This is a genomic window from Phytohabitans sp. LJ34 (genome assembly GCF_052068095.1).
Lineage (GTDB): Bacteria > Actinomycetota > Actinomycetes > Mycobacteriales > Micromonosporaceae > Phytohabitans.
Window position 1 is genome coordinate 396870 of record NZ_JBQHDG010000002.1, and the last position, 55694, is coordinate 452563.

Below are 55694 nucleotides of genomic sequence, written 5' to 3' on the forward strand. Positions count from 1 at the left end.
CACAAGCAGGCCGGCGCCGGCGACGGCGCCCGCGATGGCCGCGGTACGGCGCCGTCCGCCACCGCCGCCCGCGCCGGCCGGGACCGTGGCGGCGTCGTCCGGGCGGGCACCGTTTACCGGGCGGACCACGCGCGTCGCCTCGGCGGCGGCCAGCGGCGCGGTCGCGTCCGGGTCGTCCACCGCCGCCATCTCGGCCGTGGACGCCAGGGGGCCGGCGCCGACCGCGGACAGCGCCGCCGACGCCAGGGCGGCGCCGCTCTGGTACCGGTCGGCCGGGTCCTTCTCCAGCGTCCGTATCACGACCGCGCGCACCGCCGGGGGTACGTCCGCGGGCAGCTCCGGCGGCGCCGTGTCCAGGTGCATCATCGCGACCGCGACCGGGTTGTCCCCCATGAACGGCGGGTGCCCGGCCAGCGCGTGGTACGCGACCGCGCCGAGCGCGTACATGTCGGTGGCGGGCGAGACGGCCTGGCGCCGCGCCTGCTCGGGCGCCATGTAGAGCGCGGTGCCGAGCACGGCCGCGTTGGTGCCGGTGACGCTGGTGACGGCCGTCGACCGGGCCACGCCGAAGTCGAGCAGCACCACGCTCCCGTCCGGGCGCAGCAGCAGGTTGCTCGGCTTCACGTCGCGGTGGATGATGCCGCCCGCGTGTACCGCGTCGAGGGCGCGCGCCGCCTCGGCCACGATCCGCATCGTCTCGGCGGCGGGCAGCCGCTCCTCGCGGGCCAGGCGCTCGGAGAGCGGCTCGCCGTCGACGAACTCCATCACCAGGTACGTGGCCCGGCCGCCCTCGGGCAGCGCGCAGTCGCCGCGGTCGTACACCTGGACGACGCCGGGGTGGCGGACGGCGGCGAGCATCCGCGACTCGGCGAGGAAGCGCGCCCCGAAGCCGGCGTCGGCGGAGAGGCTCGGCAGCAGCACCTTGACCGCGACGGTGCGGCCGAGGGTGAGGTCGGTGGCCCGCCACACGTCGCCCATCCCGCCGGTGGCGACGCGCTCCTCGAGGCGGTATCGGTCGTCGAGCGACACTCCGGAACGCAGCACGGAACATCCCTACCCCAAACCGGCCGCGTCCATCCATGAAGAGTGACCATCGACTCCGCCTTGACAGGATCTTTACGCCCGGGGGTCAGGTTTGTCGATGGAGGCACATACCCCCCGAGGAGGACGGATGAGGATGACAACCTTGGCGCGGGCCGCGGTGAGCGTGGCGGCGGCCGCGCTGCTCGTGGCCGCGACCGGGGCGCCGGCCGGTGCCGCCGGCCGCGACCGCACCCCGCCGACCGCGCCGGCGAACCTGCGCGTCACCGGCGTCACGGCCACCACCATCTCGCTGGCGTGGGACGCGTCGCGCGACGCCGGCGGGCTCAACGCGTACATCGTGTTCCAGTCGTCGAGCGCCGGCGAGTGGGGCTTGTACCACTCCCCCACGTCCACGACCGAGACCGACACCATCGGGGTACGGGGGTTCACCCGCACCTACTGGATCGTCGCCGAGGACCGGGCGGGCAACCGCTCCGCGCCGAGCAACCGGGTGACCGCGACGACCACGCCGGACACGTCGCCGCCCACCGCGCCCACGCTGACCGTCGGCGACGTCACCCAGTCGACCGCGTCGCTGTCGTGGACCGCGTCCACGGACGACGCGGGCGCGCCCGGCTACCGGATCTTCGTGAACGGCGCGCCCTGGGAGTTTCTCGCGCCCACCGGGGCGGCCGGCCTCTCCCGGAGCGTGCGCCACCTGACGCCGGGCACCACGTACTCGTTCACCGTGCGGGCGGCCGACGCGGCGGGCAACCTCTCCCCGCCGAGGAACGCGGTCACCGCGACCACCCGGCCCAGCACCGACACGTCACCGCCGACCGCGCCGGCCGGGCTGCGGATCACGCGGGACAGCGGCTGCGACGTCGGGCTGGCCTGGACGCCGTCGACCGACGACGTGGAAGCGGCCGCGGCGATCGAGTACGAGATCGTCGTCAACGGCGGGGTCCAGCAGATCTTCGTCGGCGTGAGCACCGCGTTCGCCTACCACTCCGACGTGACCGGGCTGAACACGTTCGCCGTGCGGGCCGTCGACCGGTCCGGCAACAGCTCGCCGCTCAGCAACGCCGTGAGCAGTCCGTTCCAGGACTGCTGAGTCGATTGCGTCGCGGCGCGTTGTGGGGGCGCCGCGGCTCACGGGACTCAGGCGCGGCGCCTCGCGTCCTGGGCCGCCTCGGTCAGGCGCGGCGCCACCGCTCCGGGTCGGTGAGCATCTCGTTCATCGACCCGGAGCGGAACGGCTCGACCGCCACATCCGCACCCTCGAAGCCCGCCGCCCGGATCGCCGCGTGCAGGGCGGCGTCGTCACGCGCCGTGTCCACCAGGTGGGCGTCCACTTCGAGGCGGGCGCTGGCGCCCAGGTCCCGTACCCGGACATTATGGACATGATGGGCGGCGAGGAAGCGGCGGGCGGCGGCCTCCGCGCGCTCCACCCGGGCCAACCGGGCGGGCGTGATGGAGACGCCGTACGCGATGCGGCTGGACAGGCACGCGGCCGCGGGCTTGTCCGCGGTCCGCAGGTCCCAGGTCCGCGCGATCGCGCGCACCGCCGCCTTGTCCAAACCAAGATCAGCCAATGGGGTACGCGCGCCGCGCTCGGCCGCCGCGCGGATGCCCGGCCGGAAGCCGGCGGCCACGTCGGAGGCGTTGGTGCCGGTGGCGACCGCGTCGAACCCGTGCTCGGCGGCCACCCGCCGCGCCGTGTCGAGCAGCGTGCTCTTGCAGAAGTAGCAGCGGCGGGGACCGTTTTCCCGGTAGCCGTCCACGTCCATCTCGCGGGTCTCCACCGCGTGGTGGGTGACGCCCAGCCGCGCGCAGAACTCCGCCGCCTCGGCCACCTCCGCCGCCGGCACCGCGGCCGACACCGCCGTGACGGCCGCCACCCCGCCGGGACCCAGCGCCCGCGCCGCCGCGGCGAGGACCACGCTGGAGTCGACGCCGCCGGAGAACGCCACCAGCGTCCGGCCGTATCCTGCGATTTCGGTGACCAGGCGGTCGGAGGGCAGCATGTCTGAACGGTACCCAACGGGGAGCGGGGCGGAGATCGCGGATCTCGGGTTCGCCCGCCTCGACCTGGAGCGTGCCGCCCGCACCGGCGACCCGGAGGTGGTCTTCGGCCGGGGCAAGACACCGGCACAGATCGTGGCGGCGCTGCGGGCGCTGCACGAGGCGCACCCCGAGGGCGCCGTGCTCGCCACCCGCCTCGACGACGAGGCCATCGCCCGCTGCCACGCCGAGCTGCCCGACGCGGACGTCGACGAGGTGGGCCGCACGGCGGTCCTCGGCAAGCCGCTGCCGCCGCAAGGCCGGGTCGCCGTGGTCGGCGCCGGCACGGCCGACCTGCCGGTGGTCCGCGAGTGCGTCACGACGGTGGGCGTCTTCGGCGCCGAGGCCGACATGATCCTCGACGTGGGCGTGGCCGGCCTCCACCGCCTGCTCGCCCAGCGCGAGCGCATCGACACGGCCGACGCGATCGTCGCGGTCGCCGGCATGGAGGCGGCGCTCCCGTCGGTCATCGGCGGCCTGACCGGCGCCCCGCTGATCGCGGTGCCGACCAGCGTCGGGTACGGCTGGCACCTGGACGGCCTCACCGCCTGGCTCGCCACGCTCAACAGCTGCGCGCCCGGCGTGCTCACGGTCAACGTCGACAACGGCTTCGGCGCCGGCGTGGCCGCCGCCCGGATCGCGCGGCGGGCCCGTTGACCCGCAAGCTCTGGGTCGACGCGTCGAACGGCGCGGCCGGTGACATGCTCCTCGCCGCGCTGCTGGACGCCGGCGCCTCGCTGGACGCCGTCTCGTCGGGCCTGGCCCGGCTCGGCGTGCCGGTCTCCGTCGAGGTCTCCCCGGTCCGCCGCCACGGCTTCCGGGCCGCTCACCTCCGCGTGGTCGCGCCGTCCTCTGACGTCCACCGTGGACTGTCCGATGTGCTCGGTGTGCTCTCGTCGCTGTCCGGCCCCGCTCATGACTTCGCGGTGGCGGTCTTCACCCGGCTCGCCGAGGCGGAGGCGCGGGTGCACGGGTCGACGGTGGACGAGGTGCACTTCCACGAGGTCGGCGCGCTGGACGCGATCGCCGACGTGGCCGGCTGCGCGCTGGCCCTGCACGACCTGGCGCTGCTGGAGGACACGATTCGCGTGGTCTCGCCCGTCGCCGTGGGTTCGGGCACGGTCCGCACCGCACACGGCCCGCTGCCGGTGCCGGCCCCCGCGGTGGCCGAGCTGCTCACCGCGGCCGGCGCCCCGATCGCCGCACACCCGGCGACGATGGAGCTGTGCACCCCCACGGGCGCCGCGCTGCTGGCCACGCTCGCCACCGCCTGGGGCCCACCACCGGCGATGACCCCGTCAGCGGTAGGCGTAGGCGCCGGCACCGCCGACCCACCCACCCACGCGAACGTGCTCCGCGTGCTCGTCGGCGCGGGAGATCCTTCCGCTTCCGCGGCCTGGCAGGAGGGCGAGCTCTTCCAGGTCGAGGCCACAGTGGACGACCTCGACCCACGCGTCTGGCCCGACCTCCTCGAAGAGCTGCGCTCGGTCGGCGCCGCCGACGCCTGGTGCGTGCCCACCCTGATGCGCAAGGGCCGCCCCGGCCAGGTGCTGACCGTGCTCGTCGACGCGGCACGCCTCGACCTGGCCTGCCGCGTCGTCTTCAGGTGGACCACGACACTCGGCCTCCGCGTACAGCCGGTGCGTCGCCGCACTCTCCGCCGCGACACGCTGACGGTGACGGTGGCCGGCTCGGAGGTCCGCGTAAAGCGCGCGTTCATGGGCGACGAGGTGGTGACCGCCCAGCCGGAGTACGACGACGCGCTCGCCGCCGCCCGCACGCTGGGCCTCCCGGTCACCGAGGTGCTGGACGCCGCCCGCGCCGCCGCGACTGCTCCTCCGCCGCCTCGCTAGGGGCTCCGCAGCGCCGCTTCGCTAGGGGCTCCGCAACGCCGTCTCCACCCGGGTGAGAGCGTCCTGGAACGGCCACGCCTCGACGACGGGCACACCGGCACGGCCGGCGTCGGCGACCAGGGAAGCGTTGTAGCCCACGCTCACCCGGGCCCGGAACCGCTGCTCACCGGCGTGCGGTTCGCGAGCCAGCAGGTTGGCGACAAGCCGGTCCTCGTCCGGCTCGCTGAGCACGACGGCGCGGACTCCGCACAGGCCGACCACGAGGTCTGGCAGGAGATAGTCACCTTCGAGGACGACCGGCGCCGCACTGTCGACGTGGTCGGCGATGACCGCGCGAAACCCGACCGCCAGCTCCGCCGCGACCGCCCGCGTGTGCTCGACGATCTGCTCCACCGACCACGACCGCGCCGCGGGATCGCTCTCCCACCTGTGCAGCGCCGGATGGGTGGCCGGTGTGGTGAGCGCCATCAGCGCGGTCACCACATCGTCCGCCTCGGCCAGCGGCACGCCGAGCCGCACGGCCAACGGACGTGCGACGGTGGACTTGCCGACGCCGGCGGCGCCACAGATCACGGTGACAATCCAATCCACCGTCGAATCCTCGCAGACGCCAGACACCGAGCCCACACGTCCATCCGCGAGGGCGCGCAATAGTACAGTGCCATCTGACTGAAGCGCGCCCCAATCACGTTCGACGATCCAAATTATCTGGAACGTGTCCCTGATGCGCGATTCTTCTCGACTCATTACACCGATAACGTGGTTTCATTGCCCTTGATCGACGAAAAGGACCTGGTGGTCTTGGCGGCGACGCGTGACTATTAGTGGGTGTTGTCGGATGAGTTGGCCCAGCTCAAGGTCCTCGCGACCGAGTGCGCTGACGCATCGACATGGACGCTCTCCGATGCCACGCTTGTCGATTGTTTGGACACCATTCACCAGGTCGTGGCGGCTATTACCGCGGCCCAGTCGCACATTGTTCGGGAAATCGACGGTCGCGGTCTGGCCGTCGCTCAGCACGCTTCCAGCACCGCAGTGTGGTTGCGCGAGCATTTGCGGATCAGCATCCACGCGGCGAAGCGGATGCTCGCTCTGGCGGCGGCGCTCGACCAGCGGCCCGCCCTGGATACGGCCCTGACCACCGGCGCTGTCAACGCCGAGCAGGCCGCCGTCATCGCGGCCGCGATCGCCGAGTTGCCCGCCGACCTCGGCCCCGATCTGGTAGACGAGGCCGAGACGGTGTTGATCGGCCAGGCCGGGCAGTTCGAGCCGACTATCCTGCGCAAGGCTGGCGAGCGGATCCTCGTCCACGTGGCACCCGAGATAGCCGACGCCGCGGATGCTGCCGCTTTGCGGCGGATGGAAGAGCAGGCGTTTGAAAAGCGGGTGTTTCACCTGACCCGGCGCGGTGATGGTCGGGTGCGTTTGACCGGCTGGCTGGACGAGGCCGGCGCGGCCGCGGTCAACGCGGCGTTGGATCCGTTGTGCGCGCCGCGCCATGACCTCTATGAGCCGCGCACTCCCGGCCAGCGGCGCGCCGACGCCTTGGTCGAGGTCTGCGGGCTGGCCACCCGCACCGAGCAGCTGCCGGACAGTGGTGGACAGCGGCCGCATGTGGTGGTGACCGTGCCATTCGACGTGCTGCATCAGAAGCTCGGCATCGGCATGCTCGACACCGGCGGCCGGCTCAGCGCCACCCAGATCCGCCAGCTGGCCTGTGACGCGCGGCTGATCCCCGCGGTGCTGGGCAGCAACGGACAGGTGCTGGATGTGGGGCGCGGGCGGCGGCTATTCACCGGGGCGGTGCGCAGCGCGTTGGAGCTACGCGATCGCGGGTGCGCGTTCCCGGGTTGTGATCGGCCGCCACGCTGGTGCGACGGGCACCACATCCGCTCCTGGGTGGACGGCTGGCCGACCAGCCTGGACAACGGCGTGCTGTTGTGCGGCTACCACCACCGGATCATCCACCGTGGACACTGGATCGTCCGGCTCGGCGAGGATGGGTTGCCGGAGTTCGTCCCACCCGCCTATGTGGACCCGCGGCGGCGACCCCGGCGCAACCTTTACCACCTCAGGACGTGAGAGACGGACGCCGCGCCAACCGCACCCGAAGCGTGCCGGGCTTGGCCCGCGGACGTGGCAGTGGAGGCCGGGGGTTTCGGCGAGCCCTGGCGAGCCGCCGGCCGGAGCGATGCCCGCGGGAGCATGCGGCGGGCGACTGGCACGAACCGGGGCAAAAGAAAAACCCACCCCTAGACAGGGAGTTAGCTAATTGCCATAATCCCTTCGTGCTTGAGGTGTTGAAGGCGCTCGCCAACGACAAGCGTCTCCTCATCCTGGAGTGGCTCAAGGAGCCGACCGCCCACTTCCCGCCGCAGCGCGACGGCGACCTCGTCGACGACGGCGTGTGCGCGCTCTTCATCACCGAAAAGCTCGGGGTGAGCGCGCCGACGGCGGGCGAGCACCTCAAGGTGCTCAGCGGCGCCGGCCTCATCCGCGGCAAGAAGATCAAGCAGTGGGTCTTCTACAAGCGCGACGAGGAGCGGATCGCCCAGGTCAAGCGGATGCTGCACGACGACTGGTGAAAGGCGACGCGGAGATGACGGACACCTACGAACGCTTCATCGGCTTCCTCGACGAGGGCGGCGCGCGCTACCGCTTCGTCGACCACGCCCCCGAAGGGCGTACGGAGCTGGTGAGCGAGCTGCGCGGCAACGCCCTCGCCGCCGCCGCGAAGTGCCTCGTCATCATGGTGAAGCTGGGCAAGAAGACCACGCGCTACGTGCTGGCCGTCGTCCCCGGTGACGCCAAAGTGGACATCGCGGCGGTGCGCGACATGCTCGGCGGCACATACGCGTCGTTCGCGTCGGCGGACCGGGCCGAGGCGCTCGCCGGCAGCGCGAGCGGCACGATCCTGCCGGTCAGCTTCCACCCCGACCTGGAGCTGGTGGTCGATCCGGCGCTGGTCGCGCACCCGGAGATCTTCTTCAACGCGGCCCGGCTGGACCGGTCGGTCGCCCTCGACACCGACGACTACCTCCGCCTGGCGAGCCCACGCCTCGCACAGATCGCTGCCTGAGGCCGCTGGCAGCGGCCGATGACGCACGGTGGACCTTGCAACGCCGCCATTACCGAGCGTAGCGTCGGAGACGCACCGCCTGCCGCTGACCGGACAAGCTCCTGGGAGGCAGCAGTGACCCGGAAGTCCAGCGCCGTCGCCGCCGTCGCCGTCCTGATCGCCGCCGGATGCGGTCAGTCACCGGACGAGCCGGCGGGCCAGGCCGCGCCCACCCAGACAAGCGCGCCACCACCCGCGCCACAGACCCAGGCGACACCGCCACCCACGCCCGCCCAGCCCGCACCGGCACCGCCCGCCGCGCCGCAGGTGCTGCCGGTGCCCGTTCCTGTGCCGGTGCCGTACGCCGTGCCCGAGGGCTATGCGCCGCTCGGTCAGATCGCCATCCTGGAGCAGGAGGCGAACCTGCGGGCCCACCCCAACACGACGTCGACCGTGCTCGCCGAGCTGCCCGCCGGCACGCCGGTCGACGTGGTGTGCTGGGTTTCCGGCGAGCCCACGTACGGCAGCGACAAGTACGGCTCGATGTGGCTCAGCCTTGCCAGCGGCGGCTACGTCCACTCGTATCTCGCGACATCCGTGGACGTAGCCCCCTGCTGAACGTCAGTAGCCGTACCGCGACTTGAGGTGGCGCCACCAGTCGCGGAACATCCACATGTCGAACGTCGTGATCTGGCTCGCGCTGCCCGCCTTCATGATGAAACCCTGGCCAGGCGTGGGGTCCCAGTCGTAGAAGTCGTCCAGCCCGTACGTGTGCCCGAGCTCGTGCAGGAAGATGGTGATGTTTTCGGAGTTGCGGGCGTTGACGAAGTACTCGCGGCCCATCCGCTGGCCCCAGTCACCGCCGGCGCCGCCGCCGAAGCCGTCGGTCAGCCACAGCGAGTGGTCGTAGTGGCGCGACGCGCCGCCGGGGCAGTTGGGGTAGTTGCCGCTCTGGTTGAAGAAGCGTCCACATGGCTCGGAGCACTGTGGAGCGTTTTCGCGGATGTTGTTGACGTAGATGTCGACCGAGTTGTCCGTCCACTGTAGCTGGTTGCGGTCGCGCACAGCCCAGCCGACGATGTTCACCGGCACGTTCGTGTACGGGAAGGCGTTGTGCCCCACCATCACGTCCATCCACTTCTTGTACTGCCGCCTCAGCGCCGCGTGGATCTCGTCGCGCAGCTGGGCCGTCACCGTCGCCGAGGAGTCCCACCGCACGCAGTAGTTGATGTACCCGCGGTTGGCGAAGAGCTGGTCCCAGCCGTAGTTGCGGAACCCGTACAGGTTGCCGTTGTTGTACGTCTGCTCCTGGTGCTGCCACACGGCGTTCAGCGGCGACACGAGGTTGGCCGGCGGGTTCCACCCGCTGGTGGGCGGCGGCGGACTCGTGGTGGGCGGGGGTGCCGTCGTGGGCGGCGGCGCGGTCGTCACGGGCGGCGTCGTCGGGGTGCCCGGCGAGCCCGTGCAGGCCACGCCGTTCACCGCGAACGACGTCGGGTTCGTGTTGGTGGTGCTGAACTGGCCGTTGAAGCCGAACGACACGGTGCCGTTCGTGGCCACCGATCCGTTGTAGCTCGCGTTGGTGGCCGTGACCGCGGCACCGCTCTGGGTGACCGTCGCGTTCCACGCCTGCGCCACCGACTGCCCGGAGGGGAACGACCAGGTGAGCCGCCATCCGTTGAGCGGGTCACCCACGTTGGTGATGCCGACGTTCGCGGTGAAGCCGCCGCTCCACTGGGAGGTGACGGAGTAGTTCACCCGGCAGGCCACGGCCGCCTCGGCGGACGTCGCCACCAGGAGGCCCCCGGCTAAGAACGCCACGACGGCACCGGACGTCAGGACTGCACGTTTCATCATGCTCCTTCGCATGCTCGTGCGACCTCGCCCGGCGACCGCTACATAGTTTGGTCTCCATACATTACCGGGTGATATCGTGCCGTCAACGATCGGAGTGAATATGTTTAGATCTCGATGGCTGGCGGGCCTAACGGTCCTGGCGGCCACCGTGCCACTGGCCGCGGCGGCCCCTGCTCAGGCCGCCATTCCCCTCGACCAGATAACTGTCAACACCACCCAGGTCGCGTTCGGACTCCAGCGTCCCACCGCGATCGCCGGCATCGACAACGGGCGCCTGCTCATCACCGAGAAGCTCGGCATCGTCCGGCTCTACGACCCCACCACCGGCCTTGCCGCCGCACCCGTCCTCGACATCCGCTCGAAGATCGACACATCCGGCAACGAGCGCGGCCTCCTCGGCATCGCGACGGCTCCCGACTTCGCCACCAGCCAGAACCTGTACGTGGCGTACACCGCGCTCCCCGACGGCACGCTCACCCTCTCCCGGGTCCGCCTCGGCGACCCCGCCAGCGAGCAGGTGATCCTGACCCAGGCGCACTCCGAGTTCTCCAACCACAACGGTGGCGAGGTGAAGTTCGGCGGCGACGGCTACCTGTACTGGAGCCTCGGCGACGGCGGCGCGGCCGACGACCCGCTCGCCAGTGGCCAGAACCTCGGCACGCTGCTCGGCAAGATCGTGCGCCTCGACGTGAGCCGCACCTGCGGCACCCAGGCGTACTGCGTGCCGGCGGACAACCCGTTCGTCGGCCGGGCCGGCGCCCGCCCCGAGATCTGGACGTGGGGGCTGCGCAACCCGTGGCGCTTCTCGTTCGACACCCGTGCCGGCGGCGACAACTCACTGTGGATCGCCGACGTCGGCCAGGGCACGTGGGAAGAGGTCAACCACCTCGACGCCGCACAGGGCGGCGCCAACCTGGGCTGGTCGTGCCGTGAGGGCCGGGTGGTCTTCAACGCCGAGCGGTGCGTCGGCGGCGAGACGTACGTCGACCCCACGCTCGTCTACCAGACCAGTGCCGAGGGCTGCGCGGTGATCGGCGGTTTCGTCTACCGCGGCGCCCAGTTCGCCGACATCGCCGGCGGCACGTACTTCGCCACCGACTACTGCTCGGCCACGTTCTGGGGCATCCGCAAGCTCGCCGACGGCAGCCACCAGACCCAGAAGCTGAACACGCCCGACATCGTGCAGCCGACGAGCCTCGGCGTCGACTCCAACGGAGAGCTGTACCTCGTCAACGACCTGCCCGGCCAGCTGCACAAGATCTCGTTCGGCCAGGTCACGCCGCCGGCGCCCTGCCGCGTCACCTACGAGACGCAGGTCTGGGGCACCGGCTTCCGCGCCACTGTCAAGGTAACCAACACCGGTCCCCTGCCGATCAACGGCTGGACGGTCGGCTGGACGTTCTCCGGACCGCAGCGGGTCGGCAGCTCCTGGAACGCCACCATCACCCAGAGCGGCGCGGCCGTCTCCGCGAAGAACCCCGGCTGGAACGGCACCATCGCACCCGGCGCCACGGCCGAGTTCGGCTTCCTGGGCACACCCGGCGGCGCGCAGCCCGCGCCGGCCGCCTTCACGCTCAACGGCAACACCTGCGGGTAGGGAATCCGGCGGCCGGGCTCAGGTCCCGGGTCCGGCCGCCGGACCCACCCCCGTTACCCCGCTACGCGCCCGCCGAATCCAGGCGCGCAAGCTGCTCGGCCTCCAGCTTGACGTCCAGGGCGGGCAAGGCCGCCGCGAACTGTTCGACCGTGCGCGGCCCGAGCAGCGTCACCATCGCCGGATCGGTCTGGTGCAGCAGCCAGGCGATGACGAGCTGGTTAGGCGTGACGCCCAATTCCCCCGCCAGGTCGGTGAGGACGGCCAGCCGCGCCTCGGCGTCCGGCCCCTCGTACGCGGACATCATGTCGTGCCCGCGCCGCTTTTCCGGGTCGTCGTAGATTCCCTTGAGGATCGGCGAGTACGCGACGAGCGTGACCTCCGGGTTGGCCCGCAGGAAGTCCATCTGCTCGTCGTCCACGATGGACGCGTGCGAAAGCCCGGCCCGCCGCCGCAGGTAGCTGTGCTGCTGCTGCAACGCGACCGGCGCCACCCACCCGTTGCGTGAGGCCACCTGCCGCACCCGCTCCAGCCGCCAAGTGCGCACATTGGACCATCCGATGTAGCGCACCTTGCCGGCCTTGACCACCTCGTCCAGCGCCCGCAACGTCTCTTCGATCGGCGTGTTCCGGTCGTCGACGTGCACGTAGTACAGGTCGATGTGGTCGGTACCGAGCCGCCGCAGGCTGTCGTCGACCGCACGCCGCAGCGTGTCACCGCCCGCGCCCTCGTACTCATTGCGCACGACCTCCCACGGCGCGCCCCGCACCTCGTCGGCGCGCTCGACCCACGCACTCCCCTTGGTGGCGAGGAAGACGTCGTCCCGCCGCCCCCGCTTGGCAAACCACCGGCCGAGCAACGCCTCGCTCTCCCCACCGCGGGCTCCGGGCGCGGTCCACCAGGCGTAGCAGTTGGCGGTGTCGACAAAGCTCCCGCCCGCCGCGAGATAGCGGTCGAGGATCTCGAACGAATCGGCCTCGCTGGTGCGGGTCCCCATGAGCATCGCGCCGAGAGCGAGCCGGCTGACCCGCTCCCCCGTGTCTCCGAGTGCAACGGTATCCATGACGCCGACGCTAGGACTTCGAGCGCACGCGAAGTCAAAGCCCATTTTCAAAAAGCACATTTGCCCACGTCCGCGTCACCTGCGGACCGCATGCTCCCGCGGGCACCGCTCCGGCCGGCGGCTCGCAGCGCTCGCCGAGACCCCCGGCCTCCACTGCCAGCTCCGCGCGACAAGCCCACCAGCGCGCGCTTCCACGACCGCGGTTCTCCGCTCCTTCAGGTTTGTCTGGTTGCGGCTAGCGCGCCTCCGGCGGAGCATGGGGCTTCGCACGCCGGCTGCGGCTTGGCGGGTTGGGCCAACGACCATCGCTACCCACGCGCGCCGATCAAGGGACCAGACGACCCTCCCGCCGGCTAGTCAGGGGATATTTCCGGACCACCATGGGTTCGCCGCGCGAGCTTCGCAAGCCCGGTGCCCACCACGCTTCGGTGATCGTTAGCCCAAAACCCGCGTCCGTGCCGGCGTGTCACACGGGTTCCGGGCTAACGATCACGACGCCTCCCAAATCCCGAGCCGATCGTCCCGTCACCTGGGAGATGCAGGTCTGCGGCGGCCGCATCGCATGATCGTTAGCCCGTTATGGGCGTGGTCTTCGGCGTGTCACAGCCATTTCGGGCGAACGATCATGACGCCCCCACACGCCGAGCCACATCCCCAAACAGTGGGAAAGGTAGGCCGGCGATCATCGTGTTTCGCGGCCCGGCCACCTCTAAGCCGCAGCCAGCGGGCGAAGCCCGAGCCGTGCCGTATGCCGTCGTCCACCCGCACGGGGAGCAGACCAGCGCCGGGGCCGCCACGACCCGCGCACCGTGACGATCAGACGGCGGCTGGCGGCCCCGGCGCTGGCCTGCTCGGCTCAGCCTGGACGACGGCATACGACACGGCTCCCCACCGCAACCACCCACCAAGAACGGTGAACAAGCCGGGAACGGCCCGGCCGGAGCCCGAGGCCCCGCCGGAGGCGCAGCAGTAACCGCAACCACAAACCGCTGAGCAAGGGACAAGCGGCTCCTAGATTTCGAAGTTCCCCGGGCTGGTGACGCTGCGTCAGGATTTCGCAGGTAGGGGCTTGTCCCGCGGAGCCGGCAGTGGACGGCCGGGGGTTTCGGCGAGCGCTGCGAGCCGCCGGCCGGGAGCGGTGCCCGCGGGAGCATACGGTCTACAGCTGACGCGGACGTGGGCAAATATGTCCGCCCGAAGGGCGAGAAGCCCGACGCCGAAAGTCTCTACAGCGCCCTGCGGAGCCAGTCCTCGACGCCGGCGACGTGGACCGTCGCCCAGGAGCGGGCCAGCTCGGGCTGGCGCGAGGCGATGGCCTCCAGGATCGCGGCGTGCTGTTCGCGGGTCTTGGCGACCGCGCCCTCCTGGGTGAGGCCGCGCCAGATGCGGGCGCGGGTGGTGGGGCCGGAGAGGCTGTCGATGAGTGAGCAGAGCACGTTGTTGCCGGAGCCGGCCGCGATCCGCCGGTGAAACTCGAGGTCGTTGGCGACCAGCGCGTCGATGGTGGGTTCTTCGCCGAGCTCGGCGAGCACCTCGCGCAGGCCGTCGATGTCGTCGTCGGTCATCCGTTGGGCGGCCAGGGCGGTGGCGGAGGGTTCGAGGATGCGCCGCACCTCGAGGAACTCCAGCACCGTGTCGTCGCGGTGGAAGTCGACGACGAAGCTCAGCGCGTCGAGCAGGAGGCCGGGCGCGAGGCTTGTCACGTAGGTGCCGTCGCCCTGGCGTACGTCGAGCACGCGGATGAGCGAGAGGGCCTTGACGGCTTCGCGCAGGGAGTTGCGGGAGAGGCCGAGGCGTTCGGCGAGGTCGGCCTCGCGCGGGAGCCGGTCGCCGGGGCGCATCTCCCCGGACACGATCATGCCTTTGATCTTGTCGATCGCCTCGTCGGTGACCGCCATATGTCGCCCTCCCACCCAGATCGCCGGTGCCTCCGGGCTACGGTCGTAGATCGTACGTCCGTAGCGCCGTGCCGCCGAACACATCGGCCCGCTCGGTCGCGGACAGCGGCGGTAGCGCGTCGGCGAGCGCCTGCTTCACGCGGCCGTAGGGGGCGGCCAGCAGGCAGACCGGCCAGTCCGAGCCGAACATCAGGCGCTCGGGGCCGAACGCGTCCACCGCCACCGCCACGAACGGGGCCAGGTCGCCCACCGTCCACGTGCTCCAGTCGGCCTCGGTGACGAGGCCGGAGAGCTTGGCGGTGACGTTGCGGAGGGCGGCGAGCGCGTGCAGGGCACCGCGCCAGGTTTCCGAGGCGCCGGCGGCGATCGGCGGCTTGCCGAGGTGGTCCAGCACGAAGCGGACCTCCGGCAGCTCGCCGGCGAGGCGGGCCGCCGCGGCCAGCTGGTCGGCGCGCACCACGAGGTCGAACGGGAGCCCGGCGGCCGCGACGGTACGCAGGCCGCGGCGCACGTCCGCGCGGTCGAGGTAGCCGGGGTCCTTCTCCCCCTGCACCTGGGAGCGGATACCCACCAGGCGCTCGCCGCCGGGCAGGGCGCGGTAACCGGCGAGGGTGTCGGCTAGCGCCGGGTCGGCCGGGTCGGCCCACGCCACCACGCCGGCGATCAGCGGGGAGTCCTTGGCGTGCCCGAGCAGCAGGGCCGCCTCGGCGGTGTCGCACCGCCCGCCCTCGACCAGGACGGTCCGCGCCACGCCGGTGCCCTCGACCGCGGCGGCCAGGTCGTCGGGGCCGAAGGTGCGGCGGATCGGGGCGAGGCTCGGCTGGTCGAGCCAGGTGTACCCCTGGTCGGCGCCCCACAGGTGGTGGTGGGCGTCGACGACGGTCATGTGCCGCCGCCCGGCACCGGGGCGTCGGGGCGGAGCAACCCTTCGGCGACGAGGTCGGCCCACAGCTCCTTCGGTGGCGGGTCGGCGTGCGCGAGGGCGGCGTTGCGGCGTACCTGGTCGGGGTCCTGCGCACCGACCACGACCGACGCGACGGCCGGATGCGCCGCCGCGAACGCGATCGCCGCGGCCGGGAGCGACGTGCCGTGCCGGGCGCAGGTGGCGGCGAGCGCGCGGGCCCGGTCGAGCACAGTGGACGGTGCCGGGCCGTACTCGTACGGCAGGCCCTGGTGCGGCCGATCCTCGGCGAGCAGCCCGCTGTTGAAGACGCCCGCCACGACGGCGCCGACGCCGCGCCGCGCGCACTCGGGCAGCAGCGTGTCGAGGGCGGGCTGTTCGAGCAGGGTGTACCGGCCGGCGATCATCACGAAGTCGACGCCGGTGTCGCGGGCGAAGCGGTGCAGCACCTCCCATTGTTTGCTGCCCACGCCGACCGCCCGCACCACGCCCTGTGCCCGCAGGTCGGCCAGCGCCGGGTACGCCTCGTCGAGCGCCGCCGCCATGTGGTCTTCCGGGTCGTGGACGAGCACCAGGTCGACCCGGTCGAGGCCGAGCCGGGCGAGGCTCTCGTCGAGCGAGCGGCGTACCCCGTCGGCGCTGAAGTCCCACACCCGGCGGTGGTCGGCGGGCACCGCGAAGCCCTCGCCGTCGCGGCGGCCGGCGCCCGCCGGGTCGGGCACGAGCCGGCGCCCGACCTTGGTGCTGACCACGTACTCGGCTCGCGGCAGGCCGCGGACCGCCGCGCCGAGGCGGCGCTCGGAGAGGCCCAAGCCGTAGTGCGGCGCGGTGTCGAAGTAGCGGATGCCGGCGTCCCAGGCGGCGGCGACGGTGCGGGCGGCGGTGGCGTCGTCGACCTCGTGGTAGAGGTTGCCGAGCTGGGCGCAGCCCAGGCCCAGCCGGCCGAGCTCTACTGGCCTGGTCGCTCGCTCAGCGTCGTCGTGGTCCCGGTCCGCCGGGCCCCGCTCACTCGTAGCATTCACGGCAGCTCCCAGACCAGCTTGATCCCGGAGTCGGCGCCGGAGTAGTCGTCTTCGACCTCGAGGAGCTCGGCCATCCGGGCCTGCCACGGGATGTTGGCCGGATGGTCGCGGAGCGCGTCCCGCATCTCCTTGTAGTCGTCGACCTCGACCAGGTGGAAGAGGTCGCGGCCGTCGCGCCAGATCCGCCAGGCGTGCACGCCGGCCGCCCGCAGCGCGGCGTCGAGCTCCGCCGGGATCGTCGCGTGGACCTCCTCGTACTCGCTCTCCTTGCCCGGCTTCAATCGGGTGTGCAGCGCGATGCGGTGGAACGGCCGCCCGATGGTGCGGCCAGCGCCGGGTGTCGACGCTGAGTCTGATGGTTCCCTCGCAAGCTCGGTCACGGCGAACCTCCGATGTTTGGTGTGGGCTCACGGCTGCCGCAGGCGCAGGCCCTGCATCCCGCCGTCGACGGCGAGGACCGTGCCGGTGGTGGACGCGGCGGCCGGGCTGGCCAGGAACACGATCGCGGCGGCCACGTCCTCGGCGCTGACCAGCCGACCGGTGGGCTGGCGGGCGCGGAGCGCGGCGAGCTCGGCCTCCGGGTCGGCCGCGGTGTCGAGCAGGCGGCGCACCCACGGCGTGTCGACGGTGCCGGGGTTGACGCAGTTGACCCGGATGCCCTCGCGCACGTGGTCGGCGGCCATCGCCAGGGTCAGCGACTGCACCGCACCCTTGCTGGCACTGTAGAGCGCCCGCGCGGGCAGGCCGACGGTGGCCGCGATCGAGCAGGTGTTGACGATCGCGGCGTGCGGTGAGGCGCGCAGGTGCGGCAGCGCGGCGCGGGTGACCCGCACGATGCCGACCACGTTGACGTCGAGCACGCGCAGCCACTCGTCGTCGGGGTTGGTCTCGACGGTGCCCTGCGCGCCGATCCCGGCGTTGTTGACGAGCACGTCGAGGCCGCCGAGCGCGTCCGCCGCCGCGGCGACCCCGGCGCGCACCGACGCGTCGTCGCGCACGTCGGTGCCGAATCCCAGCAGTGGCTCGGGCAGCCCCTCGGGCTTGAGGTCGAGGCACGCCACCCGGGCGCCCCGCGCGGCGAGCAGCTGGGCCGTCGCCAGCCCGATGCCGGACGCGCCACCGGTGACGACGGCGCGCCGGCCCGCGAAGTCTGTCAGCTCCATATTGGACCGTCCGGATAGGAGTAGTCGACAAGCGTCTCCGGCCGCATCGTAGCGCTGAAACCGGGCGCGGTCGGCGCGACGTACCGCCCGTCGCGCACCACCGCCGGGTCGACGAAGTGCTCGTGCAGGTGGTCCGCGAACTCGATGACGCGGTCGTCCATGCTCGTCGACACCGCCACGAAGTCGAACATGGACAGATGCCGGACCATCTCGCACAGGCCCACGCCGCCGGCGTGCGGGCAGACCGGCACGCCGTACTTGGCCGCCAGCAACAGGATCGCCACGTTTTCGTTGACCCCGGCGACGCGGACGGCGTCGATCTGCACGTACGACACCGCGCTCAGCTGGAGCAACTGCTTGAAAACCACCCGGTTTTGCACGTGCTCGCCGGTGGCCACCCCGATCGGAGCGATCTGCCGGGCGATCGCGGCGTGGCCGAGCACGTCGTCGGGGCTGGTCGGCTCCTCCACCCACCACGGCTCGAACTCGGCCAGCGCCCGCACCCACTCCACCGCCGCGCCCACGTCCCACCGCTGGTTGGCGTCGATGGCGATGCGCACGTCCGGCCCGCACACGTCGCGGGCGATCCGCAGGCGCCGTACGTCGTCCGCGAGGTCGGCGCCGACCTTCAGCTTGACCTGCTTGAACCCCTGCTCGACGGCCTCCTTGCACAGGCGGCGGAGCTTGTCGTCGTCGTAGCCGAGCCAGCCCGGCGTGGTGGTGTAGGCGGGGTAGCCGCCGTCGAGCAGCGCCGCCTCCCGCTCGGCCCGGCCGGGCTCCGCGCGGCGCAGGATCTCCAGCGCCTCGTCGGGGGTGAGCGCGTCCGTCAGGTACCGGAAGTCGACGAGCGCGACGAGCTCCTCGGGCGACATGCGTGCGAGCAGCCGCCACAGCGGAAGGCCGGCACGCTTGGCCTTGAGGTCCCAGAGCGCGTTGACCACGGCCGCGATCGCCATGTGCATCACGCCCTTCTCCGGGCCCAGCCAGCGCAGCTGCGAGTCGTGCACGAGGTCTCGCCACACCCCGCCGAGGTCGTCGAGCGTGGCCTCCAGGGGCCGGCCGACCAGGTAGGGCGCGAGCGCCGCGATCGCCGCGGACTGCACGTCGTTACCCCGCCCGATCGTGAACGCGAAGCCGTGCCCCTCGTGCCCGTCCGGCGCGTCCGTGCGGAGCACCACGTAGGCGGCCGAGTAGTCCGGATCGGGGTTCATCGCGTCGGAGCCGTCCAACTCCCGGGACGTCGGAAACCGGATGTCATAGGTGTCCAGCGCGACGATCCTCATACATCCGATGTCTACCAGTCCCCTCCGACCGGCACAAGGACACAGCCCCTGTGGGATAGTTGTCGCGATGATCACCATCAGCCCCCTCCGCCCGGAGGACCGCGCCGCATGGGAGGTCCTGGCCCGCGGCTACAAGGCGTTCTACGAGACGCCGGTGCCCGACGAGGGCTACACGGAAACCTGGCGCCGCCTGCTCGGCCCCGAAGACCTGCACGGCACCGGCGCCTGGCTGGACGGCCGGCTGGTCGGCATCGCGCACTACCTCTTCCACGCCACGGTCTGGCAGCCCGACTACTGCTACCTCCAGGACCTCTTCGTCGACGAGACCGCCCGCGGCAAGGGCGCCGCCCGCGCACTCATCGAGGAGGTGGCCCGCGCCGCCCGCACCCGCGGCGCCGCGCGCCTCTACTGGACCACGAAACAGGACAACGTGACAGCGCGGGCCCTCTACGACAAGGTCGCCGTCTTCACCGGCTTCATCCGGTACGACTACGCCGCCCCGGCCTAGAGACCTTTCGGGGTCCGGGTCGCCGCTCGTCGCGGCGTTGCTTCAAGGCAGATTTGCCCACGTCCGCGTCAGCGGCGGACCGTATGCTCCCGCGGGCACCGCTCCCGGCCGGCGGCTCGCAGCGCTCGCCGAAATCCCCGGCCGTCCACTGCCAGCTCCGCGAGACAAGCCCCGCCCGGGGTCTTCGCGGGGCCTACCTGCGCCATCCTGACGCAGCGTAACCAGCCAAAGGGACCAGACTTCGAGATCTAGCAGACTTAGGGTTGAAATAGCGCCCTAACCCTCCTAGATCTCGAACCTCGCGCCGCTCACACCCTCGTGGCGGTTACACACGGCGACGACAACCCCGTTGCCTTCCCGGATCGCCGATTCGGGAACGGGCATTGTGGACAAACGCCGACCACCGCCTGACGCGAGCCCGTCACCCCGCCCCCTTTCCTGCCGGCCGGTCGCGCGCAGGGGTGAGCGCGACCAACGGCGGACGGGTGAGGCCGCGGGAGCAACGGTCCGGACCACGACGGACATCGCGGTAGCTCAAATCTCTGTCCAAATAGGGGTCGAAGCCACCCCGACTCCGAAAGGTCTCTAGTGACCTTCCACCCCCAGACCAGCGGCGCCCCGCACTCACCGCAACCAACAGCGGAGCTGGAGCCCGCGGGAGCAACGACGGGCGACCACACGCGGACGCGGGCATACAAAGAGGTTCGCAACAAACGAGCACGTCGCCGCCTAAGGTGACGGCGTGACCCACACGTCTGCCAGGCGGCCCTGGTACCGGCCGATGGTGGCCCGCCACCCCGACGAGCCGCACCGCGCGTCGACTCCGCTCGAGCTCTTCTTCGACCTGTGCTTCGTGGTCGCGGTCGCGCAGGCGGCCGCCCAGCTGCACCACGACGTCGCCGAGGACCACATCGGGCACGCGGTGCCCAGCTACCTGATGGTGTTCTTCGCGATCTGGTGGGCGTGGATGAACTTCACCTGGTTCGCGTCCGCCTACGACACCGACGACGACGTGTACCGGATCACCACGCTGGTGCAGGTCACGGGCGCGCTCGTGCTGGCGGCCGGGGTGCCTCGCGCGTTCGCGGACGCGGACTTCTCGGTGATCACGTACGGCTACGTGCTCATGCGGCTGGCCATGGTCGTGCAGTGGCTGCGGGTGGCGCACACCGACGTGCACCCGGGGCGGCGGGCGGTCGGGCGGCGGTACGCGATCGGCATCACGCTCGTCCAGGTCGGCTGGGTGCTGCGCCTCGTGCTCCAGGACGGGGTACTCCCGGACGCGGCGCTGGTGCCCGGCTTCGTGCTGCTGGTGCTGGCCGAGCTCGCGGTGCCGATCTGGGCCGAGCGGGTGGCCGAGACGACGTGGCACCCGGAGCACATCGCCGAGCGGTACGGGCTGTTCACCATCATCGTGCTCGGCGAGTCGATCCTGGCCGCCAGCGTCGCGGTGCAGAGCGCGCTCGACGAGGACGCCGAGCTCGGCGGCCTGCTGCGGGTGGCGGGTCCGGGCATCGTGATCGTGTTCGGGATGTGGTGGCTGTACTTCGACCGCCCGGCCAGCCGGCTGCTCACGTCGATGCGGGTGGCCCTCTTCTGGGGGTACGGCCACTATCTGATCTTCGCCTCGGCCGCGGCGGCCGGTGCGGGGCTGGCGGTCGCCGTGGACTACGAGACGCACAAGGCGCACCTGGGCGGCGTCGCGGTCGGTTACGCGGTGGCGGTGCCGGTCGCCGTGTACCTGTTCAGCGTCTGGCTCCTGCACGTGCGGCCGCACCAGCGGGGGTTGATCGTCGTGGCGTACCCGGCCGCCGCGGTACTGGCGTTGCTGGCGCCGCTCACGCCCGAGCCGGTGCCGGTGACGGCGGCCGTGGTGGCCGCGCTGGTCGCGACGACGGTGGTGGCCGCACACCGCGGAGACGAGCGCCTGGCGCCTTCCCTATCCACGTAAACGCGGCGGTGTGGCGGCCAGCGCGTCCCGGACCGGAGCGTCCCACAGGCGGGCGGCCGCCGCGGGATCCACCGTCACCTGGCGGGCGCGGCGCAGCAGCAGGTGGTCGGCGATCCGCCAGAGGGTGTCCTCGACGGCTGCGAGGTCGGCGTCGTCCAGGTCGGGGCGGCGCCGCGCCAGCCGCTCCCGCTCCGCGCGCACGATGAGGCCGACGCGGTACGCCAGGTCGTCGTGCCAGCAACCACCATCGATCGACACGCGTACACTTTAATACTACCAGCCGTAGTAGTCATCGCCCCCAAGGGAAGATCGGGCGGCGCCGTTTAGGCTCATGCTGGTGGACGAGATGGACTGGGCTCTGCTGCGTGAGCTTCAGCGGGACGCCCGGCTGTCCTACAGCGAGCTGTCCCGCCGCGTGCACCTCTCGCCGCCCGCCGTGGCCGAGCGGGTGCGGCGGCTGGAGCGCATCGGCGTGGTGACCGGCTACCACGCGCACGTCGACCTGGCCAAGGCCGGCCGCCACGTGGTCGCGGTGATCCGGATGTCCTGCTACGGCGCGCGCTGCGTGCTGCGCGACCCGGACGTGGCCGCCTGGCCGGAGGTGCTGGAGATCCACCGCGTCACCGGCGACGCCTGCTGCATCCTCAAGGTGGCGACGCGCGCCATGGAGGAGTTCGAGGCGGTCATCGACCGGCTGGCGCCGTACGGGCAGCCCTCCAGCACGATGGTGCTCTCGACACCCCTCTCCTGGCGCCCCGTGGATCCCTAGCCGCGCGCCACCAGCTCCGCGATCTGCACGGCGTTGAGCGCGGCGCCCTTGCGCAGGTTGTCGCTGGAGCAGAAGAACGAGATGCCGTGCTCGACGGTCTCGTCGGCGCGGATCCGCCCCACGTACGTCGGGTCCTTGCCGGCCGCCTGGATCGGGGTGGGCACGTCGGACAGCTCCACGCCGGGCGCGGCGGCGACCAGCTCCCGCGCCCGCGCGGGGCTCAGCGGCGCCGCGAAGCGGGCGTTGACCTGGAGCGAGTGCCCCGTGTAGACCGGCACCCGCACGCACGTGCCGGCCACCTTCAGCTCCGGGATGCCGAGGATCTTGCGGCTCTCGTTGCGGAGCTTCTGCTCCTCGTCGGTCTCGTCGGAGCCGTCGTCGACGATCGAGCCGGCCAGCGGCAGCACGTTGAAGGCGATCGACCGCGCGTACACCCGGGGGGCCGGGATCTGCACCGCCTCACCGTCGAAGGCCAGCTCGGCGGCGCGGTCGGCGACCTTGCGCACCTGCTCGTCGAGCTCGGCCACGCCGGCCAGGCCGCTGCCGGACACCGCCTGGTAGGTGGCCACCACCATGCTCACCAGCCCGGCCTCCGCGTGCAGCGGGCGCAACACCGGCATCGCGGCCATGGTCGTGCAGTTCGGGTTGGCGATGATGCCCTTGGGCCGGTGCGCGGCGGCGTCGGGGTTGACCTCCGACACCACCAGGGGTACCTCCGGGTCCATCCGCCACGCCGAGGAGTTGTCGATCACGACCGCGCCGGCCTCGGCGACGCGCGGCGCCAGCTCCTTGGCGGTGCCCTTCCCGGCCGAGAAGAGCACGATGTCGAGCCCCCGGTAGTCGGCCGTGGCCGCGTCCTCCACCGTGACCTCGGTGTCGCCCCACGGCAGCGGCCGCCCGGCGGAGCGCGCGGAGGCGAAAAGGCGGAGACGCTCCACGGGGAAGGCCCGCTCGGCCAGCACCCGCCGCATGACGCCACCCACCTGGCCGGTGGCACCCACAATCCCGATCTGCATGGCCGCCACGCTACCTGTCCCCGATATCGGCGGCAGCGATGAATTCCCAGGGTGTGGGCGGTCTTACCCCGGATGGCGCGGTGTAAATGGCCGCGAAATGTCGGAGGGGTACGGCACGATGGTGCCGTTCTGGAAGGGGTGATGATGGAAATCGCGATCGAGGCAGACGGCCTCGTCAAGAAATACGGCTCCGTGGTGGCCCTCGACGGCCTAGATCTTTCGGTGCCGCAGGGCACGGTGATGGGCCTGCTGGGGCCCAACGGGGCCGGTAAGACCACCGCGGTGCGGGTGTTCACGACGCTGCTCAAGCCCGACGCGGGCCGCGCCCGGGTGGCCGGCCTCGACGTGGTCGCCGACGCCCGCCGGCTGCGCGGCATGATCGGCCTCTCGGGGCAGTACGCGGCGGTCGACGAGCACCTCACCGGCTTCGAAAACCTCGACATGGTGGGCCGCCTCTACGGCTTCACGGCGAAGGCGAGCCGGTCGCGGGCGCGCGAGCTGCTGGCGCGTTTCGACCTGGAGGAGGCCGCCGACCGCCCGGTAAAGGGCTACTCGGGCGGCATGCGGCGCCGGCTCGACCTGGCCGGTGCGCTTGTCGCGCAGCCGCCGGTGCTGTTCCTCGACGAGCCGACCACCGGCCTCGACCCGCGCAGCCGCCTCGACGTGTGGGATCTGATCTCCGAGCTCGTGGCGGCCGGCAGCACGCTGCTGCTCACCACGCAGTACCTGGAGGAGGCCGACCAGCTGGCCAGCCGGATCGCCGTGATCGACCACGGCAAGGTGATCGCGCTCGGCACCTCCGACGACCTCAAGGCACAGGTCGGCGGCGAGCGGCTGGAGCTGACCGTCAGTACGCCGGCCGACATCTCGAGCGCCACCGCGGTGCTCTCCCCCCTCGCCTCCGGCGAGATCACCGTCGACGAGACGGCCCGCCGCCTCACCGTCCCCGTGACCGGTGGCGCGTCCGCGCTGATGGAGAGCCTGCGCCGGCTCGACGCCGAGGCGGTCAAGGTGCTCGACGTGGGGCTGCGCCGCCCGAGCCTCGACGACGTGTTCCTGACGCTGACCGGCCACGCCGCCGAGGAGGAGCAGTCGTGACCACCGAGTCCGTGATGGCCAACCCGACCCTCAAGCCGCTGCGCGACGGCATCACCGTCGCCCGGCGCAATCTCATCAAGATCAAGCGAGTGCCCGACCTGCTGGTCTTCTCCACGCTCTCGCCCATCATGTTCGTGCTGCTGTTCGCCTACGTGTTCGGCAGCGCGATCGACGTGCCCGGCGTCTCCTACCGCGAATACCTGATGGCCGGCATCTTCACCCAGACGGTGCTCTTCGGCTCGACGCTCACCGGCTACGGCCTGGCCGACGACATCCAGAAGGGCATCGTCGACCGCTTCCGCTCGCTGCCGATGGCCCGCTCGGCGCTGCTCGTCGGCCGCACCACCAGCGACCTGGCCAACAACATCATCGTCATCATCGTGATGTCGCTGACCGGCCTGGTCGTCGGCTGGCGCATCCACTCGTCGGTGCTGGAGGCGCTGGGCGGCTTCGCGCTGCTGCTGCTGTTCGCGTACGCGTTCTCGTGGGTCTTCGCCGTGGTCGGCCTCTCGGTGCGCAGCCCCGAGGTGGTCAACAACGCCAGCTTCATCTTCATCTTCCCGCTGACGTTCATCGCCAACACCTTCGTGGGCGTGACCGACCTGCCGGGGCCGCTGAAGGCGTTCGCGGAGTGGAACCCTGTGTCCGCGGTGACGCAGGCGGCGCGGGAGCTGTTCGGCAACACCAATCCGGCCGTGCCCCAGCCGGATGCCTGGCCCCTTCAGCACCCGGTGATCACCAGCCTTGCCTGGGTCGCGGTGCTGTTGGCGATCTCGGTGCCGCTGGCGGTCAACCGCTACAAGAAGGCCGCCTCGCGGTAGGGCCTTCGCACGACTGGAACACCAGTGCTGTTATCCGAGCGGTTTGACAGCACTGGTGTTCCAGTCGTCGCGACTTTCCGCTCACGATCATCGCCGCGCGCGGGCCGGCCATCGCCAGGCGCGGGCCAGCCATCGCGGGCGCGCGGGCCAGCCACCGCGGGCGCGCGGGCCAGCCATCGCCGGGCGCGCGGGCCAGCCTCAGGGCCAGCGGTCGTCCGGATGTGGCGGGCGGTAGGGGTCCGGGGCGGCTGGGCCGCGGCGTGGCCGACGCTCGCCCGGCACGTAGCGCTCGCCGTCCGGATCGCCCGCCGCGTAGCGCTCGCCGCGCGGCGGGGCGTATCGGGCGTCCCGCGGAGGCTGGCCGGCCCCGGTCTGCGCGCCGACCCCGCTCTGTGCGGCGTCGTCGCGCGGGCCCGCGGGCGCGCGGCGCTGAGCCGGCGGGCGGCGCTCCGGCGCCTGCTCCCCCACGCGCGGCCGCCCACCCGGGCCACCGCGCGGATCACGCACGCCCGGAGCGCCCCGGCCCACCGACGGCGCCGGGTATTGGTCGTCAGTGGTGCCGCGCCCACGTGCGGGGCGAGCGGCCGCCGGCGGCCTGTCCGGCTCCCGGCCGGCAGGGCGGTAGACCCTCTCGGACGCGTCACCACGACCCGACGCCCTGTCCGGCTCCCGCCCGGCAGGACGGTAGACCCTCTCCGACGCCTCACCACGACCCGGCGCCGCCCGCCGGCCAGCCGGCTCCCGGTCGGGCGGACGGTAGAGCCTGTCGGGCGCGTCGCCGCGATTCGGCGCCGCCCGGCGGGCGGCCGGCGGCGGAGGTCCCGCGGCCCTGGCGCCGCCTGGGCGGGTCCGCGCGCCGGCGCCCAGGGCGGCGCGGCGTTCGGCCAGGGCGGCCCGGCGGGCGCGCACGACGGCGCGTCTGCGGCCGGCCGCCAGCAGCATCACGAGCACTATCGCCACCAACGCGACCGTCAGGCCGATCACGGCGGCCGAGGACGAGCCCGGCACCCCGTCCGCGGGGCGGGCGGCGCCCTCGGCCGCCGTGGCCGCGCCGTCGGGGGTGGGTGTCGGCTCGGGGTCCAGCTCGCCGGGGTCGACGAGGCGGCCGACCGAGGCGCCGGCCGGCAACGCGAAGCCCCAGTCGAGCAGCTTGCCGGTCTGCTCGGACGCGCGGATCGGCCGCGCCTCGGCGCCGAGCACCGCGGCCACCAGCGTGCGGTCGCCGCGCTTGGCGGCGCCGACGAACGAGTGGCGGGCCAGCGTCGTGAAGCCGCTCTTGCCGCCCAGCGCGCCGGGGTACTTCTGCAACAGGCCGTTGTCGTTCTGGATCTGGAAGCCGCGCGTGTCCTTGGGCGGTTGGGGCGGGATCTTCGCCGTGCGCGCCGCCACGTACTTGCGGAAGTCGGGCATCGCGAACGCGGCGCGGGCGATCAGCACCAGGTCGTACGCGCTGGTGAACTGCCCCGCCCCGTCGAGCCCCGAGGGCGTGACCGCGTGGGTCTGTAGGGCGCCCAGGCGGCGGGCCTCGGCGTTCATCATGGCGACGCCGCCGGCCCGGCCCTTGTCACCGCCGCCGACGCGGGCCAGCACGTTGGCGGCGTCGTTGCCGGAGTCGAAGAGCAGGCCGTACCAGAGCGTTTCGATCGGGTACTTGCCGCCTTCGAGCAGGCCGACCGCGGAGCTGCCGCTCTCGATGTCGAGGTCGCCGCGCGTCACTTGCACGACCTGCTTGGGGTCGAGCTTGGGGATCATCGTGGCGGCCAGCAGCACCTTCTGCACGCTCGCCGGCGTCTGGTATCCGTGCGCGTCGCACGCCCCGAGGACCTGGCCGGTGTCCAGGTCGGCGACCAGCCACGTGCTGGCGGTGAGCTTCGGCGGCGCGGGCGCGCCGGCGGGGATCGCGAGGCCGGTGGTGGCGAGCGCCTCGCCGCCGACCCGCGCGTTGGCCGGGTCGAGGGCGGGCGCCTTCGGCTTGGGCGGGCGCTTTGGGGGCGGCGAGAGCTTTTCGGTGGGGCACGGCACCGCCGGGGCAGCCTTCGCGACCGGCCCCACCGCCTCGGCTGGCCCGGCCTTCGCGACCGGCCTCACCACCGGCGCCGCCTTCGCGACCGGCGCGTCCTCCGCGAGCGGCGCGGCCACCGCGAGCGGCGCGGCCACCGCGACCGGGGCCGCAGCGGCGACCGGGGCGGCCATGGCGACCGGCGCGGGTCCCAACACGGCCGCGAGCACCGAGCCAACCAATGCCGCGACCAGGACCCGTCCGTTCATCGCGATCAGGCTAGCCAAACAGAGGAGTCCTCGCATCCCCCGGTGGCGCTGAGCCGCGAATCAGGGCCGGCCGCGCTCAGAGCCCGGCCGCGCTCAGGCCAGGAGCGAGCGCAGCTCCGCGTCGAGGTCGACGTATCCGCCCTCGCGGCCGCGCGGCACGATCGCGAGCATATCGGCCGCGAACCGGCACAGCGGCAGCCGCGGCAGGTCGATGCCGAGCACGTCGCGGCCGTTGCGCAGCACCACGCTCACCACGGTGCCGCCGGGCTGTAGGCCGACCAGCACATCGCCCTGCCCGGCCGTGCCGGTCAGGCCCGCGATCAGCAGGTCGCGCGCGAACACCCAGCACGACGCCGCCGTCGCGTCGGCGCTGACGATCAAGTGGACCGCGTACGGGTCGTCCGCGGCATAGCCCAGCCCGACGCTGACCCTGCCGTCCACCGTCGCCGAATACGCATGGCCCTCCAGGAGCTGCCATGCCGAGCGCTTCGTCGCCAACCCATCCTCCTCGTCGAAGACCTTATATGTACGTTGGCAACAGCGCTTCGGTTGAACCCGAAAAGACACATAGGCAAAACCGAGCGTGACCGGGGGCACACGCGCACAGGATGGTCACCCGGAACGCGGACCCGAGGTGGCAGTCTGGAGGTCATGCGGACGCGCACCGATCTTGTCGAAGACCTCATGAGCCGGTTCCCGCACATCCCGCGGGAGGCCGTGCTCAAGGAAGATCTGCTCCGCGGGGGCATGGCGTTCGACGAGTCGGTGCTCACCGACGGTGACGACGGCGAGGTCAAGCCGAAGTCGTACTTCATCTTCTCCTTCGACCACCGCACGCTCCCCGAGCTCGGCGCCGCCGCCCTGCGCCGCCCGCCGGAGGAGGTCGTGCTCACCGGTGGGCCCTACGAGCTGCGCCGCACCGTGGTGTCCGTGCGGGTCAACCCGGACTCCCCGTACCGCGTGATGGCGGGCGACGACGGCGTGGCGCGCCTGCACCTCGACGGCCGGCCGATCGCGGACGTCGGGCTCCCGCCGATGCCCGACTACTACCGCCACACCCTCGCCAACGGCAAGTCGGTGATGGAGGTGGCGCCCACGATCCAGTGGGGCTACCTGATCTACCTGACGGTCTTCCGGGTGTGCCAGTACTTCGGCGCCAAGGAGGAGTGCCAGTACTGCGACATCAACCACAACTGGCGGCAGCACAAGGCGGCGGGCCGGCCGTACACGGGCGTGAAGCCGGTCGAGGAGGTGCTCGAGGCTCTCGCGATCATCGACCGTTACGACACGGCCGGCACCTCCCACGCGTACACGCTGACCGGCGGCAGCGTGACGTCCAAGGTGGACGGTCTCGCGGAGGCCGACTTCTACGGGCGCTACGCCAAGGCGATCGAGGAGCGCTTCCCGGGCCGGTGGATCGGCAAGGTGGTGGCCCAGGCGCTGCCCCGCGCCGACGTGCAGCGCTTCCGCGACTACGGCGTGCAGATCTACCACCCCAACTACGAGGTGTGGGACAAGCGGCTCTTCGAGCTCTACTGCCCCGGCAAGGAGCGGTACGTGGGGCGCGAGGAGTGGCACCGCCGCATCCTCGAGTCGGCCGAGGTCTTCGGGCCGCGCAACGTGATCCCCAACTTCGTCGCCGGCATCGAGATGGCCGAGCCGTTCGGCTTCACCACGGTCGACGAGGCGATCGCGTCGACGACGGAGGGCCTCCAGTACTTCATGTCCCGCGGCATCCTCCCCCGCTTCACCACCTGGTGTCCGGAACCGACCACGCCGCTTGGCCGCACCAACCCGCACGGCGCGCCGCTGGAGTACCACATCCGGCTGCTCGAGACGTACCGCGCGACGATGGAGGCCAACGGCCTGTCGACTCCACCCGGGTACGGCCCGCCGGGCGCCGGCAACGCGGTGTTCTCGGTCAGCTCCTTCATGGACACGCTGCCGGCCGACGCGCCCGTGTCGGCGTGACAGTCCTCGTCTTCTCCCGGACCACGGGGTTTCGCCACGCCTCGATACCGGCGGGAATCGAGACGTTTCAGCAGCTGGCCGGCGACGTCGAGGCCACCGAGGACCCGGCCGCCCTGGAGCGCCTCGACGAGTTCGCCGCCGTCGTCTTCCTCAACACCAACGGCGAGGTGCTCACCGGCGCCGGGCGGGCGGCCCTGGAAAGGTTCGTGCGGGGCGGCGGCGGCTTCCTCGGCGTGCACTCGGCGGCGGCGACCGAGTACGACTGGCCGTTCTACGGTGAGCTCGTCGGCGCGTGGTTCGACCGGCACCCTGCCGTGCAGCCCGCCACGATCACCGTGTCCGATCCAGATCACCCGGCAACCGACCATCTCCCGACGGCGTGGGCGCGGGTCGACGAGTGGTACGACTTCCGCTCCCGGCCGGACGCGCGGGTGCTGCTGCGGGTCGACGAGTCGACGTACGAGGGCGGTGGCATGGGCGCCGACCACCCGGTCGCGTGGTGCCACGAGCGGCTCGGCGGCCGGTCCTTCTACACCGCGCTCGGCCACACGATCGAGTCCTACGCCGAGCCGGCATTTCGGCGACATCTCTCGAAAGCACTGCGCTGGGTAACTAACATATCCACGCATGGGCATTGATGAGAGAACATCTCGACGGGCCTTCATCGCGTCCGCGTCGGCGGCCGCCGCTGTGCCATTGATCGGTGCGGCGGCCCCGGCGTCGGCCGGCGGCCACGGGACACCACCCGGGCCGGGCCGCCCCATCCACCCCCAACGGCCGAGCCGCGCCCTCCGGGCACTGCTCGACGACATCGACCGCCGCCGCATCGAGGCCACCGTGCGCCGCCTCGTCGCGTTCGGCACCCGCCACACCCTTTCCAGCCAGGACGACCCCGTCCGCGGTATCGGCGCCGCGCGGGACTGGATCTTCGACCAGCTCAGCGGGTACGCCGCGGCGTCCGGCGGCCGGATGACCGTGGAGAAGCAGTCGTACACGCAGGAGCCAGGCCCGCGCATCCCGGTGCCGACGGTGATCAGCAACGTGCTGGCCACGCTGCGCGGCACCGTCTCCCCCGAGCGGGTGTACGTGATCTCGGGCCACTACGACTCGCGCGTCAGCGACGTGCTCAACGCGACCGCCGACTCCCCCGGCGCCAACGACGACGCGTCCGGCGTGGCGGTGGTGATGGAGCTCGCCCGGCTCTTCGCCACCCGGCCGACCGCGGCCACGCTCGTCTTCACCGCGGTCGCCGGTGAGGAGCAGGGCCTGTTCGGCTCGGCGTTCCAGGCACGGCAGTACAAGGCGGCCGGCACCGACGTCCAGGGCATGTTCAGCAACGACATCATCGGCAGCAGCCTCGCCGACGACGGCACCCGCGACCCGCGCACGATCCGGCTCTTCGCCGAGGGCGTGCCGACCGCGGAGACGCCGGCCGAGGCCACGGTGCGGCAATCAGTGGGCGGTGAAAACGATTCGCCTTCACGCCAGCTCGCCCGCTTCGTGCAAGACGTGGCGGAAAACGACGCGACCGGAATGGACGTCCGCATCATCTATCGCCGCGACCGCTATTTGCGCGGCAGCGACCACATCTCGTACCTCCAGCAGGGTTACCCGGCGGCCCGCTTCACCGAGCCGAACGAGGATTTCCGCCACCAGCACCAGGACGTGCGCGTCGAGGACGGCGTGCAGTTCGGCGACCTGCCCGAATTCTGCGACTTCGGCTTCATCACGCGGGTCGCCAAGGTCAACGGCGCCGCGCTGTGGTCGCTGGCCAACGGCCCCGGCACACCCAAGGGCGTCAACATCCTCACCGCCGCGCTCACCAACGACACGACTTTGCGCTGGCAGCGGGGCACGGATCCGGATCTCGCCGGGTACGAGGTGGTGTGGCGGGAGACGACCGCGCCCGAGTGGACGCACGTGATCCCGGTCGGCGACGTCACCACGGCCACGATCGACCTGTCGAAGGACAACGTGTTCTTCGGCGTGCGGGCGGTGGACCGGGCAGGTCTGCGGAGCCCGGTCGCTTTCCCCACACCCGCGTCCAGCTGACTCGGGCGGTTCCGACCGATTCGGTCAGTTCCCCTTTCTTTGGTGCTTTCCGGCCGCGCGAAATGCGCGGCCGGACCCATTTCTCCCACGCGCCGAGAATCATGTTTCCGACAGACCGCGCTCTTCCCAACCGGATCCCCAAAGCGATCATTGACGGCCGTTAAGATGACGCGCAATTCACCGCTGTGTTACGGATCGATTGCCATCTGTACGTACGGGGCGCGGTGAGCGACGTGCGGCGACGTTGCCGCATCCGTGCGGTGGGTGGCGCCTCGGCGCCGCGGCGAGCGAGGTGGCTGAGTGATTCGGGTCCTCCTGGGCCAGCGGGGCCGGTTGGTCCGCGAGGCGCTGTCGGCGGTCATGGCCTCGGCCGACGACCTCGAGGTCGTGGCCGAGCTGTCCCGCGCCGACGAGGTATTGCCGACCGCCCGCCGCGACCGGCCGCACGTGGCGGTGCTCGACGTGGCGCTGCCCGGTCCGGTCGCCGTGGCCGACCTGTGCCCGACGCTGTGCGCCGCGCTGCCCGCGTGCGGGGTGCTGATCCTGCTCGACCGCCAGTCCGGCGCGGGCGTCGGCCGCTCGCTGGCCCGCCTGGCGCCCCGGGTCGGCTTCCTGGGCACCGAGACCTCGCCGTACGACCTGGTCGAGAGCGTGCGCCAGCTGGCCCGCGGCGAGCCGGTGCTCGACGCCGAGGTGGCCGTCGCCGCGCTCACCGCCGACGAAAACCCGCTGACCGACCGCGAGTGCGAGGTGCTCCGCATGGCACTTGACGGCGCCCCGGCCAAGGAGATCGCGCAACGGCTATACCTGAGCGCCGGGACGGTGCGTAACTACCTGTCCCGCATCCTCGCCAAGACCGGCGCCCGCACCCGCATCGAGGCGATCCGCATCGCCCAGGACTCCGGCTGGATCTGACGGGTCGGCCGCGGACCAGTGGCCGACCAGCTCGCGGTAGAGCGGCGACGTGGCCAGCAGTGCCTCGTGGTCGCCGAGCGCGGCGCCGGTGCCGTCGAGCACGAGCACCCGCCGCGCCCGAAACGCGGAGCTGATGCGGTGGGCGATCACGATGAGCGTCCCCTCCCGGGCCGCGAACGCCTCCTCCGCCACCCGCTCGGCCGCCGGGTCGAGGTGGCAGGTCGCCTCGTCGAGCACCGCGATCGGTGCCGGCGAGAGATAAGCGCGGGCCAGCGCGAGCTGCTGCCGCTCCCCCGCCGACAGCTCGGCCGGGCGCAGGTCGGCGTCGAGTCCGCCGAGGCGGGCGACCAGCCCGGCCGCGCCGACCGCCGCCGCGGCCGCCTCGACGTCGGCGGTGGACGCCGAAGGGCGCAGGTAGGTGAGGTTGTCCCGGACGGTGCCGGCGAACGCGTACGCCTCCTGCGGGATCAGCACGCGCGCCGGCTCCGGCAGGTCGACCGCCGCGCACCCGCCCACGAGCACCGTGCCGGCGCCGGGCCGGAGCAGGCCGCACACCAGGCCGGCCAGCGTGGACTTGCCGATGCCGCTCGGGCCGACGACCGCGAGGTGGTCGCCCTCGGGCAGGTCGAGGTCGAGGGCGCGGAGCACCGGCTCGGCGTGCGGCCCGTAGGCGAACGTGACGCCGCGCAGCGCCACCGCGTACCCGCGCGGGGTGGCCGCCCGGTGCGGCGGCGGTGGCTGGTCGGCGGCGTCCAGGACGCGGCTGAGCGTCACCACGAAGCGCAGGCCGCTGCCGCCGAGCCCGTTGAAGAGGCGGCCCAGGGCCGGCTGGAGTCCGAAGAGGACGTAGGTCAGCCCACCCAGGACGGCGCCGGCGGTCACGCCGTTGCCGACCAGCCACGGTCCGGCGGCGAGGACGACGATCAGCGGGACCCAGCCGCCGAACACGAAACAGAGCGTGCGGAGCACCGACACCCACGCGAGGCCGCGCTCGGCGGCCGCCTGGTCGGCGATCGGGCCGCTGACCATCGCGGCCGCGTGGTCCTCGGCGCCCCGCGCGGCGATGTCGCGGGTGGCGGCGAGCACCGAGCCGGTGGTGGTGGCCAGGCGCTCGTCGGCGCGGACGGCGGTGCGGTAGCGGTCGGCGGCGAGCCCGAGCGTCGCCACGAACGCGAGGCACCCCAGCAGGAACGGGGGCAGGATCAGCAGCGCGATCAGCGGCGCGATCGAGAGCAGGCCGGCGACGGCGCCGACGACCGTGACGAGGAAGCCGCGGCAGACCACGATCAGCCCGGCGTACGTGTCGCGGACGGTCTCCACCTGCCGGGTCAGCCGCGCCACCGCGCCGTCGTCCGCCCGCCCGGCCGCCCCGGCCCGCAGCGCGCCCTTGACCACGCGGCGGACGAGGTCGTCGCGGACCGGCTCGACGAGGTCGCTGAGGGCGCGGAAGACCTGCCGCGCGCCGACCGCGCCGGCCAGGCCGGAGACCAGGAGGACGCCCAGCCAGGCCATCCCGACCATGGGGCGGCCGGCGAGGAAGCCGTCGTCGACCGCGCGCGCGACGGCGAGGCCGAGCACCGCCGACGGGAGCGCCTCGGGCACCGACCACGCGACGAGCGCCAGCGAGGGCCGCCGTCGCAGACCCGCGACCGCGTACCTCAGCTCCCGCTTCATCGCGCCCTCCGCTCCGCGCCGTGGCTCACTGGAACACCTCGCGGTACTCCGGGTCGGCCCACAGGTCGGCGTGGCGACCCACCGCCCGCACCCGACCCTCGGCCAGCCACACGACAAGGTCGGCGCGGCCCGCGGTGGCGGCGCGGTGGGTGACGACCAATCTGGTACGGCCGGCGCCCGACCCGGTCAACGCGGCCGCGATCCGCACCTCGGTCGCGGTGTCCACACTGGACGTGGCGTCGTCGAGTACGAGCAGCCGGTCGGCGTGCCAGGCGCGGGCGAGGCCGAGCCGCTGCGCCTCGCCACCGGACATGGGCGCCTCGTCGAGCGGCGTGTCGTATCCCTCGGGGAGCCGGCTGACGAACTCGTGCGCGTGCGTGGCGTGCGCCGCCGCGCGTACCCGGTCGCGGGGAAGCCCGAGCCCGACGGCGTCGGCGACCGTGCCGCCCACCAGGACCGGCCGTTCGAAGGCGCAGCCGACCGCCGCGCGCAGCGCGGGGCGGCTGAGCTCGGCCAGCGGCACGCCGTCGAGGAGCACGCGGCCGGAGTCGGGGTCGCGCAGGCGGGCGGCGAGCGCGGCGAGCACCGACTTGCCCGCCCCGGAACGGCCGACCACCGCGACGGTCGCGCCGCCGGGCACCATCAGGTCGACTCCGTGGAGCAGCGCGGCGCCGTCGTCGCCCCGGGCCGTGACCCCTTGGAACTCCACGGTGCCCGGCCCGTCCGGCACAGTGGACTGTCCATGCTGGACGGCGGGGGTGTCGAGGATCTCGGCCGCCCGCCGGACGCCGGCCCGGGAGCGGGCCAGCCGGCCGAGCACACCGGTGAGGGTGCTGAGCCCGGCGCCGATGGTCGCGTACCGGCTGGCGGCGAAGAGCTCCCCGGCGCTGATCCGCCCGTCGGAGAGCGCGAGGCCGCCGGCGGCGAGCACGGCGATCAGGATGAGCGGCCCGACGACCGCCGCCTGCGCGCTGGCGCGGGCCAGCACCCGCCAGGTGTCCGCGCCGTGCCGGTGCAGCTCGTCGAGGGGTTCGAGGATCCGCCGCTCCTCACGGTCGACCGTGCCGGCGGCGGCGATGGTGCGCGCGCCGACGAGGGACTCGGTGAGGCGGGCGGAGATGCGGCCCTGGGTCCGCTGGTACGCCGCGACGGCCCGCGTCGTCTGCTGCGTGAACGCCCGCAGCACGAGGGCGACGAGCGCGAGCCCCGCGAGCAGGACCACGGCCAGCCAGGGGTCGATGAGGGCCAGCAACACCAGCGCGCCGGCCGGCGGAAGCAAAGCGGTCGCGGCCGAGACGAGGGCGACGCCAGCCTGCCCGGCCTCGGCGGCGTTTCCGGAGACCCGGCTGACGAGGTCGCCGTTGTCGAAGACCCGCCCGACGCGCGGCCCGACCGCGAGGGTGTGCCGGATCAACCAGCCGCGCAGCCACGCGGTGGCGCCCGCGGCGCTGGCGGTGCCCGCGTACGCGCCGGCGATCTCGATGGCCATGCTCAGCAGCACGAGCCCGCACGCGACGAGCACCCACCGCCCGCTCGAGGCGTCCGCTCCGCCCGCGACGATGGCGTCGATCGCCCGGCCCAGCACCGCCGGCAGAGTCAGGGTGACCGCGGCGCCGGCCACCGCGGCGAGCGCCATGACCGGGAGCCACGCCCCACCTTTCCGGCCGACCGTGGCGAGCGTCGCCGTCACATAGACTCCCTTCCAGCGCCACGGCCCCGGGCGACCGACATTCGTCCGGGACCGTGGCTTCAGCGGAGCTGCTGGATCAGTTGTGGCAAAGCAGCAGGCTCAGGTTGCTCTCGTGGCACAGGGTGAGGCTGACGTTGCTGGGCGGGCAGCTGGCGCTCGCGCTGCTGCCGTGGCCGCCGCCGTCGCCGCCGGTCTCGAAAGCCTTGGTCTCCATCGCCTGAAGGTCGAGCAGTGCCATGGTGGTTCCTCCCTCTAACTGGGTGTTACCTGTCCCGCACCGGTCGGTGCGGGAGACTGTGGGGCGGTGCGCCGCGCGCTGGGGTGCAGCAGCGGCGCGTGCACCGGTTCGCCGTGCAGCGCGGCGCCGAGCGCCAGCAGCACGCCGGCGGTGCCGGTGGCGAGGTCCATCGAAAGGCGCATGAGCGTGGTGCCTGGGAAGGCGAAGCCGTCGCCGTACGGCACGGCGTGCCAGCCCATGTTGCGCACCTGCGTGGCCACGCGCGGGTCGGTGGCCGGATCGGGGCTGCGGCTCGCCAGGTAGAGCAGCGTGCCGGCGCGGCCGTTGAAGAGGCCGGGGAAGACGTACAGCTTGGACTCGGCGGCCAGTTCGGCGCCCCGGGCCGCCGCGGCGAACTCCTCGTCGTCCCGCCGGGCCAGGTACTCGTCGAGCACCAGCCCGACGCCCACGCTGCCCACGTCGAGGTACGGCATCGTGCGCCAGTCTTCGTTGACGTGCAGCTCGCCGGTGTCGCGGGTCATGCAGCGGCGAAGATCCTGCCGCAGGGCCACGGCGGCGTGGTCGAGGTACGCGGGGTCGCCGGTGTCGTCGTAGGCGCGCAGCAGCAGCAACGCCGGACCCGAAGAACCCTGCATCAGCCCCGCGTGCGGGTGCTTTCCGCCGCTGATCTCCGGCACGGAGTCGACCGGGCCCAGCCGCTCGGCGACGAGCTCGGCGGCCCGGTGCGCGGCGACCCGCAGCGCCGGCTCGCCGGTGTGGTCGGCGAAGTGCAGCAGGTTGAGCCCGATGCCCGCCAGGCCGCCCTGCAAGTCCAACCCGAGCGACTGCCAGTCTTCGCGCAGGCACATGTCGATCGCCTCGAGCGCCGCCTGGCGGTGGCCGAGGTGGTCCAGGACGAACGCGACGCCGTGCAGCCCGTCGTAGAGGCCGGGCGTGGTGCCGCTTTCCGGGCTGCCGGCCTTGGCGAGCAGCCACTGCTCTAGCTCCTCGTGGCGGCCGGCACCGGTGACCGACAGCGCGTACAGGACACCGGCGGCGCCGTACGCCATGTTGATCCCGCCGCCGGCCGAGAACTGCCGGACGTCGCCCGGGAACAGGCGGTCGTCGCGGTCGGGCGTGGCGCTGGCGAGGATCGCCCGGGTGAGGTCGTCGCGCAGCCGCGGCCATTCGACGTGCCAGGGTGGCGGCGCCGGCGCGCCGGGCGCGATCACCTCGGCGCCCTCCTCCAGGAACTCCCGCGGCACCGGATAGTGCTCGGCGACGACCTCCACGTGGTGGCGCACCTTCGGCCGGTGGATCCACACCATGTTGCTCAGCGGGAGGAAGAGCGCGAAGCGCAGGCAGGCCAGGCCGTACCGGTCGACGTCCAGTCCCTTCGTGCCGCGCGGCGCGCTGAAGCCCTGGTTGCCGAGCGCCGGCCAGGTCGCCTGCTCGACCGGCGCGGCCACCTCGAAGTCGAGGAGGTACACCCTGTCGTCCTCGGTGACCATCACGTTGTGCATGTGCATGTCGCCGTAGACGACGCCCCGCTCGTTGATGCCGCGGATCGTCTCGGACACCTGCGCGAAGATGCCGAGTGCCCACTCGGCGTACTCCGCCGTCTCCGCCTCGCCGGCGTTGATTTTGGTGAGCGGGAAGCGCCGCACGACGGCCCGGCTCAGCGACACCGCGTCGACGTACTCCATCGCCAGGAAGCGGTGCTCGCCGACCCAGAAGAGGTCGAGCACCTCGGGGACACCGGGGACGCCGGCGAGGCGGCGCAGCACGTCGTACTCCCACTCGACGCGGTGTGCCGCGTCCTCGCCGCGACCGTCGATGCCGGCGTGCGGCCGGCCCTCCTTGAGCACGACGGGCCGGCCGGTCGCCTTCTCCGTGCCGGCGTAGACGCCGCCGCCGTTGGAGAAGTGCAGCACGCGCTCGATCTCGTACGGCAGGTCGGCGACGCTGACCGCGTTGCGGGCGGCGAGGTGCGGCGCGAGGAAGTCGGGCAGCGTCACCCACTCCGGCACGTAGAACACCGGGTCGCGGCGGTCCGGCACCAGGGTGCCGGTCGCGTCGGCGATCGCCGGCACGACCGAGCCGTCCGGTGCGACGCAGTAGCGGCGGCTGAACGCGCCGTACCGCACATGCAGCGGGCCGGCGCCCCAGCGCAGGTCGCTGAGGATGTACGGGTTGGGCTCGCCGTCGAGCAGCTCGCCCAGCTCGCGCAGGATGGTGTGGCAGGCGTCGTCGTCGGCGGGGTAGATCGTGACGAGCTTGCCGCTGTAGCCGCGGGGCGCGTACTTGGTGACGCGGCCGACGAGCGCGCTCGGCGAGAGGAGGAACTTGAAGTTGATGCCGCGCGGCATGCAGTAGTCCCAGACGGTGTCGAGGATCTTGTCCGCGTTGCTCAGGGTGGCGGATACGTGGATCTTCCAGCCCTGGTCCGGGAGGTCGCTCTGGTCACACAGGAACGTCCACCAGTCACCCGACTCTTTGCGGGTCCAGCCGTCGGCGAGGGGGCGGTCGGCGGTGCGAAACGGTGCCTTCTTGGCGGCGTGGTGGACGTCGTAGAACAACGGACTCGCCGCGCAGAACGCTTCGTATCGATAGTCCATCCGGCCACTCGCCTTCGTTCCTTCGTATTGGTGATGCTCATCCTGACGACTGAGGTGGGCCTCTCCTAGTGCCCACCGTCACGTCTGCCAAATGAGGAAGGCGGCACCTACGTATGCGTATTTCACATGTCGATAGTGGCAATACCTATCGCGGCTATAGGCCTTTGTCGATCAGATCCAACCTGATTCCTGCGCGATACGCACGGCTTCGATGCGCGTGCGCGCGCCCACCTTCGCCACCACTCGGGACAGGTAGTTGCGCACGGTGCCGGGCGAGAGATGCAGCCGGGCCGCGATGTCCTTGGCCGGCGAACCGGTCGCCGCGATCTCCAGGATCTCGGCCTCGCGGTCGGTCAGCGGGTTCTTCCGGTTGAGCGCCGCGGCCGCCAACCGAGCGTCGGCGACCGCCTCACCGCGGGCCAGCCGCCGCACCCCGTCGACGACCCGCTGCGGTGCGACCTGGTCGCCCAGAAACCCGCACGGCTGCGCCTGATGGCGTACGGCCAACGCGAGCCGCCGCGCCTGCTTGTGCGAGGCGAGGACGAGCGCCGGGCACGGAAGACAGGGGGTGCGGCGCTCACCCGCCATCACGCCGAGGTCGGTCACGACCACGTCGGGCCGGAGCGACCGGATGAGGGCCGCGGCGTCGTCGCCGCCGTCCCCCTCACCCACCACGTGGATGTCGTCCTGCGCTGACAGGACGAACGCGAGCGCTCCCCGAACGAGCGCTCCATCGAGGATCAGCAATGTCCGGATCACGGTTACTCTTTAGCACACGATCATGACGGCCGCTTGACGAGTGCCCTTACCGCGACTTTTCTCCCCGTTACCCCGTAGTTCTCGAGGCGCGTTTCACGCTGAATGAAACCCCTATTCACCCACTCACTTCGAGATCGTGACCCACGGGAGGATGGCCGTCCGGCTATCATGCCGGCCCGGCGATTACCGCTCGAAACTGAGCTGCCAATCAGTAAACGGCGGAGGGCCCCGGGTGACCGCACCCCGGGGCCCCTCTCGCCGAACGCGCCTACTCGTAGGCGATCGCTTGCAGGACGTTCAGCCGGGCGGCGCGCCAGGCCGGCCACAGCGCGGCAAGGACGCCCGCGACCACGGCGACCACCACGAAGACGATCAGGCTGACCCACGGGATCGCGACCACGGTGAGGAAGTCGCGCTCGATCAGGGCCGACGACAGCGCGGCACCGAGCCCCACCCCGACGATGATCCCGAGCAGGCAGCCGAACACCGCCATCACCACCGACTCCGTAGCCACCATGCGCATCACGCCGCGCCGGTTGAGCCCGACCGCGCGGAGCAGGCCCAGCTCGCGGGTCCGCTCGAAGATGCTCAGCAGCAACGTGTTGAGGATGCCGAGCAGCGCGATGAGGATGGCCACGCCCAGCAGCACGTAGATGATGCCGAGCGCGATGTCGACGAAGCTGTTGAACTCCTCCAGCAGGCTGGACCGGTCGCCCACCGTCACCAGTGGATAGTCGGCCATGACGCGCTCGATGTCGGCGACCACCGCGTCGGTGTTCGCGCCCTGGTCGAGGCTGACGTAGCCCTGGTAGGCCAGCGGGCCGCCGAAGCTGGCCACGGCCGCCTTGGGCACGATCATCGAGTCGGTCCAGATCGGCGTGGACTCGTAGACGCCGATCAGGCGGTACGGCTGCTCGCCGCCCTTGTCGAACTGGACCGGGACGCTCTGGCCGACCTCCCAGCCACGCGACTTGAACGTGTTTTCGTCGGTGACGAACTCGCCCGGCTGGAGCGTGCGCAGCTCGCCCTCGACCGCCTTCATCGAGAACATGTCCCGGCCCACGGCGAGGTCGTCCATCGCCAGCACGCCGCCGAACGGCGCGCTGCCGCCGTCCACCTTCGACTCGATCGACACGTAGAAGGGCTGGGCCTGGTCGACGCCGGGCACGGCCCGCACGTTGTCCAGGGCCTTCTCCGGGAAGCCGACCTCGCCGGGCGGGCCGGCGGTGTTGCTGGTCTGGATGATGACCTCGGCGCCGACGGAGGCGTTGATGGTCTGGTCGATCGTCTTGGTGAACGACTCGCCCAGCACGGTCGCCGCGCTCACCAGCGTCACCCCGATCATCAGGGCGGCGGCGGTGACCGCGGTGCGGCGCGGGTTGCGCAGCGCGTTGCGCACGCCGAGGCGGCCGCTCATGCCCCAGCCGACCGCCCGGCCGATCAGCCCCGCGATCGGCTTGGTCAGCAGCGGCGACATGATCACCACGCCGAGGAACGTGAGCAGCGAGCCGAACAGCAGCGGGGTGAGCGACGAGCCGACCAGGCCGAGCACCAGCAGCGCGACGCCCGGCACCGCGAACACGAGGCCGACGATGGTGAGCACCTTCAGCGGCTTGTCCGGGCGGGACACCTCGCGCATCGCCGCGAGCGGCGGCACCGCCGAGGCGCGGATCGCCGGGACGAACGCGGAGACGACCGTGACCGTGACGCCCACGAGGTACGCGAGGATCACCGGCGTGGCGCTCACCGTGATGCCGGCCCCGGGCAGCTGGGCGCCGATGAGCGCGGTCAGCGCGGCGCTGCCGGCGAGGCCGAGCCCGATGCCGGCGAGCAGGCCGAGCGTGGAGCCGACCACGCCCACGAGCACCGCCTCGATCAGCACCGAGCCGGTCACCTGTCCCCAACTCGCCCCCATCGCGCGGAACAGGGCCAGCTCCGAGGCGCGCTGGGCGACCAGGATGTTGAACGTGTTGAAGATCAGGAAGATGCCGACCAGCAGCGCCACGATCGCGAACGGACCGAAGAAGTACGTGGTGAGCTGCGAGAGCCCCGCCTGCACGTCGTTGGCCGCGTCCTCGTTGGCCTGCTCGCCGGTCTTCGCCTCGAACCCGGTCGGCACGATCGGCGCCACCTGCTCGCGCAGCTGCTCCTGGGTCACGCCGTCGCGCGCGGAGAGCAGAGCCGAGGAGAAGAGCCCCTCCTGCCCGTAGAACGTGCGCTGGGCGAAGGACTGCTCGAAGAGAACGAGCGTCTCGCCGGCCAGCGACTCGCGGTCGCCGTCGTAGACCGCGATGCCGGTGATGGTGAACTCGCGCGCCTCGTTCACCTCGGGCAGGTAGACCTTGAGGCGGTCGCCGGTCTTCGAGTGGGTCTGCTCCGCCGTGTACCGCGTGATCGCGACCTCGGTGTCCGACGACGGCCAGCGGCCGTCGGCGAGCTCGACAAGGGCGAGCTCGTCGTCGCTGTTGCGCGAGCCGCCGATCTGCGGCGCGCCGGACGTGGTGACCGGCTTGCCATCCTGCCGGTCGAACGGGATCACGCCGAGCGCGCTCACGTCGCCGTAGACCGCCCGCGCGCCGGGCAGCGCGGCCATCGCGTCGATCTGCGCCTGAGTGATCTTGGGCAGCGGGTCCTGGTCCTGGCCGTCTTCGGTGAGCGCCACCTGGACGTCGACGTGCTGGTTGATGTTCGTGAAGAGCCGCTCGAAGCGGGCGCCCAGCGAGTCGGTGAGCACGAACGCGCCGGACAGGAACGACACGCCCAGCACGATCGCCACGATCGCGAGCGTGAGCCGCAGCTTGCGCGAGAAGAGGCTCTTGAGGCTGGCCCGCAACATCACGCGCCGCCCGTCGTCACGTCGAGGTGCTTGAGCTTGTCGAGCACGCCCTCGGCGGTGGGCTCGGCCATCTCGTCGACGATGTGGCCGTCGGCGAGGAAGATGACCCGGTCCGCGTACGAGGCGGCGTTGGGGTCGTGGGTGACCATCACGATGGTCTGCCCGAAGTCGCGCACCGAGTTGCGCAGGAAGCCGAGCACCTCGGCGCCGGAGCGGGAGTCGAGGTTTCCGGTCGGCTCGTCGGCGAAGACCACGTCCGGCCGCGACACCAGCGCCCGCGCGCACGCCACCCGCTGCTGCTGGCCGCCGGAGAGCTGGCTGGGCCGGTGGCCGAGCCGGTCGCCGAGGTTGACGGTGGTGATCACCGTCTTGTACCAGTCGGGGTCGGGCTTGCGGCCGGCGATGGAGAGCGGCAGCAGGATGTTTTCCTCGGCGGTGAGCGTCGGCAGCAGGTTGAACTGCTGGAAGATGAAGCCCACCCGGTCGCGGCGCAGCTTCGTCAGGCCGCTGTCGCCGAGCCCGGTGATCTGCGTGTCACCGATGAAGGCCTGCCCCCGGCTGAGCGCGTCGAGCCCGGCGAGGCAGTGCATGAGCGTCGACTTGCCCGAGCCGGACGGACCCATGATCGCGGTGAAGCGGCCCTTTTCGAGCTCGACGCTCACGCCGCGAAGCGCGATCACCTGCGCCTCGCCGCTGCCGTATACCTTCCACGCGTCGACCGCTCGGGCGGCGATTTCCGTGGTCGTTGTCGTCATGCCACACACCGTAAGGGCAGACGACCGCCGATCCGTCCTACCTGAGGAGGGTCGCGGCCTCACCCTAAGGAAGGTCTCCCGGCTCCGCCACTCCTACCCGACCCCCGAACTCCGCGGCCGCCGCGGCGACGGCGGACGCCGGGTCGGTGCCCGGCCACAGGTGGGTGAGCACCAGCCGCCCCACGCCCGCCGCCTCCGCCCATCCGCCGGCGAGGCGGGCGCTGCCGAGGTAGGCCCGCGAGTCTTCCGGCACCTCGTCCACATAGGTCGCGTCTGCGATCAGCACGTCGGCGCCGCGGGCCAGCTCCACCACCGCTTGGCTCGGGCCGGTGTCCCCTGTGTACACGAGCGTGCGCCTGCCCGCCGCCAGCCGAAGACCCGCGTTCGGCAGCCAGTGCGGCAGCAGCCGGGTCTCCACACTGAACGGTCCGATGTGGAACGCGTCGCCCGGCGCGAACGGGCGCGGATCGTACGCGGCGTCGAGCATCCCCGGCCGGTCGAGCGCGAGCACGGCGTCCAGCGCGCCGGGCGGGGCGTACACGGCGAGGGGTGGCGGCGGGTCGTCCGCGAGCGCCCGCGCGCGCAGCAGCGGGTTGAGGTCGGCGCAGTGGTCGGGGTGGCCGTGGCTCACGTACACCGCGTCGACGCCGCCGGCGGGCACGTGCGCGAGGAGGCGGGGCAGCGTGGCGTACCCCGCCTCGACGAGCAGCCGGAACCCGTCGTGCTCCACCAGGAAGCCGCTGCACGCCTGGCCGGCGTCCGGCCACGCGCCGCAGCCACCGAGGACGGTCAGGCGCACTTGGCCGCGAGCTCCGCCAGCAGGGGTACCGTGTGCGGCTGGTGCGGCTGCCGGCAGGAGAAGATGACCTGGTCGACACCGTGCTCGCCGAGCCGCCCCACGACCTCTTCCAGCTCGCCGGCGGTCGACCGCGCGGTCAGCACCGCGAGGGCGGTCTTCTCGATGTCGCCGTACGGGCGGCCCTCCCGCGCGCAGTGCTCGCGCAGCACGTCGAGCTTGTGCGGCAGCTCCGGGGTGTCGAAGAGGTTGGTGGCGTCCGCGTACCTCGCGACCAGGCGCAGCGTCTTCTTCTCCCCGCCGCCGCCGACGAGGATCCGCGGGTGCGGACGGCTCACCGCCGGTGGCGAGTTGAGTGGGCGGTCGAGCGTGTAGTGCTTGCCCGCGAACGGGCTCTCGTCGCCGGACCACATCCGCTTGGCGATCCGCAGCGTCTCCTCCAGCTGCTCGAAGCGCTCGGACACCGGCGGGAACGGGACGCCCAGGCCGGCCGACTCCTCCGCGTTCCAGGCGGCGCCGACGCCGAACCAGGCCCGCCCGCCGGAGAGCACGTCGAGCGTGGTGACCGTCTTGACCAGGATGCCGGGGTGGCGGTACACGACGCCGGTGACCATGGTGCCGAGCGTGATCCGCTCGGTGATCGCGGCCGCGTAGGACAGCGCCGAGTAGCCCTCCAGCATCGGCTCCTCGGCCGCGCCGACGCCCCGGATCTGGAAGAAGTGGTCCATCACCCAGAGGCTGGCCAGACCCGCCTGGTCGGCGTCGCGGGCGATGCGGGCGAAGGTGGGGGCGATCCGCTCCTGACCGCCGGGGTACGTGAAGCTGGGAATCTGGATGCCGATACGCACGGGCCCAAACCTACCCGCGTCATCCTCGAGGATGATCCGCGACGACGGGCGCCTGCCCGTACCGTGGGATCGTGCACCGGCTCAACCTGTGGCTGCGTGGCCATCCGTGGGTGGGCGACGCGGCGCTCGTCGCGTTCATGCTCTTCAGCTGGTCGCTACAGACCGGCCACGGGTGGCGGCCGCTGTGGGTGCAGGCGCTGGTGCTCGGCGGCCTGTTGCTGCCGCTGCTGTGGCGCCGCCGCCACCCGCTGCCCGCGGCGGCGGTCGTGCTGGCGTCGGCGGCCGCGGTCTACGCGGTGGAGCCGTGGGCCCACCAGCTGCCGGTCGCGGTGCTGGCACTCGACATCATGGTGTACACGCTGGTGGTCCAGGGCCGGCGCCGCCCGGCGGCCGTGCTGGCCGCGCTGACCGTCGGGTTCTACCTCGCGTGCACGCTGACCTGGTTCGAGTCGACGGATTGGGTGGCGGCCTCGGCCGGCTACCTGCTGATGGTCGCGCTCGCGTGGGCGGTCGGCGAGTTCATGCGGGCCCGCCGGGCGTACGACGCGGAGAAGGAGGCCCGCGCCGCCGCCGAGGAGCGCAACCGCATCGCCCGCGAGCTGCACGACGTGCTCGCGCACAGCGTGAGCGTGATGGTGGTCAACGCCGAGGGCGCCGCCCTGATGCGCCACTCGGATCCGGCGGTGGTCGACCGCACGCTCCAGACGATCAGCGCCACCGGCCGGGCCGCGCTCGCCGAGCTGCGCCGGCTGGTGGAGTCCTCGTCCCGCGAGCCGCAGCCGACCGCGGCCGACCTGCGCGAGCTGGCCGAACGGGTCGGCGCCGACCTGGCCGTGACCGGCGACGCCGAGGGCCTGCCGGCGAGCGCGGCCCTCCAGGCGTACCGCATCGTGCAGGAGGCCCTCACCAACGTGGTCAAGCACGCCCCGGCCGGCGCGGCCACCCACGTCAGCGTCGACTTCGGGGTGGCGGGCCGGGACCGGCGGGTACGCATCGAGGTCACCAACTCCGGCGGCACCCCGGTCAAGGTGCCGGCCCTGCCCTCATCCGGACACGGGCTGACCGGGATGCGCGAGCGGGTCGCCCTCTTCGACGGCACGTTCGACGCCGGCCCCACCCGCGACGGCGGCTTCCGCGTCGCCGCGACGCTCCAGGTGGACGCCGCGTGAGCGCCGACGCCGCCGGGGTGCTGATCTGCGACGACCAGGAGCTGATGCGGGTCGGCCTGCGCATGATCGTGGACAGCCAGCCCGACCTCACGGTGGTCGGCGAGGCCGCGGACGGCGCGGCCGCCGTCGCGCTGGCGCTGGAGCTCAAACCCGACCTGGTACTCATGGACGTGCGCATGCCGCGCCTGGACGGCGTCGCCGCCACGGAGCGGATCTGCGCCGCGCTCCCCGCCACCCGCGTGCTCGTGATCACGACGTTCGACCTCGACGAGTACGCCTACGCCGCGCTGCGCGCCGGTGCGAGCGGCTTCCTGGTCAAGGACTCCCCCGCCGCCGAGATGCTGGTGGCGATGCGCGGCGTCCTGCGCGGCGACGCGATGGTCGCGCCCTCGGTCACCCGCCGCCTCCTCGACCGCTACGTCACCGGCGTCGCCCCGGCCGACGCCGACCCCCGCCTGGCCTCGCTCACCGACCGCGAACGCGAGGTGCTGGGCCTGGTCGCCCGCGGCCTGTCCAACGCCGAGATCGCCGGAAAGCTCTTCCTGGGGGAGACGACGGTCAAGACCCACGTCGCCCGCATCCTCGCCAAGCTCCAGATCCGCGACCGCGTCCACGCGGTGGTCCTGGCCTACGAAACCGGTCTGGTACGCCCCGGCGGCTAAACCACGCTCCGGTGGCAACATCTTGCCCCCCGTTTCCACGGCGGGGACACTCGCCCGATGCCGATGCCCGGACGCGCGGCGAACGCCCTCGACTGGCTCCTCGTCTTCGTCACCCTCTGCCGGAGGAGTCGGCTACCCGCGCCGGACCTCCAGGAGCGCCGGCGCGACCGCGCCGGCCGCAACCGCTATCTGGACGCTTACTGGCGCGAGCAACGAGTCCACGTCGAGGTAGACGGCGCGCACCACATGGACGCCGGGCAGTGGGAGGCCGACATGCGCCGCCAGAACGAAGTCTGGCTACGCGGCGACCGCGTCCTCCGCTTCTCCGCCTGGCAGGTCCGCCACCACCCCACCTACGTCGTCGCGCTACTCCGCAGCGCGTTAGGCCTCGCGATCTAGAACGTTTAGGGCTGATATAGCGCACAAAGCGTTCTAGATCTGGAGGACGAGCGCGACGGCCGACCAGGGTGACGCGCGGCTACAAGATCGACTGCGACTGTCGCTGCTATGTCGATCACGAGGGAGTTTTTGCGGCGGCCTTGGGTTACCGGGGCGGTGGCGGCCAGCTCGGCGCGGCTCGCGGCCGCGATGACGGACGGGCTCGACCTGGAGCGGGCCGCCACCGTGGTGGAGCTGGGACCCGGCACGGGTGCGATCACCGAGGCGATCCTGCCGCGGCTCGCCGCCGGCACGCGGCTCGTGGCCGTCGAGCTCAACCCGGTGCTGGCCGCGCGGCTCGCGGAGCGCTACCGGCACGACGCGCGCGTGACGGTCGTCAGCGGCTCGGCGGCCGAGCTCGCCGGCATCGTGCCGGAGCCGGTCGACGCGGTCGTCTCGGGTCTGCCGTGGACGGTCATGCCCGCGGCGCTCCAACGGCGCGTCCTCGACGCGGTGACGGCCGTACTCCAGCCGCGCGGGCGGTTCAGCACGTTCGCGTACGCGCACGCGGGCTGGACGCCGCCGGCCAGGCGGTTCGCGGCCGAGCTCGCCGCCCGCTTCTCCACCGTGGAGCGGAGCCGGATGGTGTGGGCCAACCTGCCGCCCGCGTACGTGCACCGGGCCGGCGAGCCGCGCGTCAGCCCGCGTGGACCGCGGATTCCATCAGGGCGCGCAGCTCTGGACGCTGGAGGTCCGCGGTCGAGCGGAGCTTGACGTGGCGGTGCACCTTGCCCTTGCCCTCCATGAGGCCGGCCGGGTCGGGCAGCGCGGCGCCGCGGGCGATGCCGAGCGTCACGTGCGCGCGGTACGCCGCGACGGTGAAGTACAGCCCCTTGTAGCCGGGCGCCGTGCCGAACCCGACCAGGTCGGTGTCGACGGTCACGACCGGGTCCGGGAGCACGTCGGTGACCAGCGCGCAGGTCCGCCGCGCCAGGTCCGCCGTCGCCGGGTCGACGCCGGCGAGCCAGCCCTCCAGCTCATCGTCCACGCCAGCGACTATGCCACGTCCGATTCCCGCCAGCCTCGGACGCCCGGATGCGCGAGCGTGTAGGCATGACGACATACAAGATCCAGGCCCTGCCGGCCGCCGTCCTCGACGCCGTCCGGGCGACCGGGCGCGACGCTTCGGGCAACGCCGTCGAGCGGATGGTCGCCGGCGGTGGCGAGCCGCTCCGCTGCTGCCTGCGCGACGCGACCGGCGGCGAGGAGCTGATGCTGTTCGGCTACGAGCCGCCGCTGCCGCCCAGCCCGTACCGCGAGGTGGGTGCCGTCTTCGCCCACGCCGAGCCGTGTCCCGGCCCGGACCCGGCGGCCGCCACGTATCCCGCAGGGTGGCGGGGGCGCAAGCAGGTGCTCCGCGCGTACGACGAGCGGGGCTGGATCCACCCGGCAACCCGGGTGCACGACGGCAGCGACCCGGAGGCCGCGATCGCACGCGTGCTCGCCGAGCCGGGCGTCGTACGGGTGCACAGCCGCAACGTCGCCTACGGCTGCTACATGTTCACCGTGACGCCGGTGCGGGACTCGTAGCCGGCACGAGTTCGAAGTGGACGGTGCGGCCGAAGCGAGACCGCCCCAGCCGGTGCGTCAGCGGCACGACGACGCCGTGCAGGAGCGGGTGCTTGGCGCGCAGCAGCCGCGCCGCGTACCGGTCCTCCGCACCGTGCAGCAGGCGCATCCGGGCCGGTACCACCGCACCGGTCACGCGGCCGCGACCGGTCGACGGCGCGATCACCGCGCGGGGGTCGCGGCGCAGCCGCCGGGTCTTGAGCGACTTCTCGAAGCTCCGCACGAACGCCCGTTCGCCGTCGACGGCGACGCTCACCGGGCTGCCGCCCGGGCGGCCGTCCTTGCGGTACGTGGTCAGCAGCACCGTCTTCTGCCGCGTGAACGGGGCCAGCGCCGGGCTCGCCGCCACCGACACCTCGCCGACGACCCAGCCGAGCTGCCGCAGCCGCACGAGCGCCGCGGCGCCGGCGAAGAGCGCCATCGCGCCGATCAGCCACGGATCCGACCCGCGGCCGCCGAGGTCGAGGTCACCGGCGTGGTTGACGGCGTGCACCGCGTTCGCGACGAAGAAGCCGCCGAGCGCGGTGGCCAGCCCGTCCGCCCAGACGAGCGCGAGCAGCAGCGACACCGCGAGGCCGAGCTGGAAGGCGCCCAGGTCGTGCACGAAGTGCTCGTGCCGCGGGAAGTCCACGAAGTCGGCGAACGAGCCCGGCGCGGCGAGGCACCACACCGCCGCCGCGCCGGTGAGCAGCGCGCCGAGGAGCGTGACCAAAACGACGTAAACGTTCTTCTTCGCAACCATGTGGGGTGGACGGGCGGGCCGGGCGAATCGTGACAGGCCGCTAATGTGGTGCCCGTGACTAGGCCGGACTGGGCTCCCTACGGTGTCGACCTCGACCGGCCCAACGCGGCCCGGGTGTACGACTTCTACCTCGGCGGCGCGCACAACTTCGCCATCGACCGCCAGATGGCCGCGCAGGCGCTCGCCGGTTGGCCCGAGCTGCCGTTGATCATGCGGGCCAATAGGGCGTTCCTGCGGCGGGCGGTGCGCTTCCTGGCCCACTCGGGCGTGCGGCAGTTTCTCGACCTTGGCTCCGGCATACCGACCGTGGGCAACGTGCACGAGGTGGCGCGGGCCGAGGATCCGGCGTCCCGCGTGGTGTACGTCGACATCGACCCGGTCGCGGTCGCGCACAGCCGCGCGATCCTCGACGGCGACCCGCGGGTCACGCCCGTCCAGGCCGACCTGCGCTCCCCCGCCCACGTGCTCGACCTGGCCGTGCGCGAGGGCGGGCTCGACCTCACCCAGCCGGTCGCGGTGCTGATGGTGGCGGTGCTGCACTTCGTGCCCGACACCGACGACCCGGCCGGCGTGATCGCCGAGTACCGCGACGCCACCGCGCCCGGCAGCGCGATCGCCATCTGCCACGCCACGGCGGAGGGGCAGGGCGACAAGGCCGACGAGCACCGCGCGCTGTACGCCCGCACGCCTACTCCGATGACGATGCGCTCGCACGCCGAGGTGAGCCGCCTCCTCGCGGGATACGAGCTGGTCGAGCCGGGCCTGGTGTACATGTCGCAGTGGCGGCCGGACGACGACGAGCTGCCCGCCCGGCCGGAGGACTACCCCGGGTACGCGGCCGTCGGATTCCACTAGCCCCCGTGGGAACCCCCGGGGCCCCATGACCGACTATCCATACGTGGGGTGCGAAGAGTTTCGCGAGGCGCTGTCCGCGCGCCTCGACGGGGAGGACGATCCGGCCGAGCGTGCGGCGACCGACGCGCACGTGGCCGGCTGTGCGGCGTGCCGGCAGTGGTTCGACGCCGCCGCCCAGGTAACCCGGATGGCCCGCACCAGCGTGGTCACGCACGAGGTCACGGTGAGCGACGAGGTGCTCGCCGCCGCTCCCGGCCGCGGGCGGGCCCGCCTGGTCCGCGCGGTACGGGTGGCGCTCGGCGCGCTGGGCGTGGTGCAGTTCCTGCTCGGCGCCGCGCAGATCGGCGGCTTCGCGGCAGGGCGCCACCTGCACACGTTCGGTGTGGGGCCGGACCACCTGTGGCACGAGTCGGCCGCCTGGAACGTCGCGGTCGGCGCCGGCTTCGCCTGGATCGCGCTCATGCGGGGCCCGGGCTCGGGGCTGATCCCCACGCTGACCGCCTTCGTGGCCGCGCTCAGCCTGCTCACCGCGAGTGACATCATCGCCGGCCGGGTGGATCTCGGACGGGTGTTGAGCCACGCGTTCATCCTGGTCGGGTACGTGCTGGTGGTCCTGCTGTCGCGCCTCCAGCCGGCACGCGGCGGCCCGGCCGGCGGCCAGCGCACGCCCCGCCGGGCGTGGCGGGTCAGCTTCGACGAGGTGGACCAGCCGCCGGCCCGCCCGGCGCTGCGCCTGGTCCGCGACCGCCCCGCACAGGCCCGCCGGGCGGCGTGACGAACCAGCCGCGCTAAATAGTTGACTCTGACTAGTCGGTACCGGATAGTTGGTACTGACTGAAGGAGGAGTCATGGCGCGCAAAGTCTCCAACCTGCTGGCACTGGCGGTGCTGTCCTACCTGATCCAGCGCCCCATGCACCCCTACGAGCTCAGTCGCACGCTGCGCGAGCACGGCGACGCCCGCAGCATCAAGTTCAACCACGGCTCGCTGTACATGGTGGTGGGGCAGCTCGACAAGGCCGGCTTCATCGCCGAGCACGAGACCTCGCGCGAGGGCCAGCGCCCCGAGCGCACCGTCTACGCCATCACCGACGCCGGACGGGCCGAGCTGCGCGACTGGATGCGCGACCTGGTCGAGCACCCCCAGCACGAGTACCCGCAGTTCGTCGCCGCGCTCTCGCTGATCGCGGCGCTGCCGCCGAGCGAGGTGCTGCCCCTGCTGCGGCGGCGGCTCGACCGGCTCGCCACCGAGCGCGACGAGATCCACGCGCTCGTCGAGCGCACGCTCGCCACCGGCGTGCCGGCGCTGTTCCTCGTCGAGGAGGAGTTTCGGCTGGCGCTGCTGGCGGCCGAGTCCGCGTTCGTCGAGCGCTTCATCGCACAGACCATCGATCCGCGGGCCGGATGGGGCCGCCAGTGGGCCGAGTTCCACGGCGAGCCGGCACCGGAAGACGAAAGGTAGGAACAATGACGCGCGTACGTACGGCCCTCGTCATCGGCGGCGGCATCGCCGGCCCGGCGGCGGCCATCGCCCTGCGCAAGGCCGGCATCGAGGCGACCGTCCACGAGGCACACCCCGGCGGCGCGGACGGCGCCGGCGTCTTCCTGACCCTCGGCTCGAACGGCATCGACGCGCTGCGCGTGCTCGACGCGGCCGACCCGATCCTGTCCACCGGCTTCGCCACGCCCGCGATGGTGCTGCGCAGCGGCACCGGCAAGCGGCTCGGCGAGAGCGTGATGACCACGCGCGAGGCGACCGGCACCACGAGCCGCACGATGAAGCGCGCCGACCTCTACGCCGCGCTGCACCAGCAGGCCGTGGCCCGCGGCATCACCGTGATCCGTGGCAAGCGTCTCGTCGCGGCCGAGGAGACCCCGGACGGGGTGCGGGCCAGGTTCGCCGACGGCACCGAGGCCACCGCGGACGTGCTTGTCGGCTGCGACGGGGTGCACTCCACGGTGCGGCGCGTCATCGACCCGGCCGCGCCCGAGCCCACCTACGTCGGTCTCATCTCCAACGGCGGCTACGCCCGCGGTGTCACCGTCGACAGCGCGCCGGGCGACTACGAGATGATCTTCGGGCGCAAGGCCTTCTTCGGGTACGCCATGTCCCCCGACGGCGAGGTCTGGTGGTTCGCCAACGTGCCCCGCCGGCCCGAGCCCGCCCGCGGCGAGGTGGAGCGGGTCGGCACCGAGGAGTGGCGGGCCCGCCTGCTGGAGCTCTTCGCCGCCGACGCCGGCCCGGCGCTGCCGCTGATCCGCGCCACCCCGGCCGAGGAGTTCGCCGCGATGACGCCGGTCCACGCGATCCCGCACCTGCCCCGCTGGCACAGCCGCCGCATGGTGGTGATCGGGGACGCCGCGCACGCACCGTCGCCAAGCTCCGGCCAGGGCGCCTCACTCTCCGTTGAGGACGCCGTGGTACTGGCGAAGTCGTTGCGTGACACGGACGACCCGGCCGACGCGTTCGCGAGGTTCGAGGCGGTCCGCCGCCCGCGGGTCGAGCAGATCGTCAAGTGGGCCGCGAAAGTCAACAGCGGCAAGGCCGCCGGCCCGGTGGCGCGGGTCTTCCGCGACGCGATGCTGCCGGTGGTCCTGAAGCTGACCGCGAACAGCAAGACCATCCGCGACACGTACGCCCACAAGCTCGAATGGGACGCCCCGGCCGGCGCGGGCCTGCCGTCGCGGGGCTAGCCTCGTCGGATGCCCGAGCTCATCGCCCCCACCCCGCGGCTGCGCGACTCCTGGCTGGCGGCGCGCGAGGAGTGGGGGCGCGGCGTGCATCAGGCCGGCGGCGGGCTGGAGGAGTTCGACGACGTCGACACGGCCGCGGGTTTCGCCGCCTGGACCGAGCGGCTGCGCCGGATGTCCGACGAGTCGGTGCCGCTCGCCGAGGGCTGGGTGCACGCCACGTACTGGTGGATCGTCGAGCGCGACGCCTACCTGGGCGCGATCTCGCTGAGGCACCGCCTCAACGACTTCCTGCTGCGCGCCGGCGGCCACATCGGCTACGGCGTACGCCCGTCGGCGCGGGGTCGTGGCCTGGCGACGTGGGCGCTCGGCGCGGTGCTGGGGCACGCGCGCGCCCGGGGGATCGACCGGGTGTTGATCAGCTGCACGGTCGACAACACCGCGTCGGCGCGGGTGATCGAGCGCCACGGCGGCGTCGCCGAAGACGAGCGGGACAGCGAGCTGGGCCGGATCCGGCGGTACTGGATCGACCTGGCGGGCGGCCCGCCACGGGGGTGACCCGCGGCGAGCCGCCCCGAGCGGCTACCTCAGGCCGAAGTGGATGGTGCGGGTGAGGGTGGCGTTGTCGTCGTCGCCGTCGAGCGACCAGACCATCGCGCCGCCCAGGCCGCGGGTCCTGATGTAGAGCACCTTCTGGAGCACCACGGCGGGGTCGTCGTAGGTCCAGAACGTGGTGCCGTCCCACAGCCACGCGTGGCCGGCGCGCAGGTCGCGGTGCACGGTGAAGCCGGCGGAGGGCAGGGTCTTCAGCTTCTTGTAGTCTTCGCTGCCCGCCTCGAACGTGGCCGGCGCCGGGCCGGTCGCGGTGCCGAAGAGGCCGTTCTGCCCGCCGGTCACGCCGGTCCAGCCGCGGCCGAAGTACGGGATGCCGAGCACGAGCTCGCGGCGCGGCGCGCCCCGGTCGATCCACGCCTGGATGGTGGAGTCGGCGGAGAAGTCGGGGTTGTCGGGCGCGCCGGCCGGCACGCGCAGCGCGGACTGCTGGTTGGCCCGCATCTCCCAGGTGCCGTGGAAGTCGTACCCCTGCACGGTCGCGAAGTCCAGGTACTTGAAGATCTTCTTGACCTCGAAGCCGGCGTCGATGGTGGCCGGCGCGGCCGGGACGAACGCGGTCAGCGCGTAGTGCTTGCGGTTGGCCTTGCCCAGCACGTCGAGCTGGCGGCGGAACTCGGCCAGCAGCAGCGTGAAGTTCAGCTTGTCCTCGGGGCGTACCACGTTGCCCGGCTCGCCGTTCGAGCCCGGCCACTCCCAGTCGAGGTCGATGCCGTCGAAGACGCCGGCGAGCGAGCCGGGGCCGCCGGCGCTGCCGTCCGGGTTGGGCAGGTTGCCCTTGAGGTACAGGTCGATGCAGGAGGCGACGAACTTCTTGCGCGAGGCGTCGGTCAGCGCCGCGTTGGAGAAGTACGTCGACCAGCTCCACCCGCCGAGCGAGATGAGCGCCTTCAGGTTCTTGTGCTTGGCCTTGAGCTTCTGGAGCTGGCCGAAGTTGCCGTTGAGCGGCTCGCCCCAGGTGTCCGCGACGCCGTCGACGCTCTCTTCGGCCGGCACCGGACGCTGGTAGTCGGCCCACGCGTCACCTTCGCCCGGCCCGCCGTCCACATAGCAGCGACCGTCTTCGGTGACGTTGCCGAACGCGTAGTTGATGTGGGTGAGGCGGCTCGCCGCCCCGGAAGTGTCGAGCTTCTTGACCGGGAACGCCCGGCCGTAGATACCCCATTGGGTGAAGTAGCCGACCCGGACGAAGCTGTCCCGGTGCGTGCCGGCGCTGGCGGCGGACGGGGCCGCGGCCGCGCCCGCGAGAACGGTGGTCATGGCAATTGCGACGCCGAGCAGTCTGCGCATGCGCAGAACAGTAAGGATACTTTCCTGTTCTGACAAGAGGACGAACAAGGGGACACATTTCAATCAGCTACGCGGGCCCCGGATCGAATACATTAACTACCACGTAACGGTGCCGACATCAGTACCTGGGGAGTAAAGATGACGAACCGCATAAAGCTCCACTCCGGAATCTCCCGCCGCGGCCTGCTCGGGCTCGGCCTGGGCGTCGCCGCCGCACCCGCGCTGAGCGCCTGCGGCGGCGTGTCGACAAGCGGCGGCGACGGCGGCGAGGGGTCGGTCAACTTCCTCTCCACCCAGTTCACGCAGGTCGAGGAGAGACAGCGCTTCGAGAAGATCCTCGGCGACCGGGTGACCGGCCAGAAGGTCGCGTTCAACCCCGTCGACGCGCCCACGTTCGCCACCACGGTCAAGTCCCAACTGGACGCCGGCAAGGTGCAGCTCAGCCTCCTCGGCGGCCTGCACGGCGACCTCGCCCCGCACGCCGGCCGCCTGGTCGACCTCGACGACGTGCTCGGCGGGCTCGGCGACCGCGGCTTCGCGTCCGACCTCACCGACCTGGCCAAGCTCTCCGGCGGCACCACCAAGTACGTGCCGTGGATGCAGGCCACCTACGTGCTCGCGGTCAACAAGAAGGCCCTCGAGTGGCTGCCCAGCGGGGCCGACGTGCAAAAGCTGACCTACGACCAGCTGCTCAGCTGGATGACCGCGGCCCGCCAGGCCAACGGCAACAAGCCGGTCTTCGGCATCCCGGCCGGCCCGAAGGGGCTCTACCACCGGTTCTTCCAGGGCTTCCTGCTGCCCAGCTTCACCGGCGGGCAGGTGACGACGTTCCGCAGCCCGGACGCGGTGACCGCGTGGCAGTACATGAAGCAGCTGTGGGGGCAGACCGTACCCGCGTCGACCAACTACGACAGCATGCAGGAGCCGCTCCAGCGCGGCGAGGTGCTGGTCGCCTGGGACCACGTGGCCCGGCTGCGCGACGCGCCCGGCGACAAGCCCGACGACTGGGTGATGGTGCCGGCGCCCACCGGCCCGAAGGGCCTCGGCTACATGCTCGTCGTCGCCGGCCTCGCCATCCCGAACGGCGCGCCCTCCGCCGACCAGGCCAAGGAGGTCATCAAGGCGCTGACCACCGGTGAGGTGCAGGTCGACGTGCTCCGGCAGAACGCGTTCTTCCCGGTCACCAACGCCCAGGTCCCCACCGACCTGCCCGGCGCGGTCAGCCTCGAGGCCACCGCGGTCAAGGCGCAGCAGGCGGCGTCCGGCGCGATCGTGTCGCTGCCACCGGTCGGCGTCGGCGCCCGCGACCAGGAGGTGGGGCAGGTCT

Annotated in this window: 54 protein-coding genes and 1 pseudogene (2 of these 55 cut by a window edge); 28 read left to right on the plus strand and 27 right to left on the minus strand. The window is 72.3% G+C overall.

Going from position 1 to position 55694, the window contains the following annotated elements:
* Positions 1–1044 carry the 5' portion of a protein kinase domain-containing protein gene (locus ACTMTJ_RS04800; RefSeq protein WP_441214820.1) on the minus strand. 333 nt of this gene lie to the left of the window's left edge, so 1044 of the gene's 1377 nt are visible here — the first part of the coding sequence; it begins with the start codon at positions 1042–1044; its stop codon lies off the left edge, out of view.
* A gap of 127 nt (positions 1045–1171) precedes the next feature.
* Between ACTMTJ_RS04800 and ACTMTJ_RS04805 the strand changes: the two genes are divergently transcribed.
* Positions 1172–2137 (plus strand): fibronectin type III domain-containing protein, encoded by a 966-nt coding sequence (locus tag ACTMTJ_RS04805; protein WP_441214821.1) that lies wholly within the window; start codon positions 1172–1174, stop codon positions 2135–2137.
* A gap of 82 nt (positions 2138–2219) precedes the next feature.
* Here the strand turns inward: ACTMTJ_RS04805 and larE are convergent, their stop codons facing one another.
* Complete coding sequence (gene larE, locus ACTMTJ_RS04810) at positions 2220–3050, minus strand: ATP-dependent sacrificial sulfur transferase LarE (RefSeq protein ID WP_441214822.1); 831 nt, start codon at positions 3048–3050, stop codon at positions 2220–2222.
* Between larE and larB the strand changes: the two genes are divergently transcribed.
* Entirely contained in the window at positions 3049–3744 is a 696-nt protein-coding gene (gene larB, locus ACTMTJ_RS04815) for a nickel pincer cofactor biosynthesis protein LarB (protein WP_441214823.1), read from the plus strand. The genes larE and larB overlap by 2 nt on opposite strands.
* Positions 3741–4940 carry a nickel pincer cofactor biosynthesis protein LarC gene (gene larC / locus ACTMTJ_RS04820; RefSeq protein WP_441214824.1) on the plus strand — a complete coding sequence of 400 codons (1200 nt, stop codon included), beginning with the start codon at positions 3741–3743 and terminating at the stop codon, positions 4938–4940. Before larB ends, larC begins: the two co-directional genes overlap by 4 nt.
* A 21-nt stretch (positions 4941–4961) precedes the next feature.
* Here the strand turns inward: larC and ACTMTJ_RS04825 are convergent, their stop codons facing one another.
* Positions 4962–5531: a hypothetical protein gene (locus tag ACTMTJ_RS04825; RefSeq protein WP_441214825.1), complete on the minus strand. Its 570-nt coding sequence runs from the start codon at positions 5529–5531 to the stop codon at positions 4962–4964.
* A 237-nt stretch (positions 5532–5768) separates the two neighbouring features.
* On the opposite strand from ACTMTJ_RS04825, the gene ACTMTJ_RS04830 reads away from it, so the two are divergent.
* The 4 genes from ACTMTJ_RS04830 (at position 5769) to ACTMTJ_RS04845 (ending at position 8616) form a co-directional block, all read left to right on the plus strand.
* Positions 5769–7022, plus strand: coding sequence for a DUF222 domain-containing protein (locus tag ACTMTJ_RS04830; protein ID WP_441214826.1), 1254 nt, complete (start codon positions 5769–5771; stop codon positions 7020–7022).
* A 206-nt stretch (positions 7023–7228) separates the two neighbouring features.
* Complete coding sequence (locus tag ACTMTJ_RS04835) at positions 7229–7525, plus strand: ArsR/SmtB family transcription factor (RefSeq protein ID WP_441214827.1); 297 nt, start codon at positions 7229–7231, stop codon at positions 7523–7525.
* A 14-nt stretch (positions 7526–7539) separates the two neighbouring features.
* Positions 7540–8019: a YbaK/EbsC family protein gene (locus ACTMTJ_RS04840; protein WP_441214828.1), complete on the plus strand. Its 480-nt coding sequence runs from the start codon at positions 7540–7542 to the stop codon at positions 8017–8019.
* 114 nt (positions 8020–8133) lie between these two features.
* Positions 8134–8616, plus strand: coding sequence for a hypothetical protein (locus tag ACTMTJ_RS04845; protein WP_441214829.1), 483 nt, complete (start codon positions 8134–8136; stop codon positions 8614–8616).
* A gap of 3 nt (positions 8617–8619) precedes the next feature.
* On the opposite strand, the gene ACTMTJ_RS04850 is transcribed toward ACTMTJ_RS04845, so the two are convergent.
* The gene (locus ACTMTJ_RS04850) at positions 8620–9852 is read right to left on the minus strand and encodes a cellulose-binding domain-containing protein (RefSeq protein ID WP_441214830.1); all 1233 of its coding nucleotides are present in this window, start codon (positions 9850–9852) and stop codon (positions 8620–8622) included.
* A gap of 103 nt (positions 9853–9955) precedes the next feature.
* Between ACTMTJ_RS04850 and ACTMTJ_RS04855 the strand changes: the two genes are divergently transcribed.
* Positions 9956–11452: a PQQ-dependent sugar dehydrogenase gene (locus tag ACTMTJ_RS04855; RefSeq protein ID WP_441214831.1), complete on the plus strand. Its 1497-nt coding sequence runs from the start codon at positions 9956–9958 to the stop codon at positions 11450–11452.
* A gap of 61 nt (positions 11453–11513) precedes the next feature.
* On the opposite strand, the gene ACTMTJ_RS04860 is transcribed toward ACTMTJ_RS04855, so the two are convergent.
* The 7 genes from ACTMTJ_RS04860 to ACTMTJ_RS04890 form a co-directional block, all read right to left on the minus strand.
* Positions 11514–12512, minus strand: a complete 999-nt coding sequence (locus ACTMTJ_RS04860; protein ID WP_441214832.1) for an aldo/keto reductase — start codon at positions 12510–12512, stop codon at positions 11514–11516.
* A 1226-nt stretch (positions 12513–13738) separates the two neighbouring features.
* Positions 13739–14410 (minus strand): FadR/GntR family transcriptional regulator, encoded by a 672-nt coding sequence (locus tag ACTMTJ_RS04865; protein WP_441214833.1) that lies wholly within the window; start codon positions 14408–14410, stop codon positions 13739–13741.
* A gap of 37 nt (positions 14411–14447) precedes the next feature.
* On the minus strand, positions 14448–15296 hold the full coding sequence (locus ACTMTJ_RS04870; RefSeq protein WP_441214834.1) for an amidohydrolase family protein: 849 nt from the start codon (positions 15294–15296) through the stop codon (positions 14448–14450).
* On the minus strand, positions 15293–16333 hold the full coding sequence (locus ACTMTJ_RS04875) for an aldo/keto reductase (RefSeq protein ID WP_441214835.1): 1041 nt from the start codon (positions 16331–16333) through the stop codon (positions 15293–15295). Before ACTMTJ_RS04875 ends, ACTMTJ_RS04870 begins: the two co-directional genes overlap by 4 nt.
* Positions 16330–16713 carry an L-rhamnose mutarotase gene (locus ACTMTJ_RS04880; protein ID WP_441214836.1) on the minus strand — a complete coding sequence of 128 codons (384 nt, stop codon included), beginning with the start codon at positions 16711–16713 and terminating at the stop codon, positions 16330–16332. The genes ACTMTJ_RS04875 and ACTMTJ_RS04880 overlap by 4 nt, the downstream gene beginning before the upstream one ends.
* Before the next feature lie 27 nt (positions 16714–16740).
* Positions 16741–17496, minus strand: coding sequence for an SDR family NAD(P)-dependent oxidoreductase (locus tag ACTMTJ_RS04885; RefSeq protein WP_441214837.1), 756 nt, complete (start codon positions 17494–17496; stop codon positions 16741–16743).
* The gene (locus ACTMTJ_RS04890; protein ID WP_441214838.1) at positions 17487–18779 is read right to left on the minus strand and encodes an L-fuconate dehydratase; all 1293 of its coding nucleotides are present in this window, start codon (positions 18777–18779) and stop codon (positions 17487–17489) included. The genes ACTMTJ_RS04885 and ACTMTJ_RS04890 overlap by 10 nt, the downstream gene beginning before the upstream one ends.
* Before the next feature lie 67 nt (positions 18780–18846).
* On the opposite strand from ACTMTJ_RS04890, the gene ACTMTJ_RS04895 reads away from it, so the two are divergent.
* The gene (locus ACTMTJ_RS04895) at positions 18847–19287 is read left to right on the plus strand and encodes an N-acetyltransferase family protein (protein WP_441214839.1); all 441 of its coding nucleotides are present in this window, start codon (positions 18847–18849) and stop codon (positions 19285–19287) included.
* Positions 19288–20029: 742 nt separating this feature from the next.
* Positions 20030–21238 (plus strand): low temperature requirement protein A, encoded by a 1209-nt coding sequence (locus ACTMTJ_RS04900; protein WP_441214840.1) that lies wholly within the window; start codon positions 20030–20032, stop codon positions 21236–21238.
* Here the strand turns inward: ACTMTJ_RS04900 and ACTMTJ_RS04905 are convergent.
* Positions 21227–21496, minus strand: coding sequence for a hypothetical protein (locus ACTMTJ_RS04905; protein ID WP_441214841.1), 270 nt, complete (start codon positions 21494–21496; stop codon positions 21227–21229). The two genes, ACTMTJ_RS04900 and ACTMTJ_RS04905, sit on opposite strands and share 12 nt — an antisense overlap.
* Positions 21497–21575: 79 nt before the next feature.
* On the opposite strand from ACTMTJ_RS04905, the gene ACTMTJ_RS04910 reads away from it, so the two are divergent.
* Complete coding sequence (locus tag ACTMTJ_RS04910) at positions 21576–22007, plus strand: Lrp/AsnC family transcriptional regulator (protein WP_441214842.1); 432 nt, start codon at positions 21576–21578, stop codon at positions 22005–22007.
* On the opposite strand, the gene ACTMTJ_RS04915 is transcribed toward ACTMTJ_RS04910, so the two are convergent.
* Positions 22004–23023 (minus strand): aspartate-semialdehyde dehydrogenase, encoded by a 1020-nt coding sequence (locus ACTMTJ_RS04915; protein WP_441214843.1) that lies wholly within the window; start codon positions 23021–23023, stop codon positions 22004–22006. The genes ACTMTJ_RS04910 and ACTMTJ_RS04915 overlap by 4 nt on opposite strands.
* Before the next feature lie 144 nt (positions 23024–23167).
* On the opposite strand from ACTMTJ_RS04915, the gene ACTMTJ_RS04920 reads away from it, so the two are divergent.
* A complete protein-coding gene (locus tag ACTMTJ_RS04920; RefSeq protein ID WP_441214844.1) occupies positions 23168–24121 on the plus strand; it encodes an ATP-binding cassette domain-containing protein in 954 nt (317 codons plus the stop codon).
* Positions 24118–24942, plus strand: coding sequence for an ABC transporter permease (locus ACTMTJ_RS04925; RefSeq protein WP_441214845.1), 825 nt, complete (start codon positions 24118–24120; stop codon positions 24940–24942). Before ACTMTJ_RS04920 ends, ACTMTJ_RS04925 begins: the two co-directional genes overlap by 4 nt.
* Positions 24943–25842: 900 nt before the next feature.
* Here the strand turns inward: ACTMTJ_RS04925 and ACTMTJ_RS04930 are convergent.
* Together ACTMTJ_RS04930 and ACTMTJ_RS04935 are read right to left on the minus strand one after the other, a co-directional pair.
* A pseudogene (locus ACTMTJ_RS04930) lies at positions 25843–27135 on the minus strand (D-alanyl-D-alanine carboxypeptidase family protein); the annotation flags it as partial.
* A 168-nt stretch (positions 27136–27303) separates the two neighbouring features.
* Positions 27304–27708, minus strand: a complete 405-nt coding sequence (locus ACTMTJ_RS04935; RefSeq protein ID WP_441214846.1) for an SsgA family sporulation/cell division regulator — start codon at positions 27706–27708, stop codon at positions 27304–27306.
* Positions 27709–27861: 153 nt separating this feature from the next.
* Between ACTMTJ_RS04935 and ACTMTJ_RS04940 the strand changes: the two genes are divergently transcribed.
* The 4 genes from ACTMTJ_RS04940 (at position 27862) to ACTMTJ_RS04955 (ending at position 32148) form a co-directional block, all read left to right on the plus strand.
* Positions 27862–29181: a radical SAM protein gene (locus tag ACTMTJ_RS04940; RefSeq protein WP_441214847.1), complete on the plus strand. Its 1320-nt coding sequence runs from the start codon at positions 27862–27864 to the stop codon at positions 29179–29181.
* A complete protein-coding gene (locus tag ACTMTJ_RS04945; RefSeq protein ID WP_441214848.1) occupies positions 29178–29819 on the plus strand; it encodes a ThuA domain-containing protein in 642 nt (213 codons plus the stop codon). Before ACTMTJ_RS04940 ends, ACTMTJ_RS04945 begins: the two co-directional genes overlap by 4 nt.
* Positions 29809–31233, plus strand: a complete 1425-nt coding sequence (locus ACTMTJ_RS04950; protein WP_441214849.1) for a M28 family peptidase — start codon at positions 29809–29811, stop codon at positions 31231–31233. Before ACTMTJ_RS04945 ends, ACTMTJ_RS04950 begins: the two co-directional genes overlap by 11 nt.
* A 300-nt stretch (positions 31234–31533) precedes the next feature.
* A complete protein-coding gene (locus tag ACTMTJ_RS04955) occupies positions 31534–32148 on the plus strand; it encodes a response regulator transcription factor (RefSeq protein WP_441214850.1) in 615 nt (204 codons plus the stop codon).
* On the opposite strand, the gene ACTMTJ_RS04960 is transcribed toward ACTMTJ_RS04955, so the two are convergent.
* The 9 genes from ACTMTJ_RS04960 to ACTMTJ_RS05000 form a co-directional block, all read right to left on the minus strand.
* The gene (locus ACTMTJ_RS04960) at positions 32035–33822 is read right to left on the minus strand and encodes an ATP-binding cassette domain-containing protein (protein ID WP_441214851.1); all 1788 of its coding nucleotides are present in this window, start codon (positions 33820–33822) and stop codon (positions 32035–32037) included. The genes ACTMTJ_RS04955 and ACTMTJ_RS04960 overlap by 114 nt on opposite strands.
* Before the next feature lie 25 nt (positions 33823–33847).
* Entirely contained in the window at positions 33848–35512 is a 1665-nt protein-coding gene (locus ACTMTJ_RS04965; protein ID WP_441214852.1) for an ABC transporter ATP-binding protein, read from the minus strand.
* Between the two features lie 76 nt (positions 35513–35588).
* Positions 35589–35750: a SapB/AmfS family lanthipeptide gene (locus tag ACTMTJ_RS04970; RefSeq protein WP_441214853.1), complete on the minus strand. Its 162-nt coding sequence runs from the start codon at positions 35748–35750 to the stop codon at positions 35589–35591.
* Positions 35751–35764: 14 nt separating this feature from the next.
* Complete coding sequence (lanKC, locus tag ACTMTJ_RS04975) at positions 35765–38347, minus strand: class III lanthionine synthetase LanKC (protein ID WP_441214854.1); 2583 nt, start codon at positions 38345–38347, stop codon at positions 35765–35767.
* A 171-nt stretch (positions 38348–38518) separates the two neighbouring features.
* Positions 38519–39106 carry a response regulator transcription factor gene (locus tag ACTMTJ_RS04980; RefSeq protein WP_441214855.1) on the minus strand — a complete coding sequence of 196 codons (588 nt, stop codon included), beginning with the start codon at positions 39104–39106 and terminating at the stop codon, positions 38519–38521.
* A 268-nt stretch (positions 39107–39374) separates the two neighbouring features.
* Positions 39375–41942, minus strand: a complete 2568-nt coding sequence (locus tag ACTMTJ_RS04985; RefSeq protein ID WP_441214959.1) for an ABC transporter permease — start codon at positions 41940–41942, stop codon at positions 39375–39377.
* Positions 41942–42697 (minus strand): ABC transporter ATP-binding protein, encoded by a 756-nt coding sequence (locus ACTMTJ_RS04990; RefSeq protein WP_441214856.1) that lies wholly within the window; start codon positions 42695–42697, stop codon positions 41942–41944. The genes ACTMTJ_RS04985 and ACTMTJ_RS04990 overlap by 1 nt, the downstream gene beginning before the upstream one ends.
* A gap of 64 nt (positions 42698–42761) precedes the next feature.
* Entirely contained in the window at positions 42762–43496 is a 735-nt protein-coding gene (locus tag ACTMTJ_RS04995; protein WP_441214857.1) for an MBL fold metallo-hydrolase, read from the minus strand.
* Complete coding sequence (locus tag ACTMTJ_RS05000; protein ID WP_441214858.1) at positions 43487–44341, minus strand: LLM class F420-dependent oxidoreductase; 855 nt, start codon at positions 44339–44341, stop codon at positions 43487–43489. The genes ACTMTJ_RS04995 and ACTMTJ_RS05000 overlap by 10 nt, the downstream gene beginning before the upstream one ends.
* Positions 44342–44412: 71 nt before the next feature.
* Between ACTMTJ_RS05000 and ACTMTJ_RS05005 the strand changes: the two genes are divergently transcribed.
* From ACTMTJ_RS05005 to ACTMTJ_RS05020, 4 genes are all read left to right on the plus strand, one after another.
* Positions 44413–45510, plus strand: coding sequence for a sensor histidine kinase (locus tag ACTMTJ_RS05005; protein WP_441214859.1), 1098 nt, complete (start codon positions 44413–44415; stop codon positions 45508–45510).
* On the plus strand, positions 45507–46172 hold the full coding sequence (locus ACTMTJ_RS05010) for a response regulator (RefSeq protein WP_441214860.1): 666 nt from the start codon (positions 45507–45509) through the stop codon (positions 46170–46172). Before ACTMTJ_RS05005 ends, ACTMTJ_RS05010 begins: the two co-directional genes overlap by 4 nt.
* Positions 46173–46229: 57 nt before the next feature.
* Positions 46230–46571: an endonuclease domain-containing protein gene (locus ACTMTJ_RS05015; protein WP_441214861.1), complete on the plus strand. Its 342-nt coding sequence runs from the start codon at positions 46230–46232 to the stop codon at positions 46569–46571.
* Positions 46572–46679: 108 nt separating this feature from the next.
* Positions 46680–47324 (plus strand): class I SAM-dependent methyltransferase, encoded by a 645-nt coding sequence (locus ACTMTJ_RS05020; protein WP_441214862.1) that lies wholly within the window; start codon positions 46680–46682, stop codon positions 47322–47324.
* Here ACTMTJ_RS05020 and ACTMTJ_RS05025 read toward each other — a convergent pair.
* On the minus strand, positions 47248–47598 hold the full coding sequence (locus ACTMTJ_RS05025) for a DUF1801 domain-containing protein (protein ID WP_441214863.1): 351 nt from the start codon (positions 47596–47598) through the stop codon (positions 47248–47250). The two genes, ACTMTJ_RS05020 and ACTMTJ_RS05025, sit on opposite strands and share 77 nt — an antisense overlap.
* Before the next feature lie 65 nt (positions 47599–47663).
* On the opposite strand from ACTMTJ_RS05025, the gene ACTMTJ_RS05030 reads away from it, so the two are divergent.
* Complete coding sequence (locus tag ACTMTJ_RS05030) at positions 47664–48140, plus strand: DUF1203 domain-containing protein (RefSeq protein ID WP_441214864.1); 477 nt, start codon at positions 47664–47666, stop codon at positions 48138–48140.
* On the opposite strand, the gene ACTMTJ_RS05035 is transcribed toward ACTMTJ_RS05030, so the two are convergent.
* On the minus strand, positions 48112–48921 hold the full coding sequence (locus ACTMTJ_RS05035; RefSeq protein WP_441214865.1) for a PPOX class F420-dependent oxidoreductase: 810 nt from the start codon (positions 48919–48921) through the stop codon (positions 48112–48114). The genes ACTMTJ_RS05030 and ACTMTJ_RS05035 overlap by 29 nt on opposite strands.
* 54 nt (positions 48922–48975) lie before the next feature.
* On the opposite strand from ACTMTJ_RS05035, the gene ACTMTJ_RS05040 reads away from it, so the two are divergent.
* From ACTMTJ_RS05040 to ACTMTJ_RS05060, 5 genes are all read left to right on the plus strand, one after another.
* Positions 48976–49776, plus strand: a complete 801-nt coding sequence (locus ACTMTJ_RS05040; protein ID WP_441214866.1) for an SAM-dependent methyltransferase — start codon at positions 48976–48978, stop codon at positions 49774–49776.
* A 25-nt stretch (positions 49777–49801) separates the two neighbouring features.
* Positions 49802–50551 (plus strand): zf-HC2 domain-containing protein, encoded by a 750-nt coding sequence (locus tag ACTMTJ_RS05045; protein WP_441214867.1) that lies wholly within the window; start codon positions 49802–49804, stop codon positions 50549–50551.
* A 73-nt stretch (positions 50552–50624) separates the two neighbouring features.
* Entirely contained in the window at positions 50625–51236 is a 612-nt protein-coding gene (locus ACTMTJ_RS05050) for a PadR family transcriptional regulator (RefSeq protein WP_441214868.1), read from the plus strand.
* Positions 51237–51241: 5 nt separating this feature from the next.
* Positions 51242–52468, plus strand: coding sequence for an FAD-dependent oxidoreductase (locus tag ACTMTJ_RS05055; protein WP_441214869.1), 1227 nt, complete (start codon positions 51242–51244; stop codon positions 52466–52468).
* A gap of 9 nt (positions 52469–52477) precedes the next feature.
* A complete protein-coding gene (locus tag ACTMTJ_RS05060; protein ID WP_441214870.1) occupies positions 52478–53023 on the plus strand; it encodes a GNAT family N-acetyltransferase in 546 nt (181 codons plus the stop codon).
* Positions 53024–53047: 24 nt separating this feature from the next.
* Here ACTMTJ_RS05060 and ACTMTJ_RS05065 read toward each other — a convergent pair whose 3' ends face one another.
* Complete coding sequence (locus tag ACTMTJ_RS05065) at positions 53048–54367, minus strand: glycoside hydrolase family 18 protein (RefSeq protein WP_441214871.1); 1320 nt, start codon at positions 54365–54367, stop codon at positions 53048–53050.
* Positions 54368–54505: 138 nt separating this feature from the next.
* On the opposite strand from ACTMTJ_RS05065, the gene ACTMTJ_RS05070 reads away from it, so the two are divergent.
* On the plus strand, positions 54506–55694 hold the 5' portion of the coding sequence (locus ACTMTJ_RS05070) for an ABC transporter substrate-binding protein (protein ID WP_441214872.1). Its footprint extends 152 nt past the window's final position; 1189 of the gene's 1341 nt are visible here — the first part of the coding sequence; the start codon lies at positions 54506–54508; its stop codon lies off the right edge, out of view.

What these genes read in the sequence shown, in the direction of transcription:
- ACTMTJ_RS05065 (WP_441214871.1), bottom strand. Translation starts at nt 54,367, where the DNA reads ATGCGCAGACTGCTCGGCGTCGCAATTGCCATGACCACCGTTCTCGCG.
- ACTMTJ_RS04855 (WP_441214831.1), top strand. Translation starts at nt 9,956, where the DNA reads ATGTTTAGATCTCGATGGCTGGCGGGCCTAACGGTCCTGGCGGCCACC.
- ACTMTJ_RS05055 (WP_441214869.1), top strand. Translation starts at nt 51,242, where the DNA reads ATGACGCGCGTACGTACGGCCCTCGTCATCGGCGGCGGCATCGCCGGC.
- ACTMTJ_RS05045 (WP_441214867.1), top strand. Translation starts at nt 49,802, where the DNA reads ATGACCGACTATCCATACGTGGGGTGCGAAGAGTTTCGCGAGGCGCTG.
- larB (WP_441214823.1), top strand. Translation starts at nt 3,049, where the DNA reads ATGTCTGAACGGTACCCAACGGGGAGCGGGGCGGAGATCGCGGATCTC.
- ACTMTJ_RS04920 (WP_441214844.1), top strand. Translation starts at nt 23,168, where the DNA reads ATGGAAATCGCGATCGAGGCAGACGGCCTCGTCAAGAAATACGGCTCC.
- ACTMTJ_RS05015 (WP_441214861.1), top strand. Translation starts at nt 46,230, where the DNA reads ATGCCGATGCCCGGACGCGCGGCGAACGCCCTCGACTGGCTCCTCGTC.
- ACTMTJ_RS05050 (WP_441214868.1), top strand. Translation starts at nt 50,625, where the DNA reads ATGGCGCGCAAAGTCTCCAACCTGCTGGCACTGGCGGTGCTGTCCTAC.
- ACTMTJ_RS05020 (WP_441214862.1), top strand. Translation starts at nt 46,680, where the DNA reads ATGTCGATCACGAGGGAGTTTTTGCGGCGGCCTTGGGTTACCGGGGCG.
- ACTMTJ_RS04870 (WP_441214834.1), bottom strand. Translation starts at nt 15,296, where the DNA reads ATGACCGTCGTCGACGCCCACCACCACCTGTGGGGCGCCGACCAGGGG.
- lanKC (WP_441214854.1), bottom strand. Translation starts at nt 38,347, where the DNA reads ATGGACTATCGATACGAAGCGTTCTGCGCGGCGAGTCCGTTGTTCTAC.
- ACTMTJ_RS04805 (WP_441214821.1), top strand. Translation starts at nt 1,172, where the DNA reads ATGAGGATGACAACCTTGGCGCGGGCCGCGGTGAGCGTGGCGGCGGCC.
- larE (WP_441214822.1), bottom strand. Translation starts at nt 3,050, where the DNA reads ATGCTGCCCTCCGACCGCCTGGTCACCGAAATCGCAGGATACGGCCGG.
- ACTMTJ_RS05060 (WP_441214870.1), top strand. Translation starts at nt 52,478, where the DNA reads ATGCCCGAGCTCATCGCCCCCACCCCGCGGCTGCGCGACTCCTGGCTG.
- ACTMTJ_RS04850 (WP_441214830.1), bottom strand. Translation starts at nt 9,852, where the DNA reads ATGAAACGTGCAGTCCTGACGTCCGGTGCCGTCGTGGCGTTCTTAGCC.
- ACTMTJ_RS04915 (WP_441214843.1), bottom strand. Translation starts at nt 23,023, where the DNA reads ATGCAGATCGGGATTGTGGGTGCCACCGGCCAGGTGGGTGGCGTCATG.
- ACTMTJ_RS04885 (WP_441214837.1), bottom strand. Translation starts at nt 17,496, where the DNA reads ATGGAGCTGACAGACTTCGCGGGCCGGCGCGCCGTCGTCACCGGTGGC.
- ACTMTJ_RS04950 (WP_441214849.1), top strand. Translation starts at nt 29,809, where the DNA reads ATGGGCATTGATGAGAGAACATCTCGACGGGCCTTCATCGCGTCCGCG.
- ACTMTJ_RS04940 (WP_441214847.1), top strand. Translation starts at nt 27,862, where the DNA reads ATGCGGACGCGCACCGATCTTGTCGAAGACCTCATGAGCCGGTTCCCG.
- ACTMTJ_RS04960 (WP_441214851.1), bottom strand. Translation starts at nt 33,822, where the DNA reads ATGAAGCGGGAGCTGAGGTACGCGGTCGCGGGTCTGCGACGGCGGCCC.
- ACTMTJ_RS05035 (WP_441214865.1), bottom strand. Translation starts at nt 48,921, where the DNA reads ATGGTTGCGAAGAAGAACGTTTACGTCGTTTTGGTCACGCTCCTCGGC.
- ACTMTJ_RS04970 (WP_441214853.1), bottom strand. Translation starts at nt 35,750, where the DNA reads ATGGCACTGCTCGACCTTCAGGCGATGGAGACCAAGGCTTTCGAGACC.
- ACTMTJ_RS04985 (WP_441214959.1), bottom strand. Translation starts at nt 41,942, where the DNA reads ATGTTGCGGGCCAGCCTCAAGAGCCTCTTCTCGCGCAAGCTGCGGCTC.
- ACTMTJ_RS04990 (WP_441214856.1), bottom strand. Translation starts at nt 42,697, where the DNA reads ATGACGACAACGACCACGGAAATCGCCGCCCGAGCGGTCGACGCGTGG.
- ACTMTJ_RS04840 (WP_441214828.1), top strand. Translation starts at nt 7,540, where the DNA reads ATGACGGACACCTACGAACGCTTCATCGGCTTCCTCGACGAGGGCGGC.
- ACTMTJ_RS04890 (WP_441214838.1), bottom strand. Translation starts at nt 18,779, where the DNA reads ATGAGGATCGTCGCGCTGGACACCTATGACATCCGGTTTCCGACGTCC.
- ACTMTJ_RS05030 (WP_441214864.1), top strand. Translation starts at nt 47,664, where the DNA reads ATGACGACATACAAGATCCAGGCCCTGCCGGCCGCCGTCCTCGACGCC.
- ACTMTJ_RS04860 (WP_441214832.1), bottom strand. Translation starts at nt 12,512, where the DNA reads ATGGATACCGTTGCACTCGGAGACACGGGGGAGCGGGTCAGCCGGCTC.
- ACTMTJ_RS04865 (WP_441214833.1), bottom strand. Translation starts at nt 14,410, where the DNA reads ATGGCGGTCACCGACGAGGCGATCGACAAGATCAAAGGCATGATCGTG.
- ACTMTJ_RS04895 (WP_441214839.1), top strand. Translation starts at nt 18,847, where the DNA reads ATGATCACCATCAGCCCCCTCCGCCCGGAGGACCGCGCCGCATGGGAG.